Source organism: Streptomyces sp. NBC_01176 (assembly GCF_045039825.1).
GTDB lineage: Bacteria > Actinomycetota > Actinomycetes > Streptomycetales > Streptomycetaceae > Streptomyces.
In genome coordinates this window covers 5,455,364-5,513,034 of sequence record NZ_CP108600.1, presented here as the reverse complement: position 1 = coordinate 5,513,034, position 57,671 = coordinate 5,455,364, and the positions used below count along the sequence as shown (strand labels likewise).

Below are 57,671 nucleotides of genomic sequence, written 5' to 3'. Positions count from 1 at the left end.
GCGCCGGGCCGCGGCGGACGTCCGCTCGGGGCGCCGCATCCCCCTCGCACTCCCCCTCCAGCAGGACGGGGTGCAGACCGGGATGATCCCCGGGCGGGTCAATCCGCTGCACGTCATGGTGCAGATCAACCAGGAGATCTTCGGCCCCGGCACCGTCGCGTGCAGCGACGACGCCGTGACCCTGGGGCTGCAGGCGGCGACCCACTGGGACGCGCTGACCCACGTCTCGCACTCGGGGAAGCTCTACAACGGCCGTCCGGCCGACACGATCACCCCGCACGGCGGCGCCGCGTTCGCCGGCATCGACAAGCCCCGGCACATCGTCTCGCGGGGCGTCCTGCTGGACGTCGCCCGCGCCCGGGGCGTCGACCGCCTCGACGGCGGGCACGCCGTGACCCCCGACGATCTGGACGCCGCCGAGGAACTGGCCCGCACCCGGGTGCGGGCGGGGGACATCGTGCTCGTACGGACCGGTCAGATCCAGGTCTATCTGGCGGGCGACAAGCACGGGTACGGATATCCGTCCCCCGGGCTCTCCGTCCGCACACCGGAGTGGTTCCACGCGCGCGAGGTCGCGGCCGTCGCGAACGACACCCTCACGTTCGAGATCTTCCCTCCCGAGATCGAGGACCTCTGGCTGCCCGTGCACGCGCTCGACCTGGTCGAGATGGGGATGTTGCAGGGGCAGAACTGGAATCTCGAAGAGTTGTCCACAGCCTGTGGACAAGAAGGGCGCTACTCCTTCCTGCTGTCGGCGATGCCCGAACCCTTCGTCGGCGGCACGGGCACGCCGGTCGCCCCCGTCGCCCTGCTGTAGGGGACACGGGGACACGGAGAGGAAACCGGGGAAAGGCGACGGAAGGCAACAGAAAGAGTCGACTGGCGGCGCGCCACTGCTCGCCCCGAGCACGGCAACGCGCGCCGCCATCCGGCTCCGGCGCGCCCGCCCTGCCCCGCAAGACCCCTTGGGAGCCGACGCCGAATCGCGACCCGCACTCGCCAAGGGCTCCCGTCACCGGAACCCTCGCCGTCCCCTCGCGGCGCATCGCTACCCATAAGCGTGATCAAACGGACACGTCACGTCAACACCCGTTCGGGGGATTATCACTTATGCGCCCTTTGTGTCGGCGCGCAGAGAAGCACAGCCCGGCGCATTGGGCTCGGCCCGCTGCCGGCGACCCGGGATTCCTGCATACATGCACGAACCGGGTACGCGTCAGACGGCCTCGTAGGCCTCGTAGGCGAAGCCCTGGTAGGTCACGTACGCGGCTGAGGCCCTCGCCGCCGTCGTACAGCGGTCCACCTCGCACCAGATGCTCTTGCCGACGCCCTCGGGGTTCCAGCCCCAGCGATCCGCGAGTCCGTCGACCAGCTCCAGGCCGCGGCCGTTGGTCTCGTCACCCTCCGCATGCCGGGGCCGCGGGGGGCAGTCACTGGAGTCGGCCACCTCCAGGCGGACCGTGCCCAGCGACTCACCGGGGACGCCCGGCAGGGAAAGCCGCAGCACGGCCGGACACCCGGTGTGCACCACGGCGTTGGTGACGAGTTCGGAGACGAGCAGGATCAGCGTCTCGGCGAGCGGCTCGTCGGCCTCTATGCCTGATCCGGCGAGCCTCGACCGGGCCCATCTCCGGGCTCGCCCCACCTCCGCGGGGTCGGGCCGGATCTCCAGCTGCACTTGAAGCACCTGCACCGCTCACACCATCCGAACCGGCGGACACATCGCCTCGCGCCTCACGAGGGCCACGATCGTGGCCATGGACTGCATGACCAGAACCAGGATCACAGAACGTGATTCCCTTGAGAGACAGCATGGTTGACGTACAGTCACCCCAACAAGCGCTTCGGGCATATTCCAGCGCGAAGGAGTACGCGTGCGGGATACTGTGCGACGCTCGCCACGGGGAGTCGAACAGGCGGTCACGGGGTCCCGGACCGCCTCGCGAACGGCGAGCATCGCCGGATCCGGCGCGGCCTCAGGGGCAACACCGGGATGGCTCAGTCTCGGAACCACTCGCATCCCACACAAGGTACCCGAGCCCGGCGCCGACTCCAGGCCGTGACAAGTCACGCGTAGGACACAACCCGGTATCAACGCTCTGTGATGCCCATATGCCACGATCGGTGACATTCGGCGCGGCCCGTTCCGCGGCGTGCCTGGACAGAGCCTCATCGGCCCGCTCCGGCCACCAGATCGTCCGCCAGCAAATCCTCACTCTCCGTGGTCGAGCCGCCTCGTCGGGTCCGCACCCAGGCCCTCTTGAGATAGAGATGGACGTCGGACTCCCAGGTGAAGCCCATACCGCCGTGCACCTGGAGGCAGTCGCGGGCGCCGCGCACGGCGGCGTCGTCGGCGAGCAGCCGGGCGGTCGCGATGTCCATGGGGTCCGCGGTCACGGCGGCCGCGTAGACCGCGGCCCGGGCCAGCTCCACCCGCACCAGCATCTGCGCGCACAGGTGCTTGACCGCCTGGAAGGCCCCGATCGGCTGCCCGAACTGCTCGCGGGTCCGGGCGTGTTGCACCGCCGTCTCGCAGGTCCGTGCGGCGTTGCCGAGCTGTTCGGCGGCGGTGAGGAGGGTGGCGAGGAGATCCGGGGGGCGAGGAGGCCCGGTAGGGCTGATGGGGCTGGTGTCATCCATGAGGTCGGCATGGCCGGTGGGAGCGGCGGGGAAGCCGCCGGGGACCCGGTGCAGCGGTGTCAGCGGGTCCACCGAGGTGAGCGGTACGGCACCGGCGGCGCCGTCTCCGGCCGGGCCCCCCGCGCCGTCCCGTACGGCGTCGGACTCGTCCAGCCATTCCACGAGGCCGCCGTACACGGCGGTGACCACCGTCTCTCCGGTCGCCGCCCCGGCCACCTCGCCGGCCGCGAGATGCGTCGCGACCAGGGGGCCCGGGAGCAGCACCCGGCCCGCCTCCTCGAACGCCAGTACCGTCTCGGGCAGCCCGAGTCCGACACCGCCGTCCGCCTCCGGCAGCCGCAGCGAGAAGAAGCCCGCCTCACCCAGCTCCCGCCACAGTGCCCGGTCGAGGCCCCGGCCGCCGCGGGCCACCGCCGCCCGCAGGGCCTCCGGCCCGAAACGGCCCGCCAGCAGTTCCCGTACGCCGGCCCGCAAGGCGCGCTGGTCGTCGGTGAGTTGGAAGTCCACGGAGTGAGTTCACCGCCCTTTCGGCAGACCCAGGATGCGTTCGGCCACGATGTTGCGCTGGATCTGCGAGGTGCCGGCCGCGATGGTGTACGACAGGGAGGTGAGGCGATCGCGGGTCCACTCCCGCTCCAGGTCCAGAGCCTCGGGGCCGAGGACCTCGGCGGCGGCGTCGTACAGCTCCTGGCGCGCGTGCGAGTACCGCAGCTTGAAGACCGAGCCGCCGACGCCCGGCACTCCCCCCGTCCGCTCCGCCTCGCTCACGTTCCACTGGGTGAGCCGCCACAGCGCGCGGAACTCCGCGTTGAGCCTGCCCAGCCACCGCCGCAGCACCGGATCGTCCCAGCGGCCGTTGCCGCGCGCCGCGTGGGCGAGTTCGCCCAGGACCCGCCGGCACGCCACGACCTCGCCGACGAAGGCGGTGCCGCGCTCGTACGACAACGTCACCATCGTCACGCGCCAGCCGTCGTTCTCGGCGCCGACGCGGTGGGCGACCGGTATCCGCACCTCGTCGAGGAAGACCTCCGCGAACTCGGCCGACCCCGCGAGCGTGCGCAGCGGGCGAACGGTGATCCCGGGGGCGTCCATGGGCATCGCGAGCCAGGAGATGCCCCGGTGTCTGGGCGCGGCCGGGTCGGTGCGCACCAGCAGTTCGCACCAGTCGGCGACCTCCGCGTGGGACGTCCAGATCTTGGATCCGCTCACCACGTAGTCGTCGCCGTCCCGCCACGCGCGCGTGCGCAGCGCCGCGAGGTCCGAGCCCGCGTCCGGCTCGCTGAACCCCTGGCACCAGACCTCCTCGCCGCGCAGCACGGGCGGCAGCCAGCGCGCCCGCTGCTCGGTGGTCCCTTCGGCGGCGATGGTCGGCCCGGCGTGCAGCAGCCCGACGAAATTGGCCCCTACGTAGGGGGCGCCCGCCTTCTCCGTCTCCTCCAGGTAGATGAGGTGCTGGACCGGCGTGGCTCCCCGGCCCCCGGCGTCGAGGGGCCAGTGCAGTCCGGCGTACCCGGCGTCGTACAGCGTCCGCTGCCACCCGAGGTCGTACGCGCGCCGGCCGGGCCAGTCGTCGGCGGAGGGTTTCGGGGGCAGCGCCGGGAGCGTCTTGGCGAGCCACTCGCGCAGCCGGGCCCGGAACTCCTCCTCCTCGGCGGTGTACGTGAGGTCCACGGGCCGGCTACCTGTCGAGGTCGAGGTCCAGCATGCGGATCGCGTTGCCGCGCATCAGCTTGTGGACCGTCTCGTCGTCGAGGCCCTTCACGTGGTCGAGGGCGACCTCCTTGGTGTGCGGGAAGGTCGAGTCGACGTGCGGGTAGTCGGTCTCGAAGGTGGCGTTGTCGCGGCCGACGACGTCCAGGGACGCGACGCCGTGCTTGTCGCGGAAGAAGCAGCAGAAGATCTGGCGGTAGTAGTACGTCGACGGGGGCTCCGGGACGAGGTCCTTGACGCCGCCCCAGGCGCGGTGCTCCTCCCAGACGTCGTCGGCGCGTTCCAGGGCGTACGGGATCCAGCCCATCTGGCCTTCGGAGTAGGCGAGTTTGAGGCGCGGGAACTTCACCAGGACGCCGCTGAAGAGGAAGTCCATCATCGAGGCCATCGCGTTGTTGAAGGACAGCGACGCCTGGACGGCGGGCGGCGCGTCCGGGGAGGCGGCGGGCATCTGGCTGCTGCTCCCGATGTGCATGTTCACGACCGTGCCGGTCTCCTGGCAGACCGCAAAAAACGGGTCCCAGTGGCCGGAGTGGATGGAGGGCAGGCCCAGATGGGTGGGGATCTCGGAGAAGGTCACCGCCCGCACGCCGCGCTCCGCGTTGCGCCGGATCTCCGCGACGGCCAGGTCGATGTCCCACAGCGGGATGAGGCAGAGCGGGATCAGCCGGCCGCCGCTGTCACCGCACCACTCCTCGACCATCCAGTCGTTGTAGGCGCGCACGCAGGCCAGCGCCACCTCCTTGTCGTGCGCCTCGGCGAAGGTCTGGCCGCAGAAGCGCGGGAAGGTCGGGAAGCAGAGGCTGGCCTCGACGTGGTTGAGGTCCATGTCCTTGAGGCGCTCGGCGGGGTCCCAGCAGCCGCGCCGCATCTCCGCGCGGGTGATGCCCTCCAGGGTCATCTCGTCGCGGTCGAAGCCGACGGCGGCGATGTTGCGCTTGTACGGGAACTTGAGGTCCTCGTAGATCCACCAGTCGGTGGGCGGCCCGTCCGGGTCCATCGTGATCCGGTACTTGCCGGCGACGTAGGCGAGCTCGCCGATGCCGGCCGTGAGGGGCTTGGGCCCGCGGTCCCGGTACTTCGCCGGCAGCCAGGTCTCGAAGAGGTGCGCGGGCTCGATCACGTGGTCGTCGACGCTGACGATCCGCGGCAGTTCCGTCATGGGTGGCCTCCGCCTGGCATACGTATCTGATGACCCGTCAGATAGCAGGCTAGCTCCGCGCCTATGGACCGACAAGGCGGTGCGGCCTACGCTCCGCATGGATCTGACAACCCGTCAGCTACAGGGGGCCGTCGTGAACGACACCGCACACGCTCTGGGCGCCTCGCGCACCCTCTGGGAACTGGTCGACCGCCGCGCCGACCTCACCCCCGGCCGGCCCGTCCTCCTCCAGGGCGACCGCGCGCTGAGCTTCGGCGCCCTGCGGGAGCGGGCCGAGCGGGTGGCGGCGGGCCTGTACGACCGGGGCGTACGCCCCGGCACGGTGGTCGCCTGGCAGCTGCCCACCCGCATCGAGACCGCCGTGCTGTCCTTCGCGCTGGCGCGGCTGGGCGCGGTCCAGTCCCCCGTGATCCCCTTCTACCGGGACCGCGAGGTCGGCTTCGCGCTGCGGGAGTCCCGGGCCGAGTACTTCGCCGTACCGGGTGAGTGGCGGGGCTTCGACCACACGGCGATGGCCCGACGGCTCGGCGCGAAGGGCGTCTTCGAGGCGTACGACGCGCTGCCGGACGGTGATCCCGGCGTCCTCCCGCCACCGCCGGCGGACGGCACCTCCGTGCGCTGGATCTACTGGACCTCGGGCACCACCTCCGACCCCAAGGGCGTCCTGCACACCGACCGTTCGCTGATCGCGGGCGGCTCCTGTCTGGCGCACGCGCTGCGGCTGTCGGCCGAGGACGTGGGCTCGATGGCCTTCCCGTACGCGCACATCGCCGGGCCCGACTACACCGTGATGCTGCTGCTGTACGGATTCCCCGCGGTGATGTTCGAGCACTTCTCGCTGCCCGCCGCGCTGGAGGACTACCGCGCGCACGGAGTGACGGTGGCGGGCGGTTCGACGGCCTTCTACTCGATGTTCCTGGCCGAGCAGCGCAAGCAGCCGGGGCGGCCGGTGATCCCCACGCTGCGGCTGCTGGCGGGCGGCGGAGCGCCCAAGCCGCCCGAGGTCTACCACCGTGTCGTACGGGAGATGGGCGTCCAGCTCACCCACGGGTACGGGATGACCGAGGTCCCGATGATCACCATGGGGGCGCCGGACGACACCGCCGAGAACCTGGCGACCACGGAGGGCAGACCTCCGGAGGGCATGGAGATACGGATCGTGGACGGGGAGGTACGGCTGCGCGGGGAGGCCGTCTGTCAGGGATACCTGGATCCGGCGCAGACCGCCGAGGCCTTCGACGGGGAGGGCTTTCTGATCACGGGTGACGTGGGGCATCTGACGGAGAGCGGGCACCTCGTCCTGACCGGCCGGCTGAAGGACGTCATCATCCGCAAGGGCGAGAACATCTCGGCGAAGGAGATCGAGGATCTGCTGCACCGGCACCCGGCCGTCGGTGACGTCGCGGTGATCGGGCTGCCGGACGCCGAACGCGGGGAACGGGTCTGCGCGGTGGTCGAACAGCCGCCCGGGGCGGCGCCGCTGACGCTCGCGGCCGCGGTCGCGTACCTGCGCGCGGAAGGGCTCTCCGTGCACAAGCTGCCGGAGCAGCTGGAGGTGTTGGAGGCCCTTCCGCGCAACGAGACGCTGCGGAAGGTGCTGAAGTACCGGCTCCGGGAGCGGTTCTCGGGGCCGTCCGGGCCGGCGGGGGCTACTCCGGCACCGTGAAGTAGCGGGCGAAGGCGGTCACGACCTCGGACTCGCCGATCCGGCCGTCGGCGTCCGTGTCGAGGGCCCCGGCGGCCAGGGCGGCGATCTCGTCGCTCACGCCCAGGGCCCTGAGCACGCGCTCGGCGTCCTCGACCGTGGCCGCTCCGTCCCCGTCGGTGTCCGCGACGGCGAGGGCCGCGTGCAGAAAGGGGCGGGCGATCTCCCCGAAGCGGTCGGGATTGTCCCGCAGCCGCTTCACGGCGCCGTTCACGAACTCCTGCCGGTTGATGCGCTGGTCTCCGTCACGGTCCGCTATCCCCGCCATGCCCTGCCAGAACGCCTCCGCGCCCACGTACAGGGCCTGGCCCTTGTCGGACCGGGCCGCGGTACCGAACTCGGCGAGGACGGACTTCGCCGCCGCGTTGAAGTCCTCCCGGTCGATGTAGCCGTTGCCGTCCTGGTCGAAGCCTGCGAAGCGGGCGGCAATCCTGCGTTCGTACTCGGTACTGACCATGGTCTTCTCGGACCGCCTTACAACTCAGCCGGACTCTGTGCCGGACTGCGGGTTCACCTGGCAGGGAGCGTACGACGACCCGGCCGCGAAGGGAGCCGGAAAACGACGCTTGTACCAAGACCGCAGGAATTCTTGGACAACTCCGCGGCGCACCGCGCCGCCGATCGGACAGGGGGCGTGGCCCGGGGGACTTCACGCCGAGAGCGGGCTCGACTCCTCGTCGACGGCCGTGAGGGCGTCCGGATAGACGTCGAAGAGACGGCGGACGCCGAGGGCCGCGAGGACCCGGTTGACGTGCGAACCGTCGGCGGCACCCTGGGCCGGCAGGATCAGGCGCAGCCGGCCCTGACAGGAGCGCACCAGCCGGCGGGTGGCGATCAGGACGCCGACACCGCTGGAGTCGCAGAAGAGGACCTCGGAGAGGTCGAGGACCAGGCTGCGGCGCCCTTCCGCCACCGCGTCGTGCACCCGCTGGCGCAGCACCGGTGACGTCGCGAGATCCATCTCGCCCGACACCCGGAGCACGGCCCATCCGCCCAGTTCGCCGTCGGTCACCTTGAGCGTCACCGCGTCGCCTCTCGCTCGCCTCGCCCACCAGGAAACGGAAGCAGTTCCTACGCTTCCTTTCAGCGCGGCTGCCCAACCGTCGTTCCATGAAACACCGGACCGCGATCGATGAAACGTCGGTCTACGGTCGAAAATGCTGAACGAGCGAACTGTTTCGGTCGCATGTCGGTCACGTACGGTCTTATTCGATCGGATGTGCGGGGGGAAGTGAGGGCTTTTACCATTCCCGGGCCGCCCAGGGGCGCACGTTGGCGTAAAGGGGCGTGCGCTGTCCTGAGTGCCGACTACATTCGAGACAGCGATGCGCACAGGCTGGACACGAGCAGACACACCGGGCACGAGCAGGGGTGAGGGGGCCGTATGGCGGCGAAGGACGCACCGCCCCGCTGGGACCGCAAGATGCAGCAGCGGCTCGCACGCGGGGAGGCGGCGGCGCTCGGTGAGCTCTACGACCGGTTCGCCTCGCTGGTGCACGGCCTCGCGCACCGCGTGCTCGGCGACGAACGGGCCGCCGACGGGATCACCCGCGAGGTGTTCGTCCATGTCTGGGAGAACCCCGAGTCGTACGACCCGAAGCAGGGCCCGCTGCGCTCCTGGGTCGCCACACTGACCCATCGGCTCGCCGTGCAGCGGCTGCGCGCGACCGAGACCGCCGCGCTCGCCCTGGAGGGCGGGGGCACCACCGAGGAGCTGGAGCGCAAGGTGCGCAGTGCGTCCGTCGCCGCCCGCGCGGACTACATCGTCACGTCCATGCCCACCCCGCTGCGGGCCGCGCTGGACCTGGCGTACTTCCAGCGCCGCGACTACCGCCAGGCCGCCGCCGACCTCGGCGTCACCGAGGACGAGGCCCGGCGCCGGCTCCGCCTCGGTCTGCAACTGCTGTCCACCGCCCACGACGCCGGGTCCTCCGGCACGCCGCCCGGGTTCGGGGGTGCGCGGTGACCGAAGGAGCGGGCCGGTCCGACGCCTTCGACGAGCACGAGGGCGGCAAGGGGTCACAGGAGCGCGTGGAGCACGTGGATCATTCGGAGCGCGTAGAGCACTCGGAGCACTCGGAGCACTCGGAGAGGGAGCGGCGGGGGAAGGAACACGAGACGTCGCACGAGGGGAAGAGCCGTGGTCCCGCTGGTTCCGAAGGCGGTGACAGCGATGTCGGCGATGCCCGCGGTGACGGTGTCGGGGGCGCCCGTGCCCGGGACGCCGGGGGCCGCGGCGCCGGGGACCACGGCGCCGGGGACCACGGCGGTTCGGGCGGTTCCGCCGGGACCGGACAGCCGTCGCGCATACCGACACCGCGTCCGTCCGTCGAGGACACCGGACTGCCCCTGCCCGCGCCCGTGCCGCTCGTCCTGGAGCACCGGGTGCTGAAGTCCCTGCTCGGCGCGTGGGCGCTGGCCGCGTGTTCGGGGGAGGAGACCGCCGCGGTCGAGGAGCACCTCGGGGAGTGCGGCGCGTGCGCGGACGAGGCGCTGCGGCTGCGCGGGGCGGTCGGGCTGCTGCACCCGCCGGAGAGCCTCGACCTCGACCCCGCGCTGCGCACCCGGGTCCTGGAGAGCTGCCTCGACCGGCGTCCGCCGCGCATCCCGGTGCCCGAGTGGGCGGCACCCTACGACGCGGAGACCGCGCGGCTCGACGCGCTGCTTCAGGACATAGCGGACGCGGAGTGGCATGCCCCGGTGCGGCTGCGCTGGTTCGAGGACGACGGGCCCGTGAGCCGTCGCACGACGGTCGCCGGGGTGATCGCGCATCTGCTCAGCGTGGACGGGCTGGTCGGGGTCGCGCTGGGACTGGACGACCCGCTCGGCGGGACCGCCGCGCGAGTACGGGCCGAGACCGAGGCCGCCGCCGCGGCGGCCGGGGAGGCGGCGGGGCTGGACCTGCCCGCGCCGGAGGCCGCGACGCCCACCGGGCGCACGGAGGCCTACTGGCGTGCCTCGCACTTCCCGCCCACCCGGGCCGTGCGCAGGCCCTGGCGGGAGCAGAGCCACCATCTCGTCCGTACGGTGGCGTTCGCGGGCGGGGGTTCCGGGCGGCTCGCCGTGTCCTACGGCGGCTTCGCGCTGCCGCTCCGTGACTCGATGCTGGACCGGGCCTTCGAGTGCTGGGTGCACGCCGGGGACATCGCGGACGCGGTGGACTATCCGTACGAGCCGCCGGCGCCGCGGCATCTGCACCGGATGATCGACCTCGCGGCGCGGATGCTGCCCGTGTCGCTGGCCGAGCGGCGGCGGGTGGGGCGGGCGGCTCCGGCGTCGCGTCATCTGGTCGCGGCGGGGGCGCCCGGGCGCAGTCTCCGGCTGGAGATCGAGGGGGCCGGGGGCGGGGAGTGGCTGATTCCGCTCGACTCGCCGGCCGCTGAGGCGTCCGCCGAGCACGAGGTCGCTCATGTCGCGCTGGACGGAGTGGAGTTCTGCCGGCTGGCGGCCGGGCATGTGTCGCCGGAGGAGGCCGCGGCGGGGCAGGTCGGTGACCGGGAGGCGATCAGGGATGTGCTGTTCGCTGCGGCGGCGTTGAGCCGGATGTAGGCGCCGGGGGCGGTTCTCGCCCCCGCCGCCCCTACCCGACCCGTCCTGTCCCTGGGGCTCCGCCCCAGGCCCCGCCAAGGGGCTGCGCCCCCTGGACCCCCGCTTCGCCCGAAGGGCTCGTCCTCAAACGCCGGACGGGCTGAAAGACATGACCCCGGCCGGAACCATGCAGCACACGCCGAGATCTCCAGCGCGGGCCCGCATCTCCGCCCGTCCGGCGTTTGAGGACGAGGCCGTTCAGGCCGAAGCGGAGGTCCGGGGGCGGCAGCCCCCGGGCAGGAGCCGCCCGAGCTACGCGAAGACGACCGTGCGGCGGCCGTTCAGGAGGATCCGGCGTTCCGCGTGCCACTTCACCGCACGCGCCAGCGCCCGGCACTCCACGTCCCGGCCGAGCGCGACGAGCTGGTCGGGGGTCACGTCGTGGGCGACCCGCTCGACCTCCTGCTCGATGATCGGCCCCTCGTCGAGGTCCGCGGTGACGTAGTGCGCGGTGGCGCCGATGAGCTTCACGCCCCTGGCATGCGCCTGGTGATACGGCTTGGCGCCCTTGAAGCTCGGCAGGAAGGAGTGGTGGATGTTGATGATCCGGCCGCTGAGCTGCTTGCACAGGTCGTCGGAGAGCACCTGCATGTAGCGGGCCAGGACGACCAGTTCGACGTCCTCGGCCCTGACCAGCTCCAACAGCTCCGCCTCGGCCTGCGCCTTGGTGTCCCTGGTCACCGGAATGTGACGGAAGGGAATGTTGTACGAGTTCACCAGCTCGGCAAACTCCGTGTGGTTGGACACCACGGCCGCGATCTCGACGGGCAACGCCCCGGTCCGCGCCCGGAACAGCAGGTCGTTCAGGCAGTGGCCGAACTTGCTGACCATGAGGACGATGCGCATCTTGTCCTCGGCCCGGTGGATCTGCCAGTCCATGTGGAAGGAGTCACCGATGGCCGCGAAGGTCGCCCGCAGCTTGTCCACGGTCACCGGCGACTCCGCCGAGAAGTGGACGCGCATGAAGAACAGGCCCGTGTCGTGGTCGCCGAACTGCTGACTGTCCTCGATGTTGCAGCCGGTCATGAAGAGGTAGCTCGACACGGCGTGCACGATCCCCTTCTTGTCCGGGCAGAAGAGGGTCAGGACGTACTGCTCGGCGGGCTCGGCGGCGCGCACGGACTGCTCGTTCATGCGGCACAGGGTTTCATACCGGGGCCCCGCGACGGACGACCGTCCCGCCACGCGGACGCCCGCGCCGAAGCGCTACACCGCGCGCGTCATGATCCGCAGTACCTCCAGCGTCCGCGGCGGGACATCGGGGTCCTCGCCGTCGCTCGAGGCCAGCCGGACATGCGCGTCACGCGCCGCCCGCACCGCCTCCGGCCAGGCGGCGTGGTCGACGTACGCGGAGACGGGAGCGTCGGGGCCGACCTGGTGCATGATCCGCAGGACGCGGAGCACCGCGGTGTCGACGAGGGCCGCCTCCTGGGAGTCCCGGAAGATCGTGCCGACGTATTTCTCGGCGGACCAGTTGTCCAGCCAGGTGTCCTCGACCAGCCGGTACACGGCATCGGTGACGTCCCCGTATCCGTCGACGCCGGCCAGCCAGACATCACGCTGGAAGGCGGGGTCGGAGAGCATGTGCAGCGCGGAGCGCACATTGCTGCGCCAGCGCCACCACGGCATGTCGTTCAGTGGCATGCCGCCCATGGTGGGGGAGCGACGGCCGCGACGGGAAGAGTTCTCCGAACCTTGCACGGTCACCGATCGTACGTTCCTCATGAAAAGCAGATCATCCGCCCCTCCCCTTCACCTCGATGTCACCCGGCGTTGACCGCGGGTCACACGCGGGTTAGTGATGTGGGGGAATCGTGCGTGTCCATGACCGGCAGGCGACGCACCCGCACCACCCCGCCCACTCACCCCCGACGCGCCAGAGCCTGGCTGCTGTCCGCGGCCGCGCTGGCCGCGTGTGCCTCGCTCGCCGTCGGCTGTGGTGTCGTGCCCGGTGTCCTGGGGGGTTCCGGGGACGACACCATCAAGGTGATGACCTGGGCTCCTCAGGACACCGCCGCGACCAACAAGCCGGGCATGCCCGCGCTGGCCGAGGCCTACGCCCGCTGGGTGAACGCGCACGGTGGCATCAAGGGCCACAAGCTCACGGTCCTGACCTGCAACGACCACAACGACACGGTGGGGGCCGCGCAGTGCGCCCGGCGGGCGGCCAAGGAGGACGTGGTCGCTGTCGTCGGCTCGTACAGTCAGCACGCCCGCTCGTTCCTGGCTCCGCTCGAGGCCGCCGGCATCCCGTACATCGGCGGCTACGGCGTCACCGACGACGAGTTCACGAGCCCGGATTCCTACCCGATCAACGGCGGCGCGCCCGCGCTGCTGGCCGGCCTCGGGGAGCAGCTCGGCACGAAGTGCGGCCCGGTGTCGCTGATCCGTCCCGACACCGTCGCGGGCGACCAGCTCCCGGTGCTGCTCGACTCGGGCCTCAAGTCGGAGCACCACGCGCCCGCCGAGGACCAGCGCGCCGCCGAGGACGCGACCGAGTACTCCGGGCAGGCCAAGCGCGCTCTCGAGCGCGCGACCGCGAACCCGCAGAGCACCGGGTGCGTGGTCACGGCGCTGGGGGACCGCACGGACACCTTCATGGACTCCTTCCGGCGCAGCCGCGGGGACTATCCGAAGGTGGGGACGGGCACGGTGCTCGGCAGCGTCGACCAGTCACGGATCGACGCCAGCGGCGGGAAGTCCGGCCCGTACGAGGGCGCGTACGTCACCGGCTGGTACCCGGTGGCCAGCGATGCGCGCTGGGACCCGATGCGCAAGGTCATCAAGGAGCAGGCCTTCGGCGACAACCGGATCGACCCCGCGGACGCCGGGGTGCAGACCACCTGGATCGCGTACAACGTGTTCAAGCAGATCGTGGAGTCGCTCGGCGGCGACGTGACCTCGAGCGCGATCCGGCAGACCCTCGACAACGGCCTCAAGGTGACCACGGGCCGGCTCACCCCGACGCTCAGCTGGCGCTTCGAGGACCTGATCGCGGCCGTCGACTTCCCGCGCCTGGTCAACGCCCATGTCACGTTCCAGGTGGTGCGGCAGGGTCAGCTGGTCCCCGCCGGCGACGGCAGATTCGAGGACGTGTCGACGACACTGGAGAACGCGGACCAGCACTGAAACGCCTGGGGCCCGCCCCGCCGGATGATCCGGCGGGGCGGGCCCCAGCGGTTTTCAGAGCTGGATCGGTGTGCGCTGCGTCAGTCCGTACTTCGACGCGATGGCGTTCCACAGCCCGGCGGCCTTCGACTTCTGCGCACTCGCGGTGCCACTGGCCGCGTTGGCCGCCTGGGTCTGGCCGGTGGCGCGGGCGTGACCGCCCTTGCAGCCCCTCTTGCCGCCGACCTGGTCGGCCCAGGCCGCGTAGTGGTTGTCGGCCGACGCGGAGGCCTTCCACGCGTTGTTCAGCGCGTTGGTCAGCGCGGCGTGGTTCGGCAGCTTGTCGACGGAGAGGGCCGAGAGCCGGGTGACGAGCCCGGCGCGCTGCTTGGCCGCGTCCCGCAGGTCGCCGGCCGCCTGGCCCAGGTTGTTGCACGCCTTCACGTTCTCGACGGCCTTGACGACCGAGTCACGGCTGTTGTTGCTGTCCGCGAGGAGCTTGTCCAGCGCTACGGCCTGCGCCTTGGCCGGGTCGGCACCCGCGGACGCAGACCCTTCGGTGGCGGCGGCCGTCGCCGACACGTTCTTGCTGCCGCCGTCCGCGCTGTCACCGCTCCCACCGCCGCTGAGCAGGGCACCGGCGCCGACACCGAGCACGACGATGCCGATGCCGACGGCGGCGATCAGCGGGAGGCGCGAGCCGCCGCGTCCGCCACCGCCCTCGGGTGCCGCGCCGCGCCGGGTGGCGGCGCGCCCGCCCGGTCCACCGGGCGCCCCCGGGGCCTGCGTGGCGTACGGGGTGTGCGGAGTCTGCGCGCCATATGGGTCCTGCGCGGCGTACGGGGTCTGTGGGGTGTGCGGGGCCTGCGCTTCGAAGCGCGGAAGCTGCTGCGTGGACGCCGGCCCTTCCGGTGCGCCCGGCTCGGTGCGGAACAGATTGTCGAACTCCGCGGGCGGCTGCCGGTCCTCCGGGCCGCCCGGGCGTATCCCGTACGACGTCCCGGCCGGATCGGCGGGCACCGGAGCCATGTACTGCGTGGCCTCGGCGTCCGGGTTCGCGGCCGGGGGCGGCGAACCGGCGCCGGGCATCCCCTGGGGCGCGTGCCCCGGGAACTGCCCGCCGCCCCCGCTCACCTCGGGCGGCAGGGCGCCGGGGCCGATCGGCGGAAGGAACTGGGTCGCGCCCTCGTCGGCGGCCGGGACGGGCGGGATGTACTGCGTGGCGCCCTCGTCGGCGGCGGGAGGCAGAGCCCCCGGGCCGACGGCGTGCGGCAGCGGCGCGGGGCCCGCTCCCGCGTACCCGTCGTGCGGCCGGCCGCCCTGAGCGCCGTACGCCTGGGCCTGTCCGTTCCCGTACGAGCCGTTCTCGTACGAGCCGTTGTCGTACGAGGACGTCCCGTGGCCGCCGTACGACGGGGACTGCTGCCCGCCGTAGGGCTGGGGCTGCGCGCCCTCGGCCGGGAGCGGCCCGGCACCCGGCGCCTGCTGCGGTGCCTGCTGTGCGTCCTGCCGGCCCGACGCGCCCCAGCGCGCGTCCGGGGCCTGGTCCGACCCCGCCGACCAGCCGGCGGAACCCTGGGACACGTCGTGGGCGCCCCAGTCCGGACCGGGCTCGGCGGGCTGGTGCGCACCGGGCTCGCCCCAGGCCTGGGTGCCGTTCGCCTGCGGCCCCCAGCCCTCGCCGGGCTGTGGGGCGGGGGCGGTCGCGGGGTCGGGACCCCACGGCCGGTCCCAGGACCGGCCTCCCGCCGGAACGGCCTGGTCGCCCGTCATGCCCGGCAGCAGCGGCTCGCCACCGTCGGAGGGCAGCACGATGCCTTCACGCGCGGGGCGCGCCGAGGGCTGCTCGCCCTGTCCACTCTGCGTCACCGGGACTCCTACTGATGGGGGACCTTTCGGAATCGTCGGCTCACGCTACCGGGTCCCCACGAGCCCGTGCCACGCAGCACAGGTCATCACCCCCGCCCCCTGTGACCGGGGTAACGAATACGCCCCGCCGTGCGCTGTATTCCCCTTCCCTCCCGCACCAGGCCGTCGTTTTCCCGCCGTTCACACCTCCGCGTACAAAACGTTCACGCCGCCGCCTGCAGCTCCAGCCTTGCCCCGAACTCCCTCACCACCGGTTCGTCCCGGTACGGATCGAGACGCTGCTGCAGGTCCTCCAGGTACTCCGCGCCGCGGTTGGAGCGCAGCGTGCCCAGCAACTCGACCGCCCGCAGCCCCGTGTGACACGCCTGCTCCACCTCCCGCTGCTGGACCTGCGCGGTGGCGAGCAGCACATAGCCGATGGCGCGGCGGCGGGCCCGCGACTCCGGATGCCCGGCCAGCGACTCCTCCGCGCACCGCGCGGCCGCCTCCGACTGCCCCAGGTCACGATGGCAGTGCGCCAACTCGTCGGCGAGATACGCCTCGTCGAAGTGCGCGATCCACGCCGGGTCGTCGCCCGAGGCCGGGTCGGCGGACTCCAGGGCGGTGACCGCGCGCCCGGTCGCCACCTGGGCGGCGCGCGCGTCGCCCAACAGCGCGTGACCGCGCGCCTCGGCGGCGTGGAACATCGACTCCGCGCGGGGTGTCACCCGTCCCCGCGCGCCCTCCTGGGCGGCGCGTGCCAACTGGGCGATCTCGCGCGGGTTGCCGAGCTGCGCCGCCAAGTGGCTCATGGACGCGGCGAGTACGTAGCCGCCGTACCCCCGGTCCCCGGCCGCCTGCGCGAGTCGCAGCGCCTGGATGTAGTAGCGCTGGGCGAGGCCAGGCTGACCTGTGTCGATGGCCATGTAGCCCGCGAGCTCCGTCAACCGGGACACCGCGGCGAAGAGTTCGCGCCCGACCGCCTCCCGGTAGGAGCCCGCGAGCAGGCCGGAGACCACGCTGTTGAGGTAGTGCACGACGACCGGGCGCACATGGCCGCTGCCGTACTGGTGGTCGAGGTCCACCAGCGCCTGGGTCATCGCGCGGACCGCCGCCACGTCCGAGAGCCCCACCCGCGGGCCCGCCGCGCGCGCCACCTGGGAGTCCGGCGCGGAGATCAGCCAGTCTCGGCTGGGCTCGACGAGCGCGGAGGCGGCGACGGACGAGCCGGACAGGAAGTCCCTGCGCCCGACGTCGCTCCGCCACAGCTCACAGACCTGCTCGATGGCACCCAGAACGGTCGGCGAGAACTGCAGGCCGACGCCCGAGGCGAGGTTCTTGCCGTTGGCCATGCCGATCTCGTCGATCGTGACCGTACGGCCGAGCTTGCGGCCCAGCGCCTCCGCGATGATCGCGGGCGCCCGTCCCCGCGGCTGCTGGCCGCGCAACCAGCGGGCCACGGACGTCTTGTCGTAGCGCAGGTCGAGGCCGTGCTCCGCGCCGCACATGTTGACCCGGCGGGCCAGGCCGGCGTTGGAACAGCCCGCTTCTTGGATGAGCGCCTGCAGTCGTTCGTTCGGCTGCCGCGCGACGAGCGGCCTTGCGGCCATGGCGTACCCCCTGTGGCTGCGGTGCCTGCCCACGCACCGATTTGACGTGTCCTCACCGGCCGACGACAAGGAACGAGGCCGGCCGTGAAGATCAATACCCCGCAGACATACCGAAGATGCGAGACATGTGAGGATTGCCGGGGTAGGGGCGGTTGCCCGACCCCTCCCCTGATTACCCACCCCCCGCTGCCGTTCCCCACGCGCGCCCCCACCCGTGCATCCATGCGCCCCACATGCGGGAACGATGCCCCTCCCCCGCGCACGGGGCGCCCGTAACCCCCCGTGGCCGCCAGAGTTGTGTTCATCGTGGAAGAGACCATCGCGGGGCCCGAGGCCGCCCAGATCCCGAAGCAGCGCGGCGAATCGCTGCTGGACACCGCCGTGCGATATGCCGAGGAACGCCACTGGGACGTGTTCCCGGGTGCCTGGCTGGAAACCGCCGACGGGACCCAGCGCTGCTCCTGCGGCGACCGCGGGTGCCCCGCGCCCGGCGCGCATCCGGCGCGTGACGACTGGGCCACGCAGGCGACCGGCAGCGCGACCGTCGCCCGCCGCATGTGGTCGATGCAGCCCACGGCGTCGATCCTGCTGCCCACCGGGCGTACGTTCGACGCGATCGACGTGCCCGAGTCGGCCGGCTTCCTCGCGCTCGCCCGCATGGAGCGGATGGAGCTGACGCTCGGCCCGGTCACCTGCGCCCCGGACCGGCGCATGCACTTCTTCGTGCTCCCCGGTGCCGCCGCGAAGGTCCCCGACCTCGTACGCAGGCTCGGCTGGCCGCCGGCCTCGCTCGACCTCGTCGCGCTCGGCGAGGGCTCGTACGTCGCCGCCCCGCCGACCCGGTTCGGATCCCGGGGGGCCGTGCAGTGGGCCTGCCGCCCCACGCCCGCCAACCGCTGGCTGCCGGACGTGGAGGAACTGATCTCACCGCTCGCCTACGCGTGCGGACGGGACCGGTAGGACGGTAGGGCTGTAGGACCGTGGCTCCGATCCGGCTCGGCTCCGTCGTGGCCGGTCGCACGGTTCCCCGCCCCCTTGGAACAAGGGCGCTCCCCCGTAGGGTGCCTACATGACCCAAGGAGCAGCCGTACACGTGCAAGGGCTCTGGAAACGGTTCGGGGAGCAGGTCGCCGTCGGCGGGATCGACCTGGAACTGCCCGCGGGCCGGTTCATCGGGCTCGTCGGCCCGAACGGGGCCGGGAAGACCACCACCCTCTCGATGGTGACCGGACTGCTCAGGCCCGACCAGGGCACCGTCGAGGTCGTGGGCCGTGACGTGTGGCGCGACCCGGCGGCGGTGAAGGCCCGGATCGGCGTCCTGCCCGAGGGCCTGCGGCTGTTCGAGCGGCTCTCCGGGCGCGAACTCCTCGCCTACACCGGACGGTTGCGCGGGCTGCCCGGCGCGGAGGTGGACAAGCGCGCCACTCAGCTCCTCGACGTCCTCGACCTCGCGGGCGCCCAGCACAAGCTCGTCGTCGACTACTCGACGGGCATGCGCAAGAAGATCGGCCTCGCCGCCGCTCTCCTCCACAACCCCGAAGTCCTCTTCCTCGACGAGCCGTTCGAGGGCGTCGACCCCGTCTCCGCGCAGACCATCCGCGGCGTCCTGGAGCGGTACACGGGATCGGGTGCCACGGTCGTCTTCTCCTCCCACGTGATGGAACTCGTCGAGTCGCTGTGCGACTGGGTCGCCGTCATGGTCGCGGGGCGCATCCGCGCCCACGGCCCGCTCGCCGAGGTCCGCGGCGACGCGCCCTCCCTCCAGCAGGCGTTCCTCGAACTCGTCGGCGCGCACGGCCGCACCCCCGGGGCCGACCTCGACTGGCTGGGCGGCGGCGCACGGTGAGCACCCCGGCGAGCATCCCCGCGAGCACCGCGTCGGGCACGCCGGCGAGCTCCTCCGTGCCCGGCTCCGCCGCGTCGATCACCCCCGTCGTCGTACGGCTGAAGCTGTCCCTCCTGCGCAACGGGCTGCGGCAGTCGGGCGGGCGGCGGGCCGCGTACCTCACCTCGGTCGTCCTCGTCCTCCTCTTCGCCGCCCTCCAGCTGCTGGGCCTCATCGCCCTGCGCGGCAACCCGCACGCCGTCTCCGTCACCGTGCCGCTCGTGGTGGTCCTGGCGCTCGGCTGGGCCGTGATGCCGCTGTTCTTCCCGAGCGGCGACGAGACGCTCGACCCGACCCGGCTGGTCATGCTGCCGCTGCGGCCGCGCCCGCTCGTCAAGGCGCTGCTCGCGGCCTCGCTGGTCGGCATCGGACCGCTGTTCACGCTCTGCCTGCTCGTCGGATCCGTCATCTCGGTGGCGCACGGCACGGCGGCGTACGTCACCGCCGTCGTCGCCGTGGCCGTGGGCCTGCTCGTCTGCGTGGCCCTCGCGCGCGCCGTCGCCGCCGCCAACATCCGGCTGCTGTCCAGCCGCAAGGGCCGCGATCTCGCGGTGCTCAGCGGGCTGGTCATCGCGGTCGGCGCACAGCTGGTCAACTTCGGTGCGCAGCGGCTCGGTTCGGCGGGCGGCCTCGCGGAACTCGACCCGGTGGCGGACGTGCTGCGGTGGGTGCCGCCGGCCTCGGCCATCGGCGCCGTCGACTCGGTGAGCAAGGGCTCGTACGGGGCCGGGGCCGTTCAACTGGCGCTGGGCGTGGCCGCGCTGGCGGGGCTGCTGGCGCTGTGGTCGCGGCATCTGACCCGCCTGATGACCTCACCGGACGGCTCGACCCTGCGGACCGCGGAGCCCGCCCGGGAGAGGGGCCCGTCGGGGCTGGGGCGGCTGCTGCCGTCGGGACGCACCGGAACGGTCATGGAGCGCAGCCTGCGGTACGTGTGGCGGGATCCGAAGACGAAGGCCGCGTGGGTGACCTCGCTGGCCATCGGACTGATCGTGCCCGTGTTCAACGCGCTGCAGGGCACCGGCTCGGTCTACTTCGCGTGCTTCGCGGCCGGGATGCTCGGGATCCAGATGTACAACCAGTTCGGACAGGACACGTCCGCGTTCTGGATGGTCGCGATGACGATCTCGTCCCCGCGCGACGCGTATGTCGAACTGCGCGGGCGGGCGCTGGCGCTGCTGCTGATCACCCTGCCGTACGCGACGCTCGTGAGCGTCCTGACGACCGCCCTGCTCGGCGACTGGACCCAGCTGCCCGAGGTGCTGGGGCTGTCCTTCGCGCTGCTCGGCGCGATGCTGGCCACCGGCGCCTGGTCGTCGGCCCGCTTCCCGTACTCGATCCCGCAGGAGGGCTACAAGAACGTGGCCCCCGGGCAGGCGGGCCTCGCCTGGATCTCCATCTTCGGCGGGATGGTCTCGGCGGCGCTGCTGAGCGCCCCCGTCATCGCTCTCGCGATCTGGGTGAACGTGTCGGCGGACGGAGACCGGTGGGGCTGGCTGCTGCTGCCGCTGGGGGCCGGGTACGGGGCGCTGATCGCGCTGCTGGGGCTGCGGATGGCCGCGCCACGGACGGCCCGGCGGCTGCCGGAGATCCTGGCGGCGGTGAGCAAGGGGTGAGCCGGGGCGTGTCCGTGAAGTCCCGTCGTCCGCCCGAAGGGCCTGCCTCGCGGCGTCCGGTGCGCGCTCCGGGTGCGCCGGGCGCGGGCGCTGGTACCGGCCGTACTCGGCGCCGTGCGCGGTGCGGGTGCGCCGCGCGCTGGCCCTGATACCGGCCGTACTCGGCGCGGTGCGGGTGCGCCGCGCGCTGGCCCTGATACCGGCCGTACTCGGCGCGGTGCGGATGCGCCGCGCGCTGGCCCTGATACCGGCCGTACTCGGCGCCGTGCGCGGTGTGGGTGCGCCGGGCGCAGGCCCTGATACCGGCCGTACTCGGCGCCGTGCGCGGTGTGGGTGCGCCGGGCGCAGGCCCTGGTACCGGCCGTACTCGGCGCCGTGCGCGCTCCGGGTGCGCCGGGCGCAGGCCCTGGTACCGCCGTACTCGGCGCCGTGCGCGGTCGGCGAGTGGGGGCACCTCCCCCGACCTTGGGGCAGCGGGGAGCGCGCGGGCGTCGTGCGGCAGGCGCGACCGTGCGGACACGCCCCAAGGGCGCGCGGGCCGGGACCCGGGCCCCGGGTCCCGGGTCCCGGTCAGCCGGTGAGGACGCCGTCGAGGAACGGCTCGATCGCGGTGCGCCAGGCCGCCGGCCGGTCGTAGTGCACGAGGTGGCCGGCGTCGGCCACCTCCGCGTACCGGCCGTGCGGCAGGACCCGGACCATCTCCTGGGACTCGGCCCGGCCGAGCTCGCCGTCCAGGCCCCTGACGACCAGGGCGGGGCACCGGACCTGCGCGAGCTCCTCCCAGTGGGCGTCGTACACCCAGGTCTCGCGGGACCTCAGCATCTGGTCGGGTTCGAAGACGGGACGCCAGCCGTCGGCCGCCTCCCGCATCACCTCGGCGTAGAACTCGCCGCGGGACGGGCTGGGGCGCTCCACCCAGGGGTCGTCCTCGCCGAACCACTTCCGTACGTCGGCGAGCGAGGCGAACGGCATCGGCCAGGCCTTGAACCAGTGCTCCCACTCCCGCTGCGACGCGGCGCCTAACGCCGAGGCCCGCATGTCGCAGATGACCAGCCCGCGGACGAGGTCGGGGCGCTTGGCGGCGAGCTGCCAGGCGGTCAGCGCGCCCATCGCGTGACCGACGAGGACGGCCGGGGCGAGACCCAGCTGTTCGAGGGCGGCCTCGGCGTCCTCGACGTACGCCTCGCGGGTGTACTCCTCCTGCGGCGCCTTGTCGCTGTCGCCGTGGCCGCGCTGGTCGAGCGCGACGGCGCGGTGCCGCTCGGAGAGCCAGCGGGCCGTGGACGCCCAGTGCGAGGCGCGGCCCATGAGGCCGTGCAGCAACAGCACCCCGGGGGCCGGCGGGCCCGGCGGAGGATCGTTCTCGGGAGAATCGGCGAACTCCCACGCAGCCAGGCGTAGGCCGCCCGCGCCTGTCACGTCGATGCGCCGCACCATAGGTCTGGCACCCCCCTAGCTCGCTCGGACCGCCCGCTCCCACTCGAGCCCGCCGGTCCCTCGTACCGCTCCGTGCCGCTTCCTGCCGCTGTCGTGGCGCCGCCACCGCTGATGTGCCGATACCGGCGGTGTGCCGCTCCGTGTGCCGCTCTACCTGCCGCTCCGGGTGTACTCCGTACGCCCGCCGTTCGCCGCCACATTATCGAATAGGCATTCGAAAATAGCCCGCTCGGCGACAACACCCCTCGTTCGAGTGACCATGAGCGGGGATTGACGGCCGCTGCCGAGGGGAGATCTTCAGCGGGAGGCGGACCGCTCGGGGACAACGGTCCGAAGGGGATGACCCTGGGAGCTCGGGGCTCCGGGTCAGCACAGGGGAGGACAGGCCCCGGCGCCATCTGGTGCCGGGGCCCTCTCCCTGTCTGCGGCACATCCTCCCCGCCCCCTCCCCGACCGCGCGACATCCCTCTCGGACACGGTCAAGAGTCCTCAGGTCATATGCCTCACGCGACAGCCTCGCACGCAAATGGTCTCGCCGCTGCGATTCGGCACACTGAATCTTGGTTTCGACGGGGCAGCGCAGGTACCACAACTACCCCAGCAGCCCCAGGAGTTGACACAGCCGAACCGGGCGGGCAGGGGTCCGGCAGCAGGCTCGACGGCGCCCGGTGGTGACACGGACCGCGTGTCTCGGCCGTGTCCGGCGGGCTCCCGGGAGCGGACCCCGGGGTCCGGCCTAAGCCGGGCCCCGCGGCCCGCGCCCGGGGGCTGCCCCTCGCGGGCTCAGGAACCGGGGGACGCGCACCGAGGTGTCGACGTCCGCCCACGGCCACCGGACGCAGGCGCTCCGCACGGAACACCCGTCGTCCGCGGCACGCACACCGTCCACGGCCACCGGGCGGCTGCCCGCCGCCCGCCGCCGCCCGTGGCGCGTCAGCGCTTCGCGACGAACACGTGGGACGCGACGTCCGACTCCAGCTCGGCCGCCTCACCACCGCTGCCGACGAGCACGCCGCCCGCCGACTCCGTCACGCTCACCACGGAGCCGGGCTGCACACCCGCCCGGCGCAGGGTGTACATCAGCTGCGCGTCCGTCTGGATGGGTTCGCCGATCCGGCGTACGACGACGGTCTTGCCGTCCAGGCCCGGGTGGAGCTCGGCCAGCGACACCATGCCCTCGTCCAGGAACGGGTCGGCGCCGTCCTTCTCGCCGAGCTCCTCCAGACCGGGGATCGGGTTGCCGTACGGCGACTCGGTCGGGTGGCGCAGCAGCTCCAGGACGCGCCGCTCGACGGCCTCGCTCATCACGTGCTCCCAGCGGCAGGCCTCGGCGTGCACCTGCTCCCACTCCAGGCCGATCACGTCGACGAGCAGGCACTCGGCCAGGCGGTGCTTGCGCATCACCCGGGTGGCCAGGCGGCGGCCCTCGTCGGTGAGCTCCAGGTGGCGGTCACTGGCGACCGCCACCAGACCGTCGCGCTCCATGCGGGCCACCGTCTGGCTGACCGTCGGTCCGCTCTGGTCGAGCCGCTCGGCGATCCGGGCGCGCATGGGGACCACGCCTTCCTCCTCCAGCTCGAGGATGGTGCGGAGATACATCTCCGTGGTGTCGATCAGTCCGGACATACGTGCCCCTCGATTAGCTCTGCCGGAGGCTCGGTGGCTCACCGGCTTGTGCGCTGGCGCTGAACTCAATTCTGACGCATACCACTGACAACCGTGCCTCGCCGGGGGAACCACACGATGACGAGTGTCTCCGCCGCCTCCGCGGCGACGCGGGCCGAGGCCCGGCCGGATCGGACACGACCGGCGCCCGGACGCGCATCCGGGGTCGGGCGTCGTCCACAGGTGTGCGGCGCCCCGCGGGCGGGTGGTGCCCGCGGGCGGCGGCTCCGCCGTCGGGCCGCGCGTCGGCGGCCCTGCGCCCAGTGTCGCTCTCGCGGGCCGTATTGACAGCGCACTGGTCCAGACCGCAACGTGATCCGCGACACGACGGGAGCAAGGCTGTGCCGGGCCGCCGGTTCGCCCGCTCGCCGGCCCTGTGCCGACGCGACTTCTAAGGGGCTTCGCCGATGAGCGACAGCAAGCTGGCCGGGCAGTTCTTCGACGCCGCGATCGGCCTGCTCCAGCGGGTGCGGGACGAGTGCGCCGAGGACGTCGAGGCGGCCGGCGCCCTCATCGCCGACACCGTCGCGGAAGGCGGCCGGCTGTTCGCCTTCGGCGCCGGGCACTCCTCGCTCGCCGCGCAGGACGTCGTCTACCGCGCGGGCGGCCTCGCCCTGATGAACCTGCTCACGGTGCCGGGCGTGGTCGGCGTCGACGTCATGCCCGCGACGCTGGGCTCCGCCCTGGAACGGGTCGACGGCCTCGCGAGCGCGGTCCTGGACTGCAGCCCGCTCCGCTCCGGCGACCTCCTCGTGATCATCTCCCTGTCGGGCCGCAACGCGCTCCCCGTCGAGATGGCCATGAACGCCCGCGCGCTGGGCGTGAAGGTCATCGGGGTCACCTCGGTCGCCTACGCCTCGGAGACGACGTCCCGGCACGTCTCGGGCACGTATCTGAAGGACCACTGCGACATCGTCCTCGACTCGAAGATCGCGGTCGGGGACGCGGAACTGACCCTGGACGCCATCGAGGCCCCCTTCGCCCCCGCCTCCACTGTCGTCACGTCGGCCCTGCTCCAGGCCGTCATGGCCACGGCCGCGGGCGCGCTGGCCGGGCGGGGCATCGAGCCGCCGCTGCTGCGCTCGGGCAACGTCGACGGCGGCCACGAGTGGAACGGCCGCGTGATGACGGAGTACGGGGACCGGATCTTCTACCGGCGCTGAGCCGCGCGTCCAGGACACCGGCACTCGGCCCTTCGTCCTGGACACCGGCGCGGGGTCCCCGCTCCGGCCCGGGACTGACCCCCGTGGCCGTCACGCCCCCACCGGTCCCGGAGGCCCCACCGGTCCCGGAGGTCCCACCGGTCCCGGAGGTCCCAGAGACCCAAGAGCCGCCGGCACCCTCGCGAGGCCGTCGCGCCGCGCCTACGGCCGCTCCGCCAGCCCCTCCAGGTCCAGCGCCATGGCGATCCGTACCGCCACATCCTCCGCGTACGTGGCGTCCGTGCGCTCGAACTGGCTGCGCCCCGCCCCGCGCAGAAACGTCACGACACCCAGCGTCCGCCCCCGGCTGCGCAGCACCGCGCACAGGGCGTGCACCGAGTCCGCCGGCCACTGACGGGCCGCGGCCCACTCCCGCGTCCGCTCGGGCGTGCTCTCGCCGGAGCTGGCCCGCACGGACCCGGCCCGCTCCACGCACTGCAGCGCGGGGTGCCCCTCGGCGTACCGCACGGGCAGCCCGGCCTTTCCGGTGAGCAGGCTCGGCCCCGGCGCGCCGGCGGGCGTGGCGGTGGCCCGTACGAGCCGCACGGGCCCTTCGTCGTCGGCCACCGGGCCGCCGGCCACACGGTCGATCAGCGCGTGGTCGGCGAATCCGGCGAGCGAGAAGTCCAGGTGGACGGTGGCCGCCTCGCCCGGGTCCTCGCACTCGGCCGCCGCCCGGGCCGCCCGGTGCAGCTGATTGGCCCGGAACCGCAGCAGCGCCGCCTCCTGCTCGGTCTGCTTGGCCTCCGTGACGTCCTGGAAGAGCCACCCGACACCGAGCGGGACCGGTTCCTCCGTGAGCGGCGAGGCCAGCCGCACGAAGCCGCTGCGCCAGCACCGCCGTTTCTCGCCCTCCGCCGAGCGCACGCTCACCCACATCTCGGCGGGCGCGGGCGGCGCGCCCTCGGCGAGCACGTGGGTGAGCGCGCTCTCCAGCTCCTCGACACCCTGCGAAAGCAACTCCCCGAGGGGCCGTCCGAGCACCGCCGTACGCCCCGTCCCGAGGGCACGGGCCGCGTGGGCGTTGACCACGGCGGGCCGCAGGTCCGCGTCGACCAGCACCACGCCCCAGCTGGCGTCCTCGAACAGCGCCTCGCTCAGGGCGATGGACCGTTCGAGGTCGATCTGCGCGTGCACCTCGCTGAAGGCGCAGTACACCCCCGCGGGCTTGCCGTCGGGCCCGCGCACGGCGGCGGACTGGGTCCGGACGAGCACCCGGCCGCCGTCCTTGGTCAGCAGCGCGAACTCGTTCACCTGCCGGCCCGGGGCCTCCATGGCGGACAGCAGCCGCCCCTCGACCTCCTCGGCGTCCGCGGTCCGCACGGCCCACCCGGCGAATCCGCGCCGCCCGACGGCCTCGGCCGCGGTCCAGCCGAGGATCCGCTCGGCCTCCCGGTTCCAATGGGTGACGACGCCGTCGGCGTCGAACGCGCACAGGGCAGCGTCCATCCCGTCCAGCAGCGCGGCAAGGAGATCCGAACCATCCGGCTCGGGCTCGTCCGGCCCCAGCTCATCGGTGGTCCCACTACGTCGGGAAGCACTCACCTGGACCCCCTGCAGGCTGCGTCCGCACGTACGGCGAGACAGTTCACTCACTGGCAGTCATTCAACTCGAACGTGACCCAGCCCACACCTGATTCCCCGAAGATTGGACGAAATCGTTGCGCGCCGGGAATTCCGTCCCACCTGTCCCGGCATGCGCGAACCCGTCGGAAAAAACAGTTGAGCGGTCCGCGATCGGTTCCTAAGGTGTGGTGCACACGAGAGAGGAGGTGGTTCGGCAGATGTATGCAAACCGGACGCGTGAGGTGGCTGCGGGCTAGCGGCCCGTCACCCCATTCAGTGCGGTGCCGGACCAGCGCGTGAAGCAGCGCGCAGCCGGCCCAATCTCCAGCAGTCACCCGACCCGTGAGTTCGCCGGTACGTCCGGCCGGCTCCTCCGCCGCGAGGCGGAGGGACCCGAACTCGCGGGTCGCCTGCGTTGTGCGGGGCGTGTGAGGTGCGACACATACGTTTGTGAGGGTCCGCAGTACTCTTTGGCCCATGCTTCCGATGCTCGTCCGACGCCGACACGTGGACTACGTGCGCGTCACGAGCATGGGCTGTCGGCCCAGCGTCTGACCTCGGCCCTCACCTCTCTCCTCCGGCTCCCGTGGCCCCCGCCCCATCCCCGGCGGCCCCCACGGGCACCCCGTACACCCCCGCGGACGCACCTCATGACGACGTACCCGTCTTCCTCGCCGTACCACCAGCTTCCGATCATCGACCTCTCGGCGGCCGACCGCGGTCCCCAGGCCCGCGCCCTGCTCCACGCGCAACTGCACAGCGCGGCCCACGACGTGGGCTTCTTCCAGCTCGTCGGGCACGGGGTGAGCGCGGCCGAGACCGACGCCCTGCTCGACGCCATGCACCGCTTCTTCGCACTGCCCGAGGCCGACCGGCTCGCCCTCGACAACGTCGGCTCGCCCCACTTCCGCGGTTACACCCGCACCGGCGACGAGCGCACGGGCGGCAGCCGGGACTGGCGGGACCAGCTGGACATAGGCGCCGAGCGGCCCGCGCGGACACCCGGCGCGGATGAGCCCGCCTACTGGTGGCTCCAGGGCCCCAACCAGTGGCCCGCCGCGCTGCCGGAGCTGCGGACCGCCGCCCTGGCCTGGATCGACCGGCTCCGCTCGGTCGCGGCACGGCTGCTGCGCGAGCTGCTGACCGCCATCGGGGCGCCCGCCGACTTCTACGAGCCGATCTTCGGGGAGCGGGCCCATCCGCATCTGAAGCTCGTGCGGTACCCGGGGAGTTCCGGGGACGGCGCGGGTCAGGGCGTGGGCGCGCACAAGGACTACGGGTTCCTGACGCTGCTGCTCCAGGACACCGTGGGCGGGCTCCAGGTGCAGCGGGCGGACGGCCTCTTCCACGACGTGCCGCCGCTGCCGGGGGCGTTCGTGGTCAACCTGGGCGAGCTGCTGGAGGTCGCCACCAACGGCTATCTGGTGGCCACGAACCACCGGGTCGTGAGCCCGCCCGGGGCCACCGAGCGGTTCTCCGTGCCCTTCTTCTACAACCCGCGCCTCGACGCCCGTGTCGAGCCGCTGGTCTTCCCGCACGCGTCCGCCGCGCCCGGGATCACCGACGACCCGACGAACCCGCTCTTCGCCGAGTACGGGTTCAACGAGCTGAAGGGCAAGCTGCGGGCCCATCCGCTGGTCGCCGCCCGTCATCACGCGGAGCTGCTCACGCCCGCGTGATGACCGGCGGCCCGCGGGGCGGGCCCCGGCGGCGGGCTCAGTGGGCGATGCGCTCGTAACCGTCGATCTCCTGGGGGCCGCGCGGGCCGGGGCCCACGTAGTGCGCGGACGGCCGTACGAGCCGTCCCGTGCGCTTCTGCTCCAGGATGTGCGCCGACCAGCCGGCCGTGCGGGCGCAGGTGAACATCGAGGTGAACATGTGCGCCGGGACCTCGGCGAAGTCGAGGACGATGGCGGCCCAGAACTCGACGTTCGTCGCCAGGACCCGGTCCGGGCGACGGGCGTGCAGCTCCGCCAGGGCGGCCTTCTCCAGCGCCTCGGCCACCTCGAAGCGGGGGGCGCCGAGGTCACGGGCGGTGCGGCGCAGGACCCGCGCGCGCGGGTCCTCGGCGCGGTAGACGCGGTGACCGAAGCCCATCAGGCGTTCACCCTGGTCCAGCGCCTGTCGGACGTACGCCTCGGCGTCCCCGGTGCGCTCGATCTCCTCGATCATGCCGAGGACGCGGGAGGGGGCGCCGCCGTGCAGCGGGCCCGACATCGCGCCCACGGCTCCGGAGAGCGCCGCCGCCACGTCCGCGCCGGTCGACGCGATGACGCGGGCGGTGAAGGTGGAGGCGTTCATGCCGTGCTCGGCGGCGGACGTCCAGTAGGCGTCCACGGCGGCCACGTGCTTGGGGTCCGGCTCGCCGCGCCAGCGGATCATGAAGCGTTCGGCGATCGAGTGCGCCTTGTCGATCTCGCTCTGCGGCACCATGGGGTGGCCCTGCCCGCGGGCGGACTGGGCGACGTACGAGAGGGCCATGACGGCGGCGCGGGCGAGGTCCTCGCGGGCCTGCGACTCGTCGATGTCGAGGAGGGGCTTGAGGCCCCAGACGGGGGCGAGCATGGCGAGCGCGGACTGGACGTCGACGCGGATGTCACCCGAGTGGACCGGGATCGGGAACGGCTCGGCGGGCGGCAGGCCGGGGTTGAACGCGCCGTCGACGAGGAGTCCCCAGACGTTTCCGAAGGAGACGTGACCGACCAGATCCTCGATGTCGACGCCCCGGTACCGCAGTGCGCCGCCCTCCTTGTCCGGTTCGGCGATCTCCGTCTCGAACGCGACGACTCCTTCGAGTCCGGGTACGAAGTCGGACATCAGGCGGCTCCTCATGATGTGTGCGACAGGGGTCTGCGGGCGGGTGGTGCGATGGACCGTGCCGTGGGAAACCATGCGCCAGTGACGGGTGGTCGACGTCCGGTTCCACGGTCGGCTCGTGGACTCGTGGTCCGGTACGTCTTCCCGGTGATGCCCCGTGCGGCCGGCGGTCACCCCACCGGAGCGGCAGCAGCACGATATCCCCGAGTGCCACCGTTGGGGAGGGCACGCGGCACTCAGTGCCACGCAGTGATGAACCCCACTCCCGCCGAGTGGGGGTCGAAGTACGGCAAGATGACCGCGTGAACGACCGTTACCCGGATGAATCCGCCGAACCCCTCGTCCAGCGCGCGGCCGAGGCCGCCGCCGAAGAACAGGCCGGAGAAGGAGCCGCCGCGGAACTCGGCACCGACCCCGCCGCGATGCGCGCCCACTACCGCGCCGAGGGACTGGTGGAGTCCGATCTCGCCCCGCATCCCATGGACCAGTTCGCCCGCTGGTTCAAGCAGGCCGCGCAGGCCGCCGTGCAGGGTGTGGTGTACGAGCCGAACGCGATGGTCGTGGGCACGGCCGACGCCGACGGGCGGCCCAGTTCCCGCACGGTGCTGCTCAAGCAGTACGACGAGCAGGGCTTCGTCTTCTACACCAACTACGACTCCCGCAAGGCCCGGGAGCTGGCCGCCAACCCGTACGTGTCGCTGCTCTTCCCCTGGCATCCGATGGCCCGCCAGGTCATCGTCACCGGGACGGCCCGCCGCACCGGCCGCGACGAGACGGCCGCGTACTTCCGTACCCGCCCGCACGGCTCCCAGCTCGGCGCCTGGGCCAGCGCCCAGTCCTCGGTCGTCCCCTCCCGCACCGCACTGGACTCCTCCTACGCGGAGCTGAGCGCCCGCTATCCCGAGGGTGAGCAGGTCCCGGTCCCCCCGAACTGGGGCGGCTTCCGCGTCGCCCCGCGGACGGTCGAGTTCTGGCAGGGCCGCGAGAACCGCCTCCACGACCGGCTGCGGTACACGGCGGAGTCCGACGGCGGCTGGAAGGTGGAGCGGCTCAGCCCGTGAACCTGGCGCGGCGCCACCCGTGAACCGGGCGCGGCTCAGCCCGTGAGCCGGCCCGGCTCAGTCCAGTACCCCGTTCAGGATCTCGCCCCACTGCGCGACCACCCGCTCCCGGCGCGCGGCGTCGTCCGTGAGGAGGTTGGCGAGACCCAGACCGCGGGACATGTCGAGGAAACCCTGGACGGTCTCCCGTACTCCTGGGCGGGACTCGTCCGCGGCCAGCAGGTCCACGGCGATCCGGTGGGTCTCGCGGCCGACGCGGGCCTCCAGTTCGGTGACCCTGAGGCGGAGCTGCTCCTCGTTGGAGGCGGCTACCCAGAGGTGGAGGGCGGCCCGGAAGAGCGGGCCGGTGAAGAGGTCGACCAGGGCCGCGACGACGGCGCGCCGGTCGGCGGCGCCCTCCGGGAAGAGGGCGCGCAGGGCCGTGGAGCGCTCCTCGGCGACGTACTCCACCGCCGCCGTGAACAGGTCCTCGCGGGTCGGGAAGTGGTGCTGCGCGGCGCCCCGGGAGACACCGGCGCGTTCCGCGACGACGGCCACCGTCGAGCCCGCCCAGCCGCGTTCGGCGAGGCAGGCCACGGCGGCCGCCAGCAGCCGCTGCCGGGTGGCCCGGCTGCGGTCCTGCTTCGGGACATGCGGAGGGCGGGAGCCGCGCGAGCCCTGAGCCGCGGCGTGGCCGGTACGGTCCGCGTCCCCCGCGTCCCCCGCGTCCCCCGTACGTTCCGTGGGCCGCGGATCTGCCGGGTCCGTCGCGTCCGTCGTGTCGTCCGAGGCTTCCGCCGTGCTCACACCACCCATGCGGGATCCCGTCGTTCGAGGAAGGCCGTCATCCCCTCGCGGGCCTGTACGGAGGAGAACAGCTCGGCCGAGAGCGCCGTCAGGGCGACCGCGTCCTGGTCGAAGGCCTCCAGCACCTTAGCCGTGAGCAGCCGTTTCGTCTCGGCGAGGCCCTGCGGGGAAGCCCGGCGCAGACCGTCCAGGACGGGGGCAATAGTCACGTCGACGTCGTCGCCCGTCGCGGTCAGCAGTCCCGTCCGCACGGCCTCGGCCGCGTCGAAGCGTTCGCCGGTGAGGTAGTAGCGGGCGAGGGCGCGCGGGTCCGTGCGGGGCAGCAGGGGGAGGGAGATGACGGCGGGCGCGACGCCGATGCGGACCTCCGTGAAGGCGAACGTGGCCTCGGCGGAGGAGACGGCGATGTCGCAGGCGCCCAGCAGACCGAGGCCGCCCGCCCGGACGTGCCCGGTCACCCGGGCCACGACCGGTTTGGGCAGTCCGACGATCTGCCGCAGCAGACCGACGAGCGCGTCCGGGTGCGGCGGGTCGCGCAGGTCCGCGCCCGCGCAGAACGTGTTGCCGGTGTGCGCGAGGACGACCGCGCGGACACCGTCGTCCTCGCCGCACCGCGTGAGCTCCTGGGCCAGTTCGCCCACGAGCGCGGACGACAGTGCGTTGCGGTTGGCGGGCGAGTCGAGGGTGAGGGTGGCGACGGCGCGGTCGTGGTCCGCGTGCACGACGGTCATGACCGGCCCCGCAGTTCGCGCCGCAGGATCTTTCCGGAGGCCGCCCGTGGCACCTCCTCGACGAAGGTGACGCCCCGGACCCGTTTGTACGGGGCGACGCGCTCGGCGACGTACATCATCACCTCGCCCGCGGACAGTTCGGTGGCGGACCGCTGACGCACCACGTGGGCGTGCGGGACCTCGTTGTTGTCCTCGTTGTAGACCCCGACGACGGCGGCGTCCGCGATGCCCGGGTGCGTCAGCAGGAGCGCCTCCAGTTCGGCCGGCGCGACCTGGAAGCCCTTGTACTTGATGAGTTCCTTGACCCGGTCGACGACGAACAGCCAGCCGTCCGCGTCCACGTACCCGACGTCCCCGGTGTGCAGCCAGCCGTCCGGTTCGATCATCTCGGCGGTGGCGTCGGGACGCCCCAGGTAGCCCTTCATCACCTGGGGGCCGCGGATGACGATCTCCCCGGCCTCGCCGACGCCCAGCTCCTGGTCCGGGTCGTCGAGGGAGACGATCCGCATCTCGGTGCCCGCGATGAGCCTGCCGACCGTCCCCGGGGGCGCGTCGGTGGCGTCCAGCGGTACCAGGTGCGTACAGGGGGAGAGTTCCGTCATGCCGTAGCCCTGGCCGATGGGCGGGAGGCCGAGCCGCTCGGCGCAGGCCGCGGCGAGCTGGGCGTCCAGGGGCGCGGCGGAGGAGATGACGTACTTCAGGGACGACAGGTCGTAGCCCTCGACGGCCGGGTGCTTGGCGAGCGCGAGCACGATCGGCGGGGCCACGAACAGGCCCGTGATGCGGTGCCGCTCGATGGCCGTGAGGAACGTGTCGAGGTCGAAGCGGGGCAGCACAACGACGGTGGCGCCCTGCCGCAGGGGCGCGTTCATCAGGGCCGTCAGCCCGTAGATGTGGAAGAAGGGCAGCACCGCGAGGATGCGCTCCCCCTCGTCCATCGGCACCGAGCGCGCCAGCTGCGCCAGGTTGGTGGCGATGGACCGGTGGGTGAGCATCACGCCCTTGGGGACGCCGGTGGTCCCGGAGGAGTACGGGAGGGCCGCGACGTCCGCCACGGGGTCGATGTCGATCAGGGGCTCGGGTGCGGTCGAGCCGAGCAGGTCGATCAGCGACCGGTGCCCCGGCGCGCTGTCGCAGACGAATATCTCCCGCACCCCGCCCGCCAGTTGCGCGGCCCGCCGGGCCGTCTCCAGAAGGGGTGAGACGGTCACGATCCAGCGCGTGGCGCTGTCCCGCAGCTGTTTGGCGAACTCCTCGGCCGTGGCGAGCGGGTGCACGGTCGTGACCGACGCCCCCGCGCGCGTGGCGCCGTAGAACACCGTGGGGAACGCGATGGTGTTCGGGCTGTGCAGGGCGAGCACGTCGCCCTTGCAGAGGCCCGCGTCGGCGAACGCGGCGGCCAGCCGGCGGTGGAACCCGTCGAGTTGGCCGTAGGTGAGCGTGGTGCCGTCGACGCCGTCGACCAGCGCGGGCGTGTCCGCGCGCTCGGCGGCCCGGCCGAGGACGGCCTCGTGGATGGGTTCCTCGACGGCCGGGACATCGGCGTACTCACTGCGGAACACGGGTCCTCCTGGAGCGGCTCGCTGGGTGGGACTGGCCGGTGGGTTCTTCGGTGCGAGCACCCACCGGTGGCGCCCTGGGGGGCTGGCCGGTGGGCTTGTTCGTCGGTACGGCCGACCGGTGGTCCTCTTCGGCGCGCCCCTCAGTACGACTTGGGCAGGCCCAGGGTCTGGTGGGAGACGTAGTTGAGGATCATCTCCCTGCTGACCGGGGCGATACGGGCCACCCGTGAGGCCGTGATCAACGAGGCGAGCCCGAACTCGCGGGTGAGTCCGTTGCCGCCGAGGGTGTGCACGGCCTGGTCGACCGCTTTCACACAGGCCTCACCGGCGGCGTACTTGGCCATGTTGGCGGCCTCCCCGGCGGCGACGTCGTCCCCGGAGTCGTACAGGAAGGCCGCCTTCTGCATCATCAGACGGGCGAGTTCGAGTTCTATGTGGGCCTGTGCGAGCGGGTGGGCGACGGCCTGGTGGGCGCCGATGGGGGCCTTCCAGACGGTGCGTTCACGGGCGTACTCGACGGCCCGGGAGAGCGCGAAACGGCCCATGCCGATCGCGAACGCGGCCGTCATCACCCGCTCCGGGTTGAGCCCGGCGAAGAGCTGGAGCAGACCGGCGTCCTCGTCGCCGACGAGCGCCTCGGCGGGCAGCCGCACGTCGTCGAGCGTCAGCTCGAACTGCTTCTCCGCGCTCTGGAGTTCCATGTCGATCTGCCGTCGGCCGAAGCCGTCCGCGTCGCGCGGGACGATGAACAGGCAGGGCTTGAGGCTGCCGGTGCGGGCGTCCTCCGTACGGCCCACGACGAGGGTGGCGTCGGCGATGTCGACGCCGGAGATGAACACCTTGCGGCCGCTCAGCACCCAGTCCGCGCCGTCCCGGCGGGCCGTGGTGGTGATCCGGTGCGAGTTGGAGCCGGCGTCGGGTTCGGTGATGCCGAAGGCCATGGTGCGGGAGCCGTCGGCGAGGCCGGGCAGCCAGGCGCGCTTCTGCTCCTCGGTGCCGAAGCGGGCGATGACGGTCCCGCAGATGGCGGGGGACACGACCATCATCAGCAACGGACAGCCCGCGGCTCCCAACTCCTCCAGAACGAGGGAGAGTTCGGCGATGCCGCCGCCTCCGCCCCCGTACTCCTCCGGCAGGTTCACGCCCAGGTAGCCGAGTTTGCCCGCCTCGGCCCACAGCTCGGTGGGGTGACGGTCCTCGCGGATGGCGCTCGTGAGGTAGTCGCGGCCGTAACGCCTGCCGAGGGCGGCGACGGCGGCGCGGAGCGCCTGGTGCTCTTCGGTCTCTGTTGCGGGGCTCATCGGGCCTCCTGAGTACGGAAGGTGCGGGTCGGTCGTGGCGGAGCGCGCGGTCGGCCGCGGCCCCTATCCGGGCACGTCGTCGTCCACGACCGCCAGCAGGGCTCCCATCTCCACCTGCCGGCCGGGGACCGCGTGCAGGGCGGTGAGGATGCCGTCGGCCGGGGCGGAGATCCTGTGCTCCATCTTCATCGCCTCCAGCCACAGCAGGGGCCGGCCGGCCTCCACCCGGACGCCTTCGGCGAGGCCCTCGGCCACCCGGACCACGGTGCCGGGCATCGGCGCGAGCAGGGAACCGGGGGCGTGGTCGGTGGTGGCTTCGGGGAAGCGGGGCAGCGCGGTGAGGGCGGTGGCGTTCACGTACACCTGGTCGCCGTGGCGTGCCACCCTGAACCGCTCCCGCACACCGTCCACTTCGAGGACGACGAGACCGGCGTCGGCGCGCACCACACGCACCCCGTCGGCGGTCAGACCCTCCCGGGTGTGCCGGTAGCGGACCTCGTGCTCCTCCCCCGCCATGAGATACCGCCTGGTCTGCGGCTGGGAGGGCAGATTGCGCCAGCCGCCGAACCGGGAACGGCCGTGCGCGTCGGCGAGGGCGGCTGCCAGCGGCGCGTACGGGTCCGCGGCGGGCGTCGTGAGGGCGGCGAGGTGACGGTCGTAGAACCCGGTGTCCATGCGTCCCTCGGCGAACTCCGGGTGCCGCAGGGACCGTACGAGCAGATCCCTGTTGGTGACCGGGCCGTGGATGTCCGCCCGCTCCAGAGCGCCCGACAGGGTGCGCAGGGCCTGCGCGCGCGTGGGGGCGTGGGCGACGGCCTTGGCCAGCATCGGGTCGTAGTGCACGCCGATCCGGTCGCCGTCGCCGTAGCCGGTGTCCAGGCGGACACCGTCCGGGACGGCGAGGCGGTGCAGGGTGCCGGTCTGCGGGGCCCAGGCGGCTGCCGGGTCCTCCGCGTACAGACGGGCCTCGACCGCGTGCCCGCGCGCGGGGGGCGGCGCGTCGTCGAGCGCGGTGCCCTCGGCGACCTGGATCTGCAGCGCGACGAGGTCGATCCCGAACACCGCCTCGGTGACGGGGTGTTCGACCTGGAGGCGGGTGTTCATCTCCAGGAAGTGGGCGGTGCCGTCCGCGATCAGGAACTCGACCGTCCCGGCGCCCACGTAGTCGACGGCGCGGGCGGCGCGCACGGACAGGTCGTACAGCGTGTCGGTGAGCGGCTGCCCGAGCCCGGGGGCCGGGGCCTCCTCGATCACCTTCTGATGGCGCCGCTGGAGCGAGCAGTCGCGCGTGCCGAGCGCCCAGACCGTGCCGTGCGTGTCGGCGAGGATCTGCACCTCGACGTGCCGGCCGCCCTCCACGTACGGCTCGACGAAGACCTCGCCGTCGCCGAAGGCGCTGAGTGCCTCGGCCCGCGCCGCCGCCAGCTCCGTTTCCAGGGCGGCCAGTTCGCGCACGATCCGCATACCGCGCCCGCCGCCGCCCGCGGCCGCCTTGACCAGCACCGGAAGGTCGTCCGCGGTGACCTCCACCAGCGGGGCGAGGCCCATCAGCTTCTTGGCGCGGGTCTTGGACGCCATCGCCTCGATCGCCTCGGGCGGCGGACCGATCCAGACCAGGCCCGCGTCGAGGACGGCCCGCGCGAAGTCCGCGCTCTCGGAGAGGAAGCCGTACCCGGGGTGCACGGCGTCCGCACCGGCGCTCAACGCCGCTTTCACGACCAGGTCGCCGCGGAGGTACGTCTGCGCGGGGGTCGCGCCCGGCAGCCGCACCGCCGCGTCGGCCTCCCGCACGTGCAGGGCGTTCTCGTCGGCGTCCGAGTGCACGGCGACGGTCCGGATCCCGGCCTCCCGGCAGGTGCGGAAGACACGGCAGGCGATCTCGCCCCGGTTGGCCACGAGTATGGAACTGATCATGGGGAGGGACCTCACATCCGGAAGACGCCGAAGCCGCCGCGCGCGCCCTCGTAGGGCGCGGTGTGGATCGCGGACAGGCACAGGCCGAGGACGGTGCGGGTGTCACGGGGGTCGATCACCCCGTCGTCGTACAGCCGCCCGGACAGGAACATGGGCAGGGACTCCGACTCGATCTGCTGCTCCACCATGGCGCGCAGGGCGGCGTCGGCCTCGTCGTCGTACGGACGGCCCTTGGCCGCCGCGGACTGCCGGGCGACGATGGACAGGACGCCGGCGAGCTGCTGGGGGCCCATGACGGCGGACTTGGCGCTCGGCCAGGCGAACAGGAAGCGCGGGTCGTAGGCGCGTCCGCACATGCCGTAGTGGCCGGCTCCGTAGGAGGCGCCCATCAGGACGGACAGGTGCGGGACACGGCTGTTGCTCACCGCGTTGATCATCATGGCGCCGTGCTTGATGATGCCGCCCTGCTCGTACTCCCTGCCGACCATGTAGCCGGTGGTGTTGTGCAGGAAGAGGAGCGGGATGTCGCGCTGGTTGGCGAGCTGGATGAACTGGGCGGCCTTCTGCGACTCGGCGCTGAAGAGCACCCCCTGGGCGTTGGCCAGCACCCCGACCGGGTAGCCGTGCAGCGTCGCCCAGCCCGTCGTGAGGCTGGTCCCGTAGAGGGGCTTGAACTCGTCGAAGTCCGAGCCGTCGACGATCCGGGCGATGACCTCGCGGGGGTCGAAGGGGTGCTTGAGGTCGCCGGGCACGATCCCCAGCAGTTCGTCCTCGTCGTACTTGGGCGGGGCCGCCGGTCCCGGGTCCGGGTACGCCTTGCGGTGGTTGAGCCGGGCGACGACGCGCCGGGCCTGCCTGAGGGCGTCCCGTTCGTCGACGGCGAAGTAGTCCGCGAGGCCGGACACGCGCGCGTGCATCTCGGCGCCGCCGAGGGACTCGTCGTCGCTCTCCTCGCCGGTGGCCATCTTCACCAGCGGCGGTCCGCCCAGGAAGACCTTCGCCCGCTCCTTGACCATGATCACGTGGTCGGACATGCCGGGGACGTACGCGCCGCCGGCGGTGGAGTTCCCGAAGACCACGGCCACGGTCGGGATGCCCGCCGCCGACAGCCGGGTCAGGTCGCGGAAGATCGCGCCCCCGGGGATGAAGATCTCCTTCTGGGACGGCAGGTCGGCGCCGCCCGACTCGACGAGGCTGATGCAGGGCAGCCGGTTGGCGAGGGCGATGTCGTTGGCCCGCAGCGCCTTCTTCAGGCTCCAGGGATTGCTGGCACCGCCGCGTACCGTCGGGTCGTTGGCGGTGATCAGGCACTCCACGCCCTCGACGACCCCGATCCCGGTGACCAGAGAGGCCCCCACCGTGTACGCGGGTGCGTCGCTGCCCCAGGCGGCCAGCGGTGACAGCTCCAGGAACGGTGTGTCGGGGTCGAGCAGCAGCTCGATGCGCTCGCGGGCGAGCAGTTTGCCGCGCTCCCGGTGCCGGGCGACGTACTTCTCGCCGCCGCCCGCGAGCGCCTTGGCGTGCTCGGCGTCCAGCGCGGCGAGCTTGGCGAGCATGACCTCGCGGTGGGCGGTGTGTTCGGGGCTGCGGGCGTCCAGGGCGGACGCGAGGACGGTCACAGGAGTGCCTCCGGTATGTCCAGGTGGCGGGAGCGGAGCCATTCGCCGAGGCCCTTGGCCTGGGGGTCGAAGCGGTGCTGAGCGGCGACCCCCTCGCCGAGGATTCCCCCGACGACGAAGTTGAGGGCGCGGAGGTTGGGCAGCGCGTGGCGGACCACGTCGAGATGACGGCTCTCGGGGATCAGACTCCGGAACCGGTCGGCCGTCAACTCGTGGGCGAGCCACCGCCAGGCGTCGTCCGTACGGGCCCAGACGCCGACGTTGGCGTCGCCGCCCTTGTCCCCGCTGCGGGCGCCGGCCACCAGACCGAGAGGGGCGCGGCGCGTCGGCCCGGCGGGCGGCGGCTCGGGCAGGGCGGGCTGCGGCGCCGGTTCCAGAACCAGGGTGTCGCGGGCCGGGGCGACCGGGATCCGTCGCCCGTCCGGGAGGACAGCCACCTGGTCCACGGCGTCCTGGGGGACGCGGGAGTCCTCGAACACCCCGTACGGCGAGCCCTTTCCCGGGGGCGCCAGCACGTGGAAGCCCGGATAGCTCGCCAGGGCCAGTTCGACGGCCGCCCCGCCGAGCGTGCGGCCGACCGCGTCCTGGTCCGGGTCCCGTACGACGAGACGGAGCAGGGCGCTCGCGGTCTCCTCGGTGGGCGCGTCCGGCCGGTCGGTGCGGGCCAGCTCCCAGCGGACCTCGGCCGGACGCGACTTGGCGGCGTCGAGCGCGGTCTCCATCTGGTCCCGCACGAGCGCGGCCTTCGCCTCGATGTCGAGCCCGGTCAGGACGAAGACGACCTCGTTGCGGTAGCCGCCGAGACGGTTGAGGCCGACCTTGAGGGTGGGCGGCGGTGCCTCGCCCCGGACCCCCGCGATCCGGACCCGGTCCGGACCCTCCTGGGTGAGCGACACCGAGTCGAGGCGGGCGGTGACGTCCGGGCCCGCGTACCGGGCGCCGGACGTCTCGTACAGGAGCTGCGCGGTGACCGTGCCGATGTCCACGACGCCGCCCGTGCCGTCGTGTTTGGTGATGACGCTCGTGCCGTCCTCGTGGAGTTCGGCGAGCGGAAAGCCGGGACGGCGCAGCCGCGGCGCGGGATGGTCGCCGAAGAAGGCGTAGTTGCCGCCGGTCGCCTGCGTGCCGCACTCCAGGACGTGCCCGGCGACGACGGCACCCGCGAGCCGGTCGTACGCGTCCGGGGCCCAGCCGAAGTGGGCGACGGCCGGCCCGGTGACCAGTGCGGCGTCCGTGACCCGGCCGGTCACCACGATGTCCGCGCCCTCGCGCAGACAGGCGGCGATCCCGGCGCCGCCGAGGTAGGCGTGCGCGGCGAGGGTGCCGGGGTGGCCGCGGGTGAGGTCGTCCCCCTCGACATGGGCGACGCGCACCGGGATGCCCAGCCGCTCGGCCAACTCCCGGACGGCGCCCGCGAGTCCGGCGGGGTTGAGACCGCCCGCGTTCGCCACGACCCGGACGCCCCGCTCGTGCGCGAGGCCGAGGCACTCCTCCAGCTGCCGCAGGAAGGTGCGCGCGTAGCCGCCCTCCGGGTTCTTCAGACGGTCGCGGCCGAGGATGAGCATGGTCAGTTCGGCGAGGTAGTCGCCGGTGAGGATGTCCAGGGGACCGCCGGTGAGCATCTCGCGCATCGCGTCGAAGCGGTCGCCGTAGAAGCCGGAGGCGTTGCCTATGCGCAGGGGACGCGGGGAGGGCAGGGCGCGGCTCACTCGGCCGGCTCCTCGGGCCGTGCCGTCCCGGGTTGCCGTCCGGCCCCCGGCGGCCCCGCGAAGGCCTGGGCGATGTCCAGCCAGCGGTCGGCGTCGGGGCCCTGTGCCCGTACGGCGAGGTCGGCGCGGTGGGCACGCTGGGTGACCAGGAGACAGAAGTCGAGGGCGGGGCCGGTGACCCGCTGGGACGCGTCCTCGGGTCCGTACGTCCACAGCTCCCCGGCGGCACTGACGAGTTCGACGCGGAACTCCCCGTCCGGCGGGGTGAGACCGCGTACCCCGAAGGCGAAGTCCCGTGCCCGGACGCCGATGCGCACCACGTGCCGGAGCCGGTCCGTGGGGGTGCGCGTCACCCCCAGCGCGTCCGCCACGTCCTGGCCGTGCGCCCAGGTCTCCATCAGCCGGCCGGTGGCCACGGAGGCGACCGACATGGGCGGGCCGTACCAGGGGAAGCGGGTTCCGGCGGGGGCCGCGCGGAGGGACGCCTCCAGCGCCCCGCGCCCCGCACGCCAGTCGGCGAGCAGCTCGGCGGCCGGGCGGGCCGCGCCCTCCTCGGCGCCCTCGTCCACGAATCCGCCGGGTGAGGCGATCGCCTTCTCGACCTCCTTCGCGAAGGCGTCGGCGTCGGTCACGGCGAGCAGTGCGGAGCGGTCCGTCCAGGCCAGGTGCGCGATCTGATGGGCGACGGTCCAGCCCGGGGCCGGGGTGGCGAGCCGCCAGCCCTCCTCGGCCAACCCGCCCACCAGCAGGTCGAGTTCCTCGCTCTCCCGATGCAGATCGTCGATCACGGACGACAGGTCGGACACGATGGCGCTCCCTCGGGGCACGACGATGTGCGGGGTCCTGCGCGGTGCGTTCTGGAGCATGGCAGCGGGCGGAGAAACAATCAAGCGTGCTTGCATTAATCAGGGGGCGGGACATCCGGAGTGGGTGCGGACGCGCCCCTCCGTCCAGTCCCCCCGCCAGGGGCGCTGCGCCCCCTGGACCCCCGCCATCGCCCGAAGGGCTCGTCCTCAAACGCCGGACGGGCTGGAGATGCGGGCCTGCGCTGGACGGTCCCGGACGGACCGAACCCGACGACCCGCACCGGACGCCCATGGACGGGCTGGAAGCGTCAGCCCGCACCGGACGGCCCCCGACCGGCCGGAGACGTCAACCCGCACCGGACAGCCCCCACTCGGCCGGAGACGTCGACCCGCACCAGACAGCCCCCGACAGGCCGGAGACGTCGACCCGCACCAGACAGCCCCCGACAGGCCGAAGACGTCAACCCGCACCGGACAGCCCCCGACAGGCCGAAGACGTCAACCCGCACCAGACAGCCCCCGCCCGGCCGGAGACGTCAACCCGCACCGGACGGCCCCCGACGGGGTCATGTCTTTCAGCCCGTCCGGCGTTTGAGGAGGAGGCCGTTCAGGCCGACAGCGGGGGTCTGGGGGCGGCAGCCCCCAGGGCCAAGCCACGACGGACGGCGCGCGGAAGACAGCGACGCCCCGCTCCCATCCTGGTCACCCCCGCGGACGCGGTCACGCGGAGGCGGCCCGCCCCCGTCCCACCTGCGTCCGTACCGCACCCATGCTCGCCGCGATGACGAGGGCGATCGCGAGGGCCTCGGTGGCGGAGAGCGCCTGGTGCAGGACGAGGAATCCGGCGGTCGCGGCGACGGCCGGTTCCAGGCTCATCAGGATGGCGAAGGTGGAGGCGGGAAGGCGGCGCAGGGCGAGGAGTTCGAGGGTGTAGGGGAGGACGGAGGACAGGACGGCGACCGCGGCCCCGAGCGCCGCGGTCGTCGGGTCGAGCAGCCGGGTCCCGGACTCGGCGATCCCCAGCGGCAGGAACGCCACCGCCGCGACCACCATGGCGAGCGCGAGCCCGTCGGCCTGCGGGAAGCGCCGGCCCGTACGGGCGCTGAAGACGATGTACGCCGCCCACATCGCGCCGGCGGACAGCGCGAAGGCGACGCCCGCCGCGTCGAGGCTGCCGAAGCCTCCGCCGCCGAGCAGGAAGACCCCGCCGAGGGCGAGGCCCGCCCAGAGCAGGTTCAGGGCGCGGCGGGAGGCGACCACCGAGAGCACCAGCGGGCCGAGCACCTCCAGCGTGACGGCGGGGCCCAGCGGGATGCGGGCGACCGACTGGTAGAAGAGGCCGTTCATCGCGGCCATGGTCAGCCCGAAGAGGACGACCGTCGCCCAGTCCGCCCGGGAGTGTCCGCGCACCTTCGGCCGGCAGATCACCATCAGCACGATCGCGGCCACCAGCAGCCGCAGGGTCACCACGCCGAGCGCCCCGGTGCGCGGCATCAGGGTCACCGCCAGCGCGCCGCCGAACTGCACGGAGACGCCTCCGGCGAGGACCAGGCCGACGGGCCCGAGGCCGCCGCGCCGGACCGGGGATCCGCCGCCCGTACCGGGCAGGGGGGCCATCACCGGGGCGACCGGGGCCGCGGTCGCCGGGGAGGACGGGACGGCGCTGGGGGTGTTCACGGTGCCTTCCAGGGGCTCGACTCGGGATGCGTGCATCACGCTGCACTTTCCGGTCCAGAGTAATGGACCCGGTCAGGCGCGTGAACCCTTGACGACCCTGTCTCGTTCCTCACAGCGGCCGCCCCGGCCCCCGGGCCTCAGCGGCGGGCCAGGTACAGGTCGAGGACGCGGTGGAGCACGCGGTGGAGGGGGAAGTCCCACTCGCCGAGGTACTCGACGGCCTCGCCGCCCGCGCCGACCTTGAAGCGGAGCAGGCCGAGGAGGTGGTTGGACTCCTCCAGGGTGTCGGTGATGCCGCGGAAGTCGTAGACGGCGGCGCCCAGTTCGTGGGCGTCGGTCATCATGCGCCACTGGATGGCGTTGTTGGGCTGGACCTCGCGTCTGCGGCTGGTGGAGGCGCCGTAGGAGTACCAGACGTGGGTGCCGACCGTCAGCATCGTGGCCGCGGCGAGGACCTCGCCGTCGTGGTGCGCGAGGTAGAGCCGCATACGGTCCGGGTCCTCGGCGGTCAGCGCGGTCCACATGCGCTGGAAGTAGGCCGGCGGGCGGGGGATGAAGCGGTCGCGTTCAGCGGTCTCCGCGTAGAGCTCGTAGAACGCGGGCAGGTCCTCGTAGCCGCCGCGCACCACCTTGACGCCGGCCTTCTCGGCCTTCTTGATGTTGCGCCGCCACTGCTGGTTGAGGCCGCGCTGGATCTCCTCCAGCGGCCTTCCGCCGAAGGGGAGCTGGAAGACGTAGCGCGGCTGCCCGGCCGCGAACCCGTCCTCGGCCCCCGCCTCGGCCTGCCGCCAGCCCCTGTTCCGCAGCTTCTCGGCCACACCGGCGGCGGCCGGTTCGTACGTCGTCGCCTCCGTGTCCCCGAGCCGGCGCGCCGCCGGATCGGCGATCGCCGCCTTGACGGCGTCGGCGCTCCACCGGCGTACGACCACGGGCGGTCCCATCTTCACCGAGAACGCGCCCCGCCCCTTCAGATACGCGAGCATCGGGTCGAGCCAGCGCTCCACGAGATCGGCCGCGTACCAGTCGACGACCGGCCCCTCCGGGAGGTAGGCGAGGTAGCGCCGCGTCCTCGGCAGCGGACGCAGCAGTACCAGCCCGGCCCCGACGAGCCGCCCCTCCCCGTCGAACCACCCGAGGCTCTCCGCCCGCCAGTCCGGCTTCACCTCGCCCCAGGACGGCACCTGCATATGGCTGACCGAGGCCCGTGTCGCGACGAACGCCAGGTGCTCTTCACGGGTGATGACCTGCAGGCGGAGCCTCATGCGCGGCACTCCTCGGTGAGGGGGATGGCTGGAAATTTCGGCACACTCAGGACATTTCGCCATTCTCGTGCCCCTGGCCGTGGCCCGCCCCCCGGCCGGAGCCATCGAGTGCCTCCGCCAGCACCTCCGCCAGGTGCCTTCCCCCGCGGCCCGTCAGCTGCTCCAGCTGGGTGCGGCAGGAGTAGCCGTCCGCGAGGAGCACCGCGTCGTCGCCGGCCGCCGCCACCGCCGGGAGGAGCTGTTCCTCCGCGCAGGACACCGACACGGCGTAATGGCCCTTCTCGAAGCCGAAATTGCCCGCGAGGCCGCAGCAGCCGCCCGCGAGGGACCCGGTCAGACCCGCCGCCGCGCGCAGCCGGCGGTCGGCCGCGTCGCCGAGGACGGCGTGCTGGTGGCAGTGGGTCTGGCCGACGACGGGGCGGTCCAGCGAGGGGGGCGACCAGTCCGGGGCCAGCCGTTCCAGCGCCTCGGCGAACGTCAGCACCGCCGAGGCCAGGCGCGCCGCGCGCGGGTCGTCGTGGAGGAGCTCCGGGAGGTCCGTGCGCAGCGCGGCGGCGCAGCTCGGTTCGAGGACGACGACGGAGGGGGGCCGCGGGTGGACGTCCGGATCCAGGAAGGCACCCATCAGGTCGAGGGTGCGACGCATCACCGCGCGGGCGAGGTCGAGCTGGCCCGTGGAGACGTACGTGAGACCGCAGCAGACGCGGCCCGCGCGGCCCACCGCCCAGGGGGCCGGCCCGTCCGACGCGCGGCCCGCGCCCGACGCCCCTGCCGCCGTCCCGGCCGTCCCCGCCGTCGCCTTCTTCCGGCCCTCTTCCTTGTCGCCGCCCGCCCTCTCCTTGCCGCCGTTCCCCTTCCCGTTCCCGCCGGTCCTCCCCGGACTCCCCAGCTTCCTCATCCCCACCGTGGGCGTCAGCATCACGTCCACGCCGGCCGCCTCCAGCACCCGTACGGCCGCCCGCCCCACCGACGGCGAGAGGTGCTCCGTGAAGGTGTCCGGCCACAGGAAGGCCACCTCCGCCGGGGCGACGGCGCCGTTCCCGTCGGCGCCGTACCCGTCGGTCCCGTGCACCCCCTCGCGCATCATCCGCCCCACCCGCTCCTTGAACCGCCGCTGCCACCACCGGCTGAACGTCTCGGGCGCCAGACGCGGGATCCCCCGCTCGGGTGCGATCCCGGCCAGCCGCTTGGCCACCGCGGCCAGCGGCCGCAGCGAGGACAGGGCGTTGAGCAGCCCGGCGGTCCTGGTCCGGGCGACCAGCCCGAGCCACCCGGGCAGCCGTCCCAGGGCGTAGTGCGCGGCGGGGCGGCGCCGGCCCGCGTAGTGGTGGTGCAGGAACTCCGCCTTGTACGTGGCCATGTCGACGCCGACCGGGCAGTCGGAACGGCAGCCCTTGCAGGACAGGCACAGGTCCAGCGCGTCACGGACCTCCGTCGACCGCCATCCGCCGGTGATCACCTCGCCCGCGAGCATCTCGTGCAGCAGCCGCGCCCGCCCCCGGGTGGAGTGCTCCTCCTCGCCCGTCACCCGGAACGACGGGCACATGACACCCGTGTCGGCGGGCGTCGTCGTACGGCACTTGGCGACCCCCACGCAGCGGCGCACCGCGGCGGAGAAGTCCCCGCCGTCCGCCGGATAGCCGAACGTCACGTCCACCGGCTCGCGCGGCAGCACCGCGAACCGCAGGTTCTCGTCCAGCCGGTGCGGCCGCACCAGCATGCCGGGGTTGAGCAGGCCGTCCGGGTCCCAGAGGTCCTTCGCCCGCTCGAAGAGGCCCACGAGTTCGGGACCGTACATGAGGGGCAGCAGCTCGGCCCGGGCCTGCCCGTCGCCGTGCTCGCCGGACAGTGAGCCCCCGTGCGAGACCACCAGTTCCGCCAGTTCCCGTGAGAAGCCGCGGAAGCGGCCGATCCCCTCGTCCGTCAGCAGGTCGAAGTCGATCCGGACGTGGATGCAGCCGTCCCCGAAGTGCCCGTACGGCGTCCCACGCAGCCCGTGGGCCGTCAACAGGCCCCGGAAGTCGCGCAGATAGGCTCCGAGCCGGGCCGGCGGCACCGCGCAGTCCTCCCAGCCGGGCCACGCCTCTCCCCCGTCGCCGGCCATCCGGGTCGCCGTGCCGCTCGCGTCCTCGCGCACCCGCCACAGCGCACGCTGCCCGGCCGGGTCGGTGACCACGGCGGCGTCGAGGACGTCGGCGGCGCGCAGGATCGCGTCGGCACGCGCGCGGGCCTCCCCCGCGTCGGCGCCGCCCGTCTCGACGAACAGCCAGGCCCCGCCCCGCGGCAGCCCCGCGCCGGGCGGTACGAGGTCCGCGGCCATCCCCTCCACCGTGAGCGGCCCGAGCGGCAGCAGCCCGGCGGCCGCCTCCGCCGCCGCGCCCTCGTCCGCGTACCCGAGCACGGCCAGCGCCGTCGCCCGCGGTGCCTCGACCAGCCCCACCACCGCTTCGGTCAGCACGCCGAGCGTGCCCTCGGAGCCGCAGAAGGAGCGGGCGACGTCCGCACCCCTCTCGGGGAGCAGGGCGTCCAGCGCGTAGCCGGAGATGCGGCGGGGCAGGTCCGGGAAGCCGGTGCGCAGACGGGCCAACTCGCCCTCCACCAGGGTGCGGAGGCCGCGCGGGGCGCCCTGCCAGTCCCGGCCGAGCGTGCGGGCCTGCCCCCGGCCGGTGAGCACCGACAGCTCGCGCACGCTGTCCGCGGTCGTGCCCCACGCCACCGAGTGCGACCCGCACGCGTTGTTGCCGATCATGCCGCCGAGGGTGCAGCGGCTGTGGGTGGAGGGGTCGGGTCCGAAGCGCAGGCCGTGCGGGGCGGCGGCTTCCTGGAGTCGGTCCAGGACGACGCCGGGCTGTACGACGGCGGTGCCGGCCTCGGGGTCCAGCGCGACGATCCGGTTCATGTGCCGGGTGAAGTCGAGGACGACGCCGGTGCCGGTCGCCTGGCCGGCGATCGAGGTGCCGCCACCGCGCGCGACGACCGGCACCGCGTGCGCGCGGCACACGGACAGCACGGCCGCCACGTCGTCGCTGTCGCGCGGGGCCACCACACCGAGCGGGACGCGCCGGTAGTTGGACGCGTCCATGCTGGTCAGCGCGCGTGCGGTGGCGTCGAAGGAGACCTCGCCGCGAACCTCCGCGGCGAGCCGTTCACGCAGTGCGGCCCGTAGTTCCCGAAAGTCCGCCGGTCCCCGGTCGCCAAGATCCGTCATGCCTCCAAGGATGGCCCCGCGCGGCGCCTCCGGGCGGTACCCGGGGTGTCCGAATCGCGGTCCGATGACGGGACCGGATCCAGAACCTTCCCAATGCGATCACGAACTCTCATATAGTGACGGCGAATTGAGTATCAGGTGTCGCCTCTCGCCCAGGAAACGACCGAGGACACGGACCGAGGACAGGATTCATGACCGCGCCCAGCCCCTCCGGCGAACGACCCACCCTCCGCGCCACGGCGCCCGCCCCCCTGCTCACCGCCGCTCTGGCCGCGCTCGCGGTGGTCGGCGCGGTGGCGGCCGCGCCGAACTCCGCACGGGTGCCCGTCGCCTGGGTCACCGGGACGGCCGCCGTGCTGCTCTGCGTGGCCGTCGCGGTCGCCACCCGCGCCGTGCGGACCGCGCAGCTGGCGCGCCGCCGCCTCGACACCGTGAGCCAGGACGCCGGCCGCCTGCTGCAGGAACGGGCCCGCCAGGCCGAGGAGTTCAACCAGGAGCGGACCCGGCTCGCGGAGGAGTCCGCCCGCGACCGGACCCGGGCGGCCGATGCCGAGGCCCGCGAACGTACCCGCCTCACCGCCGAGTTCGAAGCCGAACGGCAGCGACTCGTCGCCGAGATCGCCGACGAGCGGCAGCGGTCCGCCGAACTCACCGCGGACGGAGCGCGCCTCGTCCAGCAGGTCCGGCAGGCCACGAGCGACCGCGCCGCCGCGATCTCCGCCACCGCCAACGCGGCCGGCCGGATGCAGGCCCTCTCCACGGCCATGCTCGCCGACCTGCGCGCCATGGAGGAGAAGCACTCCGACGAGGAGGTCCTCGCCGATCTCCTGCACCTCGACCACCGCACCGCGCAGGCCGGCCGTCTCGCCGACTCCGTCGCCGTCCTCGCAGGCGCCCGCTCCGGCCGCCGCTGGGCACGGCCCATCGTCATGGAGTCGATCCTGCGCGGCGCCATGGGGCGCATCGGCGGCTACCAGCGGGTGCGCCTGCACTCCTCCAGCGACGCCGCGGTCGCCGGCCACGCCGCCGAGGGCGTGATGCACGCGCTCGCCGAACTCCTCGACAACGCGGCGAACTTCTCGCCGCCGACCGCCGAGGTCCATGTGTACGTCGAGGAGGTCCCGGCCGGTGTCATCGTCTCCGTCGAGGACAGCGGCCTCGTCATGGGCGACGTCCAGCTGCGCCGCGCCGAGCGCGCCGTCTCCGGCGACGGCGCCGAACTGGGCGGTCTCACCGGCACCCGGCTCGGCCTCGCGGTGGTCGGCCGGCTCGCCCGCAAGCACGGCCTGAAGGTCTCCTTCCGGCCTTCCGCGCGCGGCGGCACCGGCGTCCTGGTGCTCATCCCCCAGGACCTGCTGTCCCTGCCGTCCGCGCCGGCGCCGACGGCTCCCGAGGCCATGCCCGCCGCGGCCCCCGCCCCGGCCCCCGTACCCGCCGAGGACACCGCCGCCACGGCCGAGGACCACCCCGCCCCCGGGCCGGCGCCCCGCGCGTCGTACGCCGCCGCCCGAGCCACCGGGGACCTCGACCCGGACCCGGTCCCCACCCACGACTCCCCCCGGCACGCGGACACCGAGCCCGCCGCCGGCAGCCTGCCCAAGCGCCGCCGCGGCCGCACCCTCGAGCACGCCGAGCGCAGCCGCGCCCGCCTCGCGGACCAGGCCGCCGGATCGGATCCCCGCACCACCGACTCCAAGGTCACCGCCGCCCGGTTCGGCAGCTTCCGGCAGGCGGTCCGCGGCACGGCACCGGACCAGGCCGCGGTCCAGGGAACCGTGCCCGAGGACTCCGTACGCGCCCCGGCGTACACCCCCGAGAACGCCGTACGCGACGAAGCAGCCGTACGGGACACCAACCCCCCGCACCCGGAAGGCGACACCACTTCATGACCGGCACCACCACCGCCGACGAGAAGCTCTCCTGGCTCATCGAGGGCCTCCTCGAGCGCACCCCGGGCGCCCGGCACGCCCTCGTGCTCTCCCGCGACGGCCTGAAGCTGTGCCGCACCCCGGAGCTCACCGTCGACCGGGCCGACCAGCTCGCCGCGATCGCCGCGGGCATCCAATCGCTGTCCCACGGCGCGTCCGTGGAGTTCGGCGACGGCACCGGCGGCGTCCGCTCGGCGATGACCGAGTTCTACGGCGGGGTCCTGTTCATCGTGGAGGCCGGTGACGGCGCCCACCTCGCCGTGGTCACCGCCGAGGACGCGGACGCCGGCCTGGTCGGGCACAACATGAGCGAGCTGGTCGAGCAACTCGGCGAACACCTGAGCGCGCAGCCCCGGACGTCATGAGCCGTCCGGGCAGGGACGACGCGCCCGACCGGCTGTACACCCTCACCGGAGGACGCAGCCGTTCCGGGCCTGACACCCCGTTCGACCTCGTGACGCTCGTGGTCGCCGAGTGCGATCCGGCCCTGGGCATGCAGTCGGAGCACGCCGCGATCCTGCGGCTGTGCGAACGGCCGACGGCGGTCGTGGAGATCGCCGCCGTGCTGAAGCTGCCGGTGTCCATCACCCGGGTCCTGCTCTCCGACCTGCTCGCCGCGGGCCGGGTCAGCGCCCGCCACCCGCAGAAGGCAGCACTACCCGATCCCGACATCCTGGAGCAGGTGCTCGTTGGACTACGCAACCTCTGACGCGAGGACCCCGCTGGGCGCCACCGCCGACAACGGTCTGAAGATCGTGGTCGTCGGCGGTTTCGGCGTCGGCAAGACGACCCTGGTCCGCTCCGTGAGCGAGATCCGTCCGCTCAACACCGAGGAGACGATGACCCGGGCCGGGGAGACGATCGACGACATCAGCGAGGTCCGCGGCAAGTCCGCGACCACCGTCGCCTTCGACTTCGGCCGCATCACGCTCGACGCCCGCAACGTGCTGTACCTGTTCGGCGCGCCCGGCCAGGAACGCTTCTGGTTCCTGTGGGACCGCCTCTTCTCCGGCACCCTCGGCGCGGTCGTCCTCGTGGACACCCGTCGCATCGACGACTCCTGGTACGCGATCGACCGCCTGGAGCACCACGGCACGCCGTTCATCGTCGCCTGCAACGACTTCGGCGGCCCGGGACACACCCCCGCCGAGATCCGCGAGGCCCTCGACCTCGACCCGCACGTCCCGCTCATCGACTGCGACGCCCGCTCGCGGGAGTCCAGCAAACGGGTGCTGATCACCCTGGTCGAACACCTGAAGACCGTGTACGCCGCCTCGGCCGAGGCCGCCACCCCGGCCACCGAAGAAGTCACCAAGTCCCCGGAGTTGGCCCTGTGACCCCCGCCCCCGTGCCCCTCAGCGGGCCCCGGTTCCAGACCGAACCCGCCGAGCTGTACCGGGAGATGCGGCGCGACCACGGCTCGGTGGCGTCCGTCGTGCTGGACGGCGACATCCCGGCGTGGCTGGTGCTCGGCTACCGCGAGCTGCACCAGGTCACCGGTGACCCCGTGCTGTTCAGCCGCGACTCCGACCTGTGGAACCAGTGGGACCGCATCCCCGACGACTGGCCCCTGCTGCCGATGATCGGCCGCAAGCAGCCCTCCATCCTCTACACGGTCGGCGAACGCCACCGTGAGCGCGCCGCGATGATCAGCGAGGCGCTGGAGGCCGTCGACCCCTTCGAACTGCGCACCCACGCCGAGCGGTTCGCCGACGAACTCATCGACGCCGCCTGCGCCAAGGGCGAGATCGACCTCGTCGGGGACTACGCGGCGCTGCTGCCCGTACGGGTCCTCGCGACGCTCTACGGCTTCTCCGAGGAACAGGGCCCCGGCCTGGTCACCGCCCTCAACGACATGATCAACGGGCGGGAGGGCGCACTCGCCGGACAGCAGCACCTCGCCGGCTCCATGGCGCGGCTGCTGGCCGACCGCAAGGCCGACCCCGCGAGCGACGTCGTCTCCCGGATGCTCGCCGACACCTCCGGCTTCACCGACGAGGAGATCATCCAGGACCTGATGGTCATGATGGCCGCGGGCCACCAGCCCACCGCGGACTGGATCGGCAACTCGCTGCGCCTGATGCTCACGGACGACCGTTTCGCCGCCTCCCTCTTCGGCGGCCGCAACAGCGTCGCGGAGGCCATGAACGAGGTCCTCTGGGAGGACACCCCCACCCAGAACGTCGCCGGGCGCTGGGCCTCCCGCGACACCCAGCTCGGCGGCCACCGCGTCCGCGCCGGCGACCTGCTGCTGCTCGGCCTCCAGGGTGCCAACTCCGACCCGCAGGTCCGCACCGACGGCTCCGCCCTCACCGGCGGCAACAACGCCCACTTCTCCTTCGGACACGGCGAGCACCGCTGCCCGTTCCCGGCCCAGGAGGTCGCCGAGGTCATCGCGCGGACGGGCATCGAGGTCGTACTGGACCGCCTGCCCGACATCGACCTGGCGGTACCCGCCGCGTCCCTCACCCGCCGGCCCTCACCCTGGCTGCGCGGCCTCACCGAACTCCCGGTGCGCTTCACCCCCGTACCCGCACTGTGAGACTCCACCGCGCCCGGCCGGCCCGCGTGTCCGGCCGGGGGCCGCGGGGGCCGCGACGGCCTGCGCCGACGCCACGGCCCCCGCGACGACGCGGCATCCCCACCCCGGCCCTTGGAGGCATCCCCGCATGACCGCACGTATCGCCCTCGACCCGTTCGTGTCCGACCTCGACGGCGAGAGCGCCAGGCTGCGCGAAGCCGGTCCGCTGGCCGCCGTGGAGCTGCCCGGCGGCGTGCCCGTCTGGGCGGTCACGCACCACGCGGAGGCCCGCGCCCTGCTCACGGACCCCCGGCTGGTGAAGGACATCAACGTGTGGGGCGCCTGGCAGCGCGGCGAGATAGCCCCCGACTGGCCGCTGATCGGCCTCGCCAACCCCGGCCGGTCCATGCTGACGGTCGACGGCGCGGACCACCGCAGGATGCGCACGCTGGTGGCACAGGCGCTGACGCCCCGCCGGGTGGAGCAGATGCGGGAGCGGATCACCAAGCTGACGCAGGGGCTGCTCGACCAGCTCTCCGCCGACGCCGGAGTCGTCGACCTGAAGGCCGACTTCGCCTACCCGCTGCCCATGTACGTCGTCGCCGACCTCATGGGCATCGAGGAGTCCCGCCTCCCCCGCCTCAAGGAGCTCTTCGAGAAGTTCTTCTCGACGCAGACCCCGCCCGCCGAGGTCCTCGCCACGCTCACCGAACTGGCCGGGATCATGGCCGACACCGTCGCGGCCAAACGCGCCGAGCCCGGCGACGACCTGACCAGCGCCCTGATCCTCGCCTCCGAGAACGGCGACCACCTCACCGACGAGGAGATCGTCTCCACCCTCCAGCTGATGGTGGCGGCGGGACACGAGACGACGATCTCCCTCATCGTCAACGCGGTGGTCAACCTGTCCGCCCATCCGGAGCAGCGCGCGCTCGTCCTTTCCGGTGAGGCCGACTGGTCGGCCGTGGTGGAGGAGACGCTGCGCCACTCCACCCCCACCTCGCACGTCCTGATCCGCTTCGCGACGGAGGACGTGCCGGTCGGGGACAAGGTCATCCCCGCGGGTGACGCGCTGATCGTGTCGTACGGCGCGATCGGGCGCGACGAGAACGCCCACGGCCCGACGGCCGGGGACTTCGACATCACCCGCACCACCGCCAACCGCCACATCTCGTTCGGCCACGGCCCGCACGTCTGCCCGGGTGCCGCCCTGTCCCGGCTGGAGGCCGGAGTCGCGCTGCCGGCGCTGTACGAGCGCTTCCCCGCCCTCGACCTGGCGGTGCCCGTCGCGGAGTTGCGCAACAAGCCCGTGGTGACCCAGAACGACCTGTTCGAACTGCCGGTCCGGCTCGCCCCGTAGCTCTCCACGGGGGCGGGCGGAACGCCGTGGCCCCCCCCCAGCGGCCACGGGCCGGCCGGGTCGTCTCATCGAACGGACACGCTTCCGTCCGGTTTCGCCGAAGAGATACCCTCCGGCTCGTGGCTGACATCCAGATCCCCGCTGACATCAAGCCCGCCGACGGACGATTCGGCGCCGGCCCCTCCAAGGTGCGGACGGAGGCACTGGACGCGCTGGCGGCGACCGGCAGTTCCCTGCTCGGCACGTCGCACCGCCAGGCGCCGGTCAAGAACCTGGTCGGGAGGGTCCGGGAGGGTGTGCGCGAACTGTTCTCGCTGCCCGACGGGTACGAGGTCGTCCTCGGCAACGGCGGCTCCACCGCGTTCTGGGACGTGGCGACCCACGGCCTGATCGAGAACAAGTCGCAGCACCTCAACTTCGGTGAGTTCAGCTCCAAGTTCGCCAAGGCCGCGAAGCTCGCCCCGTGGCTCGCCGAACCCACCGTGATCGCGTCCGACCCGGGCACCCACCCCGAGCCCTCGGCCGAGGCCGGCGTCGACGTGTACGCCTTCACCCACAACGAGACCTCCACCGGTGTCGCCGCCCCCATCAGGCGGGTCGCCGGCGCCGACGAGGGCTCCCTCGTCCTGGTGGACGCCACCTCCGGCGCAGGCGGCCTGCCGGTCGACATCGCCGAGACGGACGTCTACTACTTCGCCCCGCAGAAGTCCTTCGCCTCCGACGGCGGCCTGTGGATCGCCGTCTTCTCCCCGGCCGCCATCGAGCGCGCCGAGCGAGTCCACGCGTCGGGCCGCCATGTGCCGGAGTTCTTCTCGCTCCCCACGGCGATCGACAACTCCCGCAAGAACCAGACGTACAACACCCCGGCCCTCGCCACCCTCTTCCTGCTCAACGAGCAGCTGGAGTGGATCAACGGCCAGGGCGGTCTGGCCTGGTCCACGGCCCGTACCAAGGACTCCTCGACCCGGCTGTACACCTGGGCCGAGGACTCCAAGTACGCCACTCCGTTCGTCACCGACGCGGCCAAGCGTTCGCAGGTCATCGGCACGATCGACTTCGACGACGAGATCGACGCCGCCGCGGTCGCCAAGGTCCTGCGCGCCAACGGCATCGTCGACACCGAGCCCTACCGCAAGCTCGGCCGCAACCAGCTGCGCATCGCGATGTTCCCGGCGATCGACCCGGCGGACGTCGAGGCACTGACGAAGTGCGTCGACCACGTCATCGAGAAGCTCTGACCTCACCCGTACCCGGAAAGGGGCGCCCGGCACTCGCCGGGCGCCCCTTTCCGCTGTCGCCGCGCTCCCGCTCCGGCTTCCTAGGACCTGCGCAGCAGCCGTCTCACCGCGAAGACCACCACCAGCACCGCGCCGACGGCCAGCGCCCCCTTGGCGCCGGAACCCAGGCCACCGCCCCCGTCACCGCCCGCCGACGACGAACCACCGCTCGCCGAAGGGGACTTGGAGTCGGATCCGCCCCCGGGAACCGAGCCGGGCTGCACCGGGCTGTCCTTGCCCTCGCTGCCGTACATCAGCTCCGACCCGTCGGGCGTGTACGTGACGGACTCGCCCTGCCCCTGCAGGGGAACGTTCAGCCGACCCTGCCGCTTCGGCTTCCCGTCGTTCCAGGTGTACAGGATCCCGCCGAAGTACCCGCGCAGCGCCAGCTGTTCGCCGTTCGGCGAGAAGGCTCCGTCGGTGACCCAGAGGTCGATGGTGGCGACCCGGCGGAACACGTTCGTGCCGGAGGAGGAGAGTTGTGCGGGACCCTCGTAGAGGTGCCCGCCGTCCTCGTTCTTGTCGGCGATGTAGACCCGCCCGGTCTTCGGATGCACCATCAGCGCCTCCGCGTTGCGGGGCCCGTCCGCGTACTTCACGACGTACTGGGTGGCCCGGATCGTCTGGTCCTTGAGCACCTTCGGCTCGGGCAGCTTGTAGATCCAGACGTGGTTCCAGGTGCCGCCGAGGTTGTCGCCGATGTCACCGACGTAGAGATCGCCGTCCGGGCCCAGCGAGATGGCCTCGACGTCGCGGGGGGCGCCGACCCCGCTCATCGTGACGGTGGCGACCGTCTCGCCGGTCCTGCTGTCGACGGCGTAGAGGTACGGGCCGTCGTCGCTGTCGTTGTGCGTCCAGTAGATGCCGGGGTGCAGGTGCGAGGCGGCGAGCCCGCTGGACTCGGTGATCCGGGGGTCCTTGATCGTGAATCCGCCGTCCCCGCCGTCGGCGACGGCGGGCGCCGACAGCGCGACGACGAGGGCGGCTCCGGCGGCCAGTCGGGCGGCGGCTCCGGCAAAATGGGAGGGCGATCGGCGCATGGCCCAAGCCTGCCATCTCGAACGGACTTTCAGTTCGATCTCCGCCCGCGGCCGGCCCCGTATCGCGTCCTCGAGGCGTGTCCAGCCTCACACCCCCGGCGGTCATGCCCTCCGCACCGATCGTCCATGATGAGCGGATGCTCAGGTTCATGCCCGTCGGCGACTCCCAGACGATCGGGAGCGCGGGGGAACACACGTGGCGTTACCGGATGTGGCAGCACCTGCGCGCGACGTACGGGGGCCCGTTCCGGATCGTCGGCCCGCGCGAGACGCTCTACGACAAGGCGACCGAGTCCCCCGACTCGTACGAGTACGCGGAACCGGACTTTCCGCAGGCCCACCTCGCCGGCTGGGGCGAGGGCTGGATCCACATGGTCCCGCTGATCCAGGACGCGGTTCGCGCGCACCGCGCCGACGTGCTCCTGGTCTCCCTCGGCCTGATCGACCTGGGCTTCTACACGAACGCGGAGCAGACGGCCGAGAACGTCCGCGCCTTCGTCGCCGAGGCCCGCGCGGCGAACCCGCGGATCCGGATGGCCGTCCTGCCGGTGATACCGAACGTCCGCGCGCAGTCCGACGCGCCCTTCGCCGCCGCGGTGGCCTCCTTCAACGACTTCCTCGCGAAGGCGGTCGCCGACCTCGACGAGCCCCGTTCCCCCCTGCTGCTCGTCTCCCCGCCCCCCGGGTACGACATCCACCTCGACACCTACGACGGCACCCACCCGAACGAGAGCGGCGAACACCGGATCACGGAGGCCTTCGCGGAGGCGATGTACCAGGCGTGGGACCTCGGGGAGCCGTACTCGGCCGACAGCGCCTGACCGAATCCCGGCGCACCCGGATCGTCGTACGTATCGTTGAACCGCGTGGCTGCGCTCGACCGGGTCGCGGCGGGGAGGAGTGCCACGATGACCGTCCTCGAAGACAGGATCGAGATGGCCGACGACAACCACGAACTGACTCTGGACACCCTGTTCGAGTCGATGGAGCGGACCACCCCCGAGGGATACAAAGTCGAGATCGTCGAGGGAACCGTCTTCACGGCACCGCAGCGGGACACCCACTGGGAAATCATCCTCGACATCGTCGAGCAGTTGCGCACCAAGTACCCGCGCAGGCGCGTGAAGTCCGACGTGCGCATCGACTATCCGGGCCATCTCAACGGGTTCGCCACCGATGTGACGCTGGTGGCGGAGGACGCCGCCAAGGACTCCAAGGGGCTGTGGAACTGCCAGGACGTCGAGTTCGTCGCCGAGGTCATCTCCAAGGGGACGGCGGCCAACGACTACGGCCCCAAGAAGACCGCGTACGCGAACGCCGAGGTGCCGGTCTATCTCGTCGCCGACCCCTACCAGGGCAAGTGCCATCTGTACACCCAGCCCAAGGACGGCGACTACATCACCGAGACGACCGTCGCCTTCGGCGGAGAGGTCGACATGACGACCACCCTCCTCGGCCTCACCGTCAAGACGGACGACTTCCCCCGGGACTAAGGGCTGTCCCGTAAGGGCTGTCCCGGCGTTCCACTCTTGCCTAGAGCGCACTCCACGCCGTTGGGTGGGGAGTCATGAAGTACACGCAGCTCGGACGCACGGGACTCAAGGTCAGCCGGCTCGTCCTCGGCACCATGAACTTCGGTCCGCAGACCGACGAGGCCGACAGCCACGCGATCATGGACGCGGCACTGGCCTCAGGGATCAACTACTTCGACACCGCGAACGTGTACGGCTGGGGCGAGAACAAGGGCCGTACGGAAGAGATCATCGGGAACTGGTTCGCCCAGGGCGGCGAGCGGCGCGACAAGGTCGTGCTCGCCACCAAGGTGTACGGCAACATGGCCGCCGAAGGCGACGCCTGGCCCAACCACGACAAGCTCTCCGCGGTCAACATCCGGCGGGCGGTCGACGCCAGCCTCAAGCGGCTCCAGACGGACTACATCGACATCTACCAGTTCCACCACGTCGACCGCCGCACCCCTTTCGAGGAGATCTGGCAGGCGATCGACGTCCTGGTCCAGCAGGGCAAGATCCTCTACGTCGGCTCCAGCAACTTCCCCGGCTACAAGATCGCCCAGGCCAACGAGATCGCCGCCCGCCGCGGCGGCACCATCGGCCTCGTCAGCGAGCAGTGCCTCTACAACCTGGCCGAGCGACGCGCCGAGATGGAGGTCATCCCGGCCGCGCAGGAGTACGGGCTCGGGGTCATCCCCTGGTCGCCGCTGCACGGCGGACTGCTCGGCGGGGTCATCCGGAAGGAGACGGAGGGCGGCCGCAGGGCGGGCGGCCGGGCCGCCGAGTCGCTGGCCAACACCGCCATCCGCGCGCAGATCCAGTCGTACGAGGACCTGCTC

Annotated in this window: 47 protein-coding genes (2 of these 47 running past the window's edge); 21 read left to right on the top strand and 26 right to left on the bottom strand. The window is 72.7% G+C overall.

Going from position 1 to position 57,671, the window contains the following annotated elements; all coding sequences use genetic code 11:
- Positions 1–817 carry the 3' portion of a cyclase family protein gene (locus OG199_RS23815; protein WP_405831159.1) on the top strand. 119 nt of this gene lie to the left of the window's left edge, so 817 of the gene's 936 nt are visible here — the last part of the coding sequence; its start codon lies beyond the left edge, outside the window; it ends in the stop codon at positions 815–817.
- A 399-nt stretch (positions 818–1,216) separates the two neighbouring features.
- Here the strand turns inward: OG199_RS23815 and OG199_RS23810 are convergent, their stop codons facing one another.
- The 4 genes from OG199_RS23810 to OG199_RS23795 form a co-directional block, all read right to left on the bottom strand.
- The gene (locus OG199_RS23810) at positions 1,217–1,693 is read right to left on the bottom strand and encodes an ATP-binding protein (protein WP_266699883.1); all 477 of its coding nucleotides are present in this window, start codon (positions 1,691–1,693) and stop codon (positions 1,217–1,219) included.
- Positions 1,694–2,169: 476 nt separating this feature from the next.
- Positions 2,170–3,147 (bottom strand): acyl-CoA dehydrogenase family protein, encoded by a 978-nt coding sequence (locus OG199_RS23805; RefSeq protein ID WP_405831157.1) that lies wholly within the window; start codon positions 3,145–3,147, stop codon positions 2,170–2,172.
- Between the two features lie 9 nt (positions 3,148–3,156).
- A complete protein-coding gene (locus tag OG199_RS23800; protein WP_401800409.1) occupies positions 3,157–4,311 on the bottom strand; it encodes an acyl-CoA dehydrogenase in 1,155 nt (384 codons plus the stop codon).
- A 7-nt stretch (positions 4,312–4,318) separates the two neighbouring features.
- Entirely contained in the window at positions 4,319–5,512 is a 1,194-nt protein-coding gene (locus OG199_RS23795) for an amidohydrolase family protein (RefSeq protein ID WP_356800699.1), read from the bottom strand.
- 133 nt (positions 5,513–5,645) lie between these two features.
- Between OG199_RS23795 and OG199_RS23790 the strand changes: the two genes are divergently transcribed.
- Positions 5,646–7,178, top strand: coding sequence for a class I adenylate-forming enzyme family protein (locus tag OG199_RS23790; RefSeq protein WP_405831155.1), 1,533 nt, complete (start codon positions 5,646–5,648; stop codon positions 7,176–7,178).
- Here the strand turns inward: OG199_RS23790 and OG199_RS23785 are convergent.
- Entirely contained in the window at positions 7,162–7,674 is a 513-nt protein-coding gene (locus tag OG199_RS23785) for an EF-hand domain-containing protein (protein WP_356800697.1), read from the bottom strand. The genes OG199_RS23790 and OG199_RS23785 overlap by 17 nt on opposite strands.
- 192 nt (positions 7,675–7,866) lie before the next feature.
- On the bottom strand, positions 7,867–8,241 hold the full coding sequence (locus tag OG199_RS23780; protein ID WP_148008956.1) for an STAS domain-containing protein: 375 nt from the start codon (positions 8,239–8,241) through the stop codon (positions 7,867–7,869).
- Between the two features lie 360 nt (positions 8,242–8,601).
- On the opposite strand from OG199_RS23780, the gene OG199_RS23775 reads away from it, so the two are divergent.
- Both OG199_RS23775 and OG199_RS23770 read left to right on the top strand, forming a co-directional pair.
- Positions 8,602–9,183 (top strand): sigma-70 family RNA polymerase sigma factor, encoded by a 582-nt coding sequence (locus OG199_RS23775; RefSeq protein WP_356800696.1) that lies wholly within the window; start codon positions 8,602–8,604, stop codon positions 9,181–9,183.
- A complete protein-coding gene (locus OG199_RS23770) occupies positions 9,180–10,766 on the top strand; it encodes a zf-HC2 domain-containing protein (protein WP_405831153.1) in 1,587 nt (528 codons plus the stop codon). The genes OG199_RS23775 and OG199_RS23770 overlap by 4 nt, the downstream gene beginning before the upstream one ends.
- A 291-nt stretch (positions 10,767–11,057) precedes the next feature.
- Here the strand turns inward: OG199_RS23770 and purU are convergent, their stop codons facing one another.
- Both purU and OG199_RS23760 read right to left on the bottom strand, forming a co-directional pair.
- Positions 11,058–11,939, bottom strand: coding sequence for a formyltetrahydrofolate deformylase (gene purU, locus OG199_RS23765; RefSeq protein ID WP_405831151.1), 882 nt, complete (start codon positions 11,937–11,939; stop codon positions 11,058–11,060).
- Positions 11,940–12,011: 72 nt separating this feature from the next.
- Positions 12,012–12,512, bottom strand: a complete 501-nt coding sequence (locus OG199_RS23760) for an SCO4402 family protein (RefSeq protein ID WP_356800693.1) — start codon at positions 12,510–12,512, stop codon at positions 12,012–12,014.
- Between the two features lie 117 nt (positions 12,513–12,629).
- Here OG199_RS23760 and OG199_RS23755 point away from each other — a divergent pair, with 117 nt between their 5' ends.
- Positions 12,630–13,934, top strand: coding sequence for an ABC transporter substrate-binding protein (locus OG199_RS23755; protein ID WP_356800692.1), 1,305 nt, complete (start codon positions 12,630–12,632; stop codon positions 13,932–13,934).
- Positions 13,935–13,988: 54 nt separating this feature from the next.
- Here the strand turns inward: OG199_RS23755 and OG199_RS23750 are convergent, their stop codons facing one another.
- Positions 13,989–15,782 carry a hypothetical protein gene (locus tag OG199_RS23750; protein WP_405831149.1) on the bottom strand — a complete coding sequence of 598 codons (1,794 nt, stop codon included), beginning with the start codon at positions 15,780–15,782 and terminating at the stop codon, positions 13,989–13,991.
- A gap of 203 nt (positions 15,783–15,985) precedes the next feature.
- A complete protein-coding gene (locus OG199_RS23745; RefSeq protein ID WP_266699894.1) occupies positions 15,986–17,371 on the bottom strand; it encodes a transcriptional regulator in 1,386 nt (461 codons plus the stop codon).
- 297 nt (positions 17,372–17,668) lie between these two features.
- Between OG199_RS23745 and OG199_RS23740 the strand changes: the two genes are divergently transcribed.
- The 3 genes from OG199_RS23740 (at position 17,669) to OG199_RS23730 (ending at position 20,872) form a co-directional block, all read left to right on the top strand.
- Entirely contained in the window at positions 17,669–18,331 is a 663-nt protein-coding gene (locus OG199_RS23740; RefSeq protein WP_405834652.1) for a bifunctional DNA primase/polymerase, read from the top strand.
- A 109-nt stretch (positions 18,332–18,440) separates the two neighbouring features.
- Positions 18,441–19,217: an ABC transporter ATP-binding protein gene (locus tag OG199_RS23735; protein ID WP_266699895.1), complete on the top strand. Its 777-nt coding sequence runs from the start codon at positions 18,441–18,443 to the stop codon at positions 19,215–19,217.
- Between the two features lie 56 nt (positions 19,218–19,273).
- Complete coding sequence (locus tag OG199_RS23730) at positions 19,274–20,872, top strand: transporter (protein WP_405834650.1); 1,599 nt, start codon at positions 19,274–19,276, stop codon at positions 20,870–20,872.
- Positions 20,873–21,442: 570 nt separating this feature from the next.
- Here OG199_RS23730 and OG199_RS23725 read toward each other — a convergent pair.
- Entirely contained in the window at positions 21,443–22,309 is an 867-nt protein-coding gene (locus OG199_RS23725; RefSeq protein WP_405831147.1) for an alpha/beta fold hydrolase, read from the bottom strand.
- 933 nt (positions 22,310–23,242) lie between these two features.
- Complete coding sequence (locus tag OG199_RS23720) at positions 23,243–23,935, bottom strand: metal-dependent transcriptional regulator (protein ID WP_356800689.1); 693 nt, start codon at positions 23,933–23,935, stop codon at positions 23,243–23,245.
- A 446-nt stretch (positions 23,936–24,381) separates the two neighbouring features.
- Here OG199_RS23720 and OG199_RS23715 point away from each other — a divergent pair, with 446 nt between their 5' ends.
- Positions 24,382–25,137 carry an SIS domain-containing protein gene (locus tag OG199_RS23715; RefSeq protein ID WP_356800688.1) on the top strand — a complete coding sequence of 252 codons (756 nt, stop codon included), beginning with the start codon at positions 24,382–24,384 and terminating at the stop codon, positions 25,135–25,137.
- 201 nt (positions 25,138–25,338) lie between these two features.
- Here the strand turns inward: OG199_RS23715 and OG199_RS23710 are convergent, their stop codons facing one another.
- Complete coding sequence (locus tag OG199_RS23710) at positions 25,339–26,721, bottom strand: PAS domain-containing protein (RefSeq protein ID WP_356800687.1); 1,383 nt, start codon at positions 26,719–26,721, stop codon at positions 25,339–25,341.
- Positions 26,722–27,392: 671 nt separating this feature from the next.
- On the opposite strand from OG199_RS23710, the gene OG199_RS23705 reads away from it, so the two are divergent.
- On the top strand, positions 27,393–28,421 hold the full coding sequence (locus tag OG199_RS23705; protein WP_356800686.1) for a 2-oxoglutarate and iron-dependent oxygenase domain-containing protein: 1,029 nt from the start codon (positions 27,393–27,395) through the stop codon (positions 28,419–28,421).
- A gap of 37 nt (positions 28,422–28,458) precedes the next feature.
- Here OG199_RS23705 and OG199_RS23700 read toward each other — a convergent pair whose 3' ends face one another.
- Positions 28,459–29,559 carry a citrate synthase 2 gene (locus tag OG199_RS23700; protein WP_401800392.1) on the bottom strand — a complete coding sequence of 367 codons (1,101 nt, stop codon included), beginning with the start codon at positions 29,557–29,559 and terminating at the stop codon, positions 28,459–28,461.
- A 422-nt stretch (positions 29,560–29,981) separates the two neighbouring features.
- Here OG199_RS23700 and pdxH point away from each other — a divergent pair, with 422 nt between their 5' ends.
- Positions 29,982–30,620, top strand: a complete 639-nt coding sequence (gene pdxH / locus OG199_RS23695; protein WP_356800712.1) for a pyridoxamine 5'-phosphate oxidase — start codon at positions 29,982–29,984, stop codon at positions 30,618–30,620.
- Positions 30,621–30,677: 57 nt separating this feature from the next.
- Here pdxH and OG199_RS23690 read toward each other — a convergent pair whose 3' ends face one another.
- The 11 genes from OG199_RS23690 to OG199_RS23640 form a co-directional block, all read right to left on the bottom strand.
- The gene (locus OG199_RS23690) at positions 30,678–31,406 is read right to left on the bottom strand and encodes a TetR/AcrR family transcriptional regulator (RefSeq protein ID WP_405831144.1); all 729 of its coding nucleotides are present in this window, start codon (positions 31,404–31,406) and stop codon (positions 30,678–30,680) included.
- Entirely contained in the window at positions 31,403–32,137 is a 735-nt protein-coding gene (locus tag OG199_RS23685; RefSeq protein WP_405831142.1) for an enoyl-CoA hydratase family protein, read from the bottom strand. Before OG199_RS23685 ends, OG199_RS23690 begins: the two co-directional genes overlap by 4 nt.
- Positions 32,134–33,699 (bottom strand): 4-coumarate--CoA ligase family protein, encoded by a 1,566-nt coding sequence (locus OG199_RS23680; RefSeq protein ID WP_405831140.1) that lies wholly within the window; start codon positions 33,697–33,699, stop codon positions 32,134–32,136. The genes OG199_RS23685 and OG199_RS23680 overlap by 4 nt, the downstream gene beginning before the upstream one ends.
- 140 nt (positions 33,700–33,839) lie before the next feature.
- Positions 33,840–35,000, bottom strand: a complete 1,161-nt coding sequence (locus OG199_RS23675; RefSeq protein WP_405831138.1) for an acyl-CoA dehydrogenase family protein — start codon at positions 34,998–35,000, stop codon at positions 33,840–33,842.
- 63 nt (positions 35,001–35,063) lie between these two features.
- A complete protein-coding gene (locus OG199_RS23670) occupies positions 35,064–36,914 on the bottom strand; it encodes a biotin carboxylase N-terminal domain-containing protein (RefSeq protein ID WP_405831137.1) in 1,851 nt (616 codons plus the stop codon).
- An 11-nt stretch (positions 36,915–36,925) separates the two neighbouring features.
- Positions 36,926–38,533 carry a carboxyl transferase domain-containing protein gene (locus tag OG199_RS23665; protein WP_356809201.1) on the bottom strand — a complete coding sequence of 536 codons (1,608 nt, stop codon included), beginning with the start codon at positions 38,531–38,533 and terminating at the stop codon, positions 36,926–36,928.
- On the bottom strand, positions 38,530–40,242 hold the full coding sequence (locus tag OG199_RS23660; RefSeq protein ID WP_405831134.1) for an acyclic terpene utilization AtuA family protein: 1,713 nt from the start codon (positions 40,240–40,242) through the stop codon (positions 38,530–38,532). The genes OG199_RS23665 and OG199_RS23660 overlap by 4 nt, the downstream gene beginning before the upstream one ends.
- On the bottom strand, positions 40,239–41,048 hold the full coding sequence (locus tag OG199_RS23655) for a TIGR03084 family metal-binding protein (RefSeq protein ID WP_405831133.1): 810 nt from the start codon (positions 41,046–41,048) through the stop codon (positions 40,239–40,241). Before OG199_RS23655 ends, OG199_RS23660 begins: the two co-directional genes overlap by 4 nt.
- A 720-nt stretch (positions 41,049–41,768) precedes the next feature.
- Positions 41,769–42,725: an EamA family transporter gene (locus OG199_RS23650; protein ID WP_405834648.1), complete on the bottom strand. Its 957-nt coding sequence runs from the start codon at positions 42,723–42,725 to the stop codon at positions 41,769–41,771.
- A 137-nt stretch (positions 42,726–42,862) separates the two neighbouring features.
- The gene (locus OG199_RS23645; RefSeq protein ID WP_405831131.1) at positions 42,863–43,987 is read right to left on the bottom strand and encodes a lipid II:glycine glycyltransferase FemX; all 1,125 of its coding nucleotides are present in this window, start codon (positions 43,985–43,987) and stop codon (positions 42,863–42,865) included.
- Positions 43,988–44,033: 46 nt separating this feature from the next.
- Positions 44,034–47,195, bottom strand: a complete 3,162-nt coding sequence (locus OG199_RS23640; RefSeq protein WP_405831130.1) for an FAD-binding and (Fe-S)-binding domain-containing protein — start codon at positions 47,193–47,195, stop codon at positions 44,034–44,036.
- 191 nt (positions 47,196–47,386) lie between these two features.
- On the opposite strand from OG199_RS23640, the gene OG199_RS23635 reads away from it, so the two are divergent.
- The 7 genes from OG199_RS23635 (at position 47,387) to serC (ending at position 54,242) form a co-directional block, all read left to right on the top strand.
- Complete coding sequence (locus tag OG199_RS23635) at positions 47,387–49,084, top strand: ATP-binding protein (RefSeq protein WP_405831129.1); 1,698 nt, start codon at positions 47,387–47,389, stop codon at positions 49,082–49,084.
- Positions 49,081–49,488 (top strand): roadblock/LC7 domain-containing protein, encoded by a 408-nt coding sequence (locus OG199_RS23630; protein ID WP_054235659.1) that lies wholly within the window; start codon positions 49,081–49,083, stop codon positions 49,486–49,488. The genes OG199_RS23635 and OG199_RS23630 overlap by 4 nt, the downstream gene beginning before the upstream one ends.
- A complete protein-coding gene (locus OG199_RS23625) occupies positions 49,485–49,832 on the top strand; it encodes a DUF742 domain-containing protein (protein ID WP_356271470.1) in 348 nt (115 codons plus the stop codon). The genes OG199_RS23630 and OG199_RS23625 overlap by 4 nt, the downstream gene beginning before the upstream one ends.
- On the top strand, positions 49,813–50,460 hold the full coding sequence (locus OG199_RS23620; protein WP_401800373.1) for a GTP-binding protein: 648 nt from the start codon (positions 49,813–49,815) through the stop codon (positions 50,458–50,460). The genes OG199_RS23625 and OG199_RS23620 overlap by 20 nt, the downstream gene beginning before the upstream one ends.
- On the top strand, positions 50,457–51,665 hold the full coding sequence (locus OG199_RS23615; protein ID WP_266699914.1) for a cytochrome P450: 1,209 nt from the start codon (positions 50,457–50,459) through the stop codon (positions 51,663–51,665). The genes OG199_RS23620 and OG199_RS23615 overlap by 4 nt, the downstream gene beginning before the upstream one ends.
- Positions 51,666–51,792: 127 nt before the next feature.
- Entirely contained in the window at positions 51,793–53,004 is a 1,212-nt protein-coding gene (locus OG199_RS23610) for a cytochrome P450 (RefSeq protein WP_266699915.1), read from the top strand.
- A gap of 119 nt (positions 53,005–53,123) precedes the next feature.
- Positions 53,124–54,242 (top strand): phosphoserine transaminase, encoded by a 1,119-nt coding sequence (gene serC / locus OG199_RS23605; protein ID WP_266699916.1) that lies wholly within the window; start codon positions 53,124–53,126, stop codon positions 54,240–54,242.
- An 80-nt stretch (positions 54,243–54,322) separates the two neighbouring features.
- On the opposite strand, the gene OG199_RS23600 is transcribed toward serC, so the two are convergent.
- Entirely contained in the window at positions 54,323–55,321 is a 999-nt protein-coding gene (locus OG199_RS23600; RefSeq protein ID WP_405831127.1) for a WD40 repeat domain-containing protein, read from the bottom strand.
- A gap of 137 nt (positions 55,322–55,458) precedes the next feature.
- Here OG199_RS23600 and OG199_RS23595 point away from each other — a divergent pair, with 137 nt between their 5' ends.
- The 3 genes from OG199_RS23595 to OG199_RS23585 all read left to right on the top strand — a co-directional run.
- The gene (locus OG199_RS23595; protein ID WP_401800365.1) at positions 55,459–56,142 is read left to right on the top strand and encodes an SGNH/GDSL hydrolase family protein; all 684 of its coding nucleotides are present in this window, start codon (positions 55,459–55,461) and stop codon (positions 56,140–56,142) included.
- Between the two features lie 87 nt (positions 56,143–56,229).
- Positions 56,230–56,814: a Uma2 family endonuclease gene (locus OG199_RS23590; protein WP_405831125.1), complete on the top strand. Its 585-nt coding sequence runs from the start codon at positions 56,230–56,232 to the stop codon at positions 56,812–56,814.
- A gap of 74 nt (positions 56,815–56,888) precedes the next feature.
- Positions 56,889–57,671, top strand: partial view of an aldo/keto reductase gene (locus tag OG199_RS23585; protein WP_356806544.1) — the 5' portion only. 210 nt of this gene lie beyond the right edge of the window; only the first 783 of its 993 coding nucleotides appear in the window; the start codon lies at positions 56,889–56,891; the stop codon falls past the right edge of the window.

Coding starts and splice junctions, on each gene's coding strand:
- OG199_RS23795 (WP_356800699.1), bottom strand. CDS start 5,512: ATGACGGAACTGCCGCGGATCGTCAGCGTCGACGACCACGTGATCGAG.
- OG199_RS23785 (WP_356800697.1), bottom strand. CDS start 7,674: ATGGTCAGTACCGAGTACGAACGCAGGATTGCCGCCCGCTTCGCAGGC.
- OG199_RS23775 (WP_356800696.1), top strand. CDS start 8,602: ATGGCGGCGAAGGACGCACCGCCCCGCTGGGACCGCAAGATGCAGCAG.
- purU (WP_405831151.1), bottom strand. CDS start 11,939: ATGAACGAGCAGTCCGTGCGCGCCGCCGAGCCCGCCGAGCAGTACGTC.
- OG199_RS23755 (WP_356800692.1), top strand. CDS start 12,630: ATGACCGGCAGGCGACGCACCCGCACCACCCCGCCCACTCACCCCCGA.
- OG199_RS23745 (WP_266699894.1), bottom strand. CDS start 17,371: ATGGCCGCAAGGCCGCTCGTCGCGCGGCAGCCGAACGAACGACTGCAG.
- OG199_RS23735 (WP_266699895.1), top strand. CDS start 18,441: ATGACCCAAGGAGCAGCCGTACACGTGCAAGGGCTCTGGAAACGGTTC.
- OG199_RS23725 (WP_405831147.1), bottom strand. CDS start 22,309: ATGGTGCGGCGCATCGACGTGACAGGCGCGGGCGGCCTACGCCTGGCT.
- OG199_RS23720 (WP_356800689.1), bottom strand. CDS start 23,935: ATGTCCGGACTGATCGACACCACGGAGATGTATCTCCGCACCATCCTC.
- OG199_RS23715 (WP_356800688.1), top strand. CDS start 24,382: ATGAGCGACAGCAAGCTGGCCGGGCAGTTCTTCGACGCCGCGATCGGC.
- OG199_RS23705 (WP_356800686.1), top strand. CDS start 27,393: ATGACGACGTACCCGTCTTCCTCGCCGTACCACCAGCTTCCGATCATC.
- OG199_RS23700 (WP_401800392.1), bottom strand. CDS start 29,559: ATGTCCGACTTCGTACCCGGACTCGAAGGAGTCGTCGCGTTCGAGACG.
- pdxH (WP_356800712.1), top strand. CDS start 29,982: ATGCGCGCCCACTACCGCGCCGAGGGACTGGTGGAGTCCGATCTCGCC.
- OG199_RS23685 (WP_405831142.1), bottom strand. CDS start 32,137: ATGACCGTCGTGCACGCGGACCACGACCGCGCCGTCGCCACCCTCACC.
- OG199_RS23675 (WP_405831138.1), bottom strand. CDS start 35,000: ATGAGCCCCGCAACAGAGACCGAAGAGCACCAGGCGCTCCGCGCCGCC.
- OG199_RS23670 (WP_405831137.1), bottom strand. CDS start 36,914: ATGATCAGTTCCATACTCGTGGCCAACCGGGGCGAGATCGCCTGCCGT.
- OG199_RS23645 (WP_405831131.1), bottom strand. CDS start 43,987: ATGAGGCTCCGCCTGCAGGTCATCACCCGTGAAGAGCACCTGGCGTTC.
- OG199_RS23640 (WP_405831130.1), bottom strand. CDS start 47,195: ATGACGGATCTTGGCGACCGGGGACCGGCGGACTTTCGGGAACTACGG.
- OG199_RS23635 (WP_405831129.1), top strand. CDS start 47,387: ATGACCGCGCCCAGCCCCTCCGGCGAACGACCCACCCTCCGCGCCACG.
- OG199_RS23630 (WP_054235659.1), top strand. CDS start 49,081: ATGACCGGCACCACCACCGCCGACGAGAAGCTCTCCTGGCTCATCGAG.
- OG199_RS23625 (WP_356271470.1), top strand. CDS start 49,485: ATGAGCCGTCCGGGCAGGGACGACGCGCCCGACCGGCTGTACACCCTC.
- OG199_RS23610 (WP_266699915.1), top strand. CDS start 51,793: ATGACCGCACGTATCGCCCTCGACCCGTTCGTGTCCGACCTCGACGGC.
- OG199_RS23600 (WP_405831127.1), bottom strand. CDS start 55,321: ATGCGCCGATCGCCCTCCCATTTTGCCGGAGCCGCCGCCCGACTGGCC.
- OG199_RS23595 (WP_401800365.1), top strand. CDS start 55,459: ATGCTCAGGTTCATGCCCGTCGGCGACTCCCAGACGATCGGGAGCGCG.
- OG199_RS23590 (WP_405831125.1), top strand. CDS start 56,230: ATGACCGTCCTCGAAGACAGGATCGAGATGGCCGACGACAACCACGAA.